Raw genomic sequence first — 57671 nt, forward strand, 5'->3', positions numbered from 1 at the left:
TTCGATTGAAGTTCAAATTGCAGGGAAGAAACTTTCCGAACTTGTCTATGGTTGGGAAGATATTAGTGATATATTTTAAATTTTCTTCTTCAACTAATGGGTGCTTTGTTCCAAGAAGGAATAAAGGACCTTTTTGTTGAATTCCTTATTGAGCTAAAGGTGGAGGTTAGTTACACAACGGACTAGGAAATATTAATAATCTTTTTCCAATAAGTGATTCAATTGATGAAAGAAATCAAGAAAAGAATTGGGGTAAAGCTATGAAAGAGGTAGTGAAAAAATTATATTCCCCTTTAGGGATTGTTGGGATTGCTGTATATACTGTGTACTTGTTTTTGGTAATAGTAGGGGAGAAAGAATGGAGTAATATACTAAATCCTTTAATAACCTTCTTTGTGGCTATATTCGTAATGCCTAAAAAGTTCTTGCGAAAAAGATGGATATTAATTCCCTGGACAATTTTAATAATGTTTTGTTTCGTAACTTTTTTTTATCGTTTATTTTCTCATATAAAATATTACATTTAAATAGGCGGTTCCTTTTTGTGGTGCAATACAAATACGAAGCCTATTTTTATTCATCGGGTTCTTTATACCGTAGCTTGTTATTAGAGAGGATCTTAGAACCTTTTTGTACAATGCCTTATTAAACAAACGGGGCAGTTTAGCTTAAGAAGGATTATCGCTCATATTTTATGTTAATTTAATTTATGGAGGTGTTTGTATGGATAAACAGGACCAAAAGAAAGCACTAATGGAGCATCTTCATAAAAGTTTATCTGTTTTTGGTTATAGAAAAAACACATCAAAACAACACTTTTGGAAACCATTTGAATTCGGAAAAGTAGCCATCCATTTATCTTTTATTAATCACAATGATGATTTTGACATAACTGTGGATGTTGGTATTCGTTTTGATGAACTTGAAGAGATGAAAAATTTACATAATACATTATTAAGTGCAAAAGAAAAGAAACAAACTTTCAGTATTGGTGCAGAACTAGGAAATGTGTCCGAAGGCAAGCCTAAAAGGTGGACAATAAATAGTGAAAGTGACATTGAACTGATTGCAAATAATATTTATAGAACTATTGAAAAGGTAGCGTTTCCCTACATTGAAAAATTTTCTAATTTGGAAAATGCTTTTGAAGGATGCCTGAACGATGGGAAAGAAAGTTGGTTAATAACAGCTATTGATTCTAAAAGAGCAATGAACACTGTTGGTTTAGCGAAGATTTTAAATAAAACAGACCAAATAAATAAAATAATTCAGTACAAGAGTAAATTTCTTGAAGAACAAAATGATTTTGGGTTTACTTTATTTAAAAAGTTTTCCAATTTTGTTAGAGATACGTATTAAACAAACGGGTGCGTTGATCCAAGAAGGATTAAACAAACGGGGCAGTTTAGCACAAGAAGGATATTTTTTTACTAATTTTGAATGAACTTCTGGGGGGAACTGTTATGATTGATAATCGACTTTTAAAAGAGTTTGAACACGAAACAGATGAGGCTTTGCAAGGTATATCTGATACATCAATCATAATGAATTTTCAACAAGCTATCGTCAGTTTGTATCCCCACTTAATACCTATATCTGCTTTCGCCTATGACTCTTGGGATGATATTGTAATGCCGTTATTTTATGAGATGGTTTACAAAACTTTTGCTTTTAAATATGGGATTGATATTAATTGGAACGAAACCCATACGTATATGTTTTCTTTAAGATGCTACAAAGGGATAAATCACATTGAATGCATTCCGAAACATCCTACATTCAAGGCTCTGGTAAACTGTGAGTGGATCGAGATGGATCAAAACAATTTAGATGGAAAAGTGATTGTTTTTAAATCCTTTGGTGACGGAGAACATTTTATATCTGGTGGACTAGATATTGAGGAGGCTTACAAAGTGAGCTTTAACCTTGTTGAGGTAGATATTGTTACTGCATTAACGGGTTATCCTTCTAAGACAAGCGTATATATTAATAATGACGATTTAGACTTTGAGTTTGTCGCTGAAACATTTGACAAGGAGTTACAACGTTAATTCTTGTTGAACTAAAGGGTGCGTATGTTGAATAAGACATAGTTTCTTGGTTTGACCTAAAGGGTGTTTCAACTAAGGTTTAAGGTTAGCATTCCTGTAGATCGTTATTATTGAGCTTTGATAAAAAAAGGATCCCTCAGTAAGATATGAGTATAGACACTACTCTAACTCAAACCTTAGGAGGAACCCTTACTATGAAGTTTAAAATGCAGGGATTAGGTGTTTTTATTTCTTGCCTATTCATAGGGAAAACAGATTAACACGAGTAGTGCTTTTTTGTATGCTATTTGTATTTACATTAAAATTATTTGTCTTCCCGAATAAATCGTACTGCATTTAGGCCAATCATTTGGCAAGGCAAAGCAGTGTTACCGTCAGGAATAATGGGGGAGATGGATAAATCAGCGACTTTAAGGTTCTGGGTGCCAAAGACATTCAGGAATCCGTCTACAACCCCCTCTTCTATAGTCGTGCCCATCCGGCATTGCCCCCCATAATGATTTAGAGCTGTATAGGAGGCTTTGGCATAATCTGCAAGTTGGGTTCGTTTTTCTTGCTCATCCCTTAAATTGAAGACATTTTCTGGTGGGTAGACAACCCTATAAACGCCTCGTGGATCCAATTTGCGAGCACTCTTCATTATTTCAAAAGTATCAATATATCGATCAATCATATAATTTAAGTCATCAGGATCTTCCAAAGGGTTAAAGGTAACGGATGGAAGAGCCTCAGGGTCGCTGTGTGCTGCCAAAATGGTTCCCTTGCTTCTTGGGTTAAGGTCGACGATGCCGATACTCATTACATTGGTAGGTTTACCAGGATTAAACTCCCATTTATTGATTGTAATATCTGGACCAGGCACAAATCTTGGTCCTATGTTTCCTAATAATTGAAGGCGCCGCCCTGAGTGGTTTTGTGCTCCATCTTCCTTTTTAAAAGCGCCTATCGGAATGGGCTGATCGGGATCACTTTCCATTACCCTTTGAATCCGTGATGTTTCCACCTCAATTCCGATCCCGACTGCATAATGGGTTTGAAGATTATAACCGACATTTGGGCTCTCAACCACTGTGCTTATTCCTGCCCTAGCCAAATCGTCTGATTTTCCGATGCCTGAGCGTTGTAAAATGACCGAGGATAAATTTCCCGCGCAAATAAAGATCCCTTTTCTTGCCGAAACCCTTTGTGTTCTGCCGTCCCTGACAAACTCAACGGTCCTGGCAATAGGAATTCCTTCAAGATCAGTAAAGAGAATTTTATTGACGGTCGACTTAGCTAAGATTGCTAATCTCCGCCGATTAACTCCAATCTCATCAGGGTCGAACTCATTTCCCTGTGTGACTATTTGTTCATTTAAATAACCAGTTGCAGTAGATGAACGGATGAACCCGCCATCAACTTCTTCCTGGGTGTATTGGGATTTGAAAAACGTACAATCTCTTATCCCTGTATTATAGTCTTCAACAATAGGAATATTTAAAACATCCGATGTAGCCCTTGCTAATATCGTAGTAAGACCGGTGTGGGGAATTATTTGCTGTCTAACGAAAATCGGACCTTCTGTTCCCCGTTCTTCGGGTTCTTGTGTTTCACCTGTATAGGTCTCGTTTTCTATGAATAGAGGACGGACATTGTTGTAACTCCACTGGGGACCGACCAAATTTGCCCACTCATCTAATAGGTTGCTGCTGCAACGTACCGCCAACATTGCATTATGCTCTGAACTTCCCCCGATGGCTCTTCCGTTTGATAAAAGAAGCTGACGACCAATTGTTGGTTCCAGTCTAGAAAGGATATTTAAGGAATGCCTATTATCACTAGCTAAAGCTGCTGATACTGCTCCAGAACGACTGCTTAGTTCTTCGGTCATATTTGTTCCAGCTTCAAGAACAAGCACTGAAGTTCTTCTGTCATCCGATAATTCTTTTGCAATTATGCCTCCTGCTGTTCCGGCACCAATTACGATATAATCGAATGGTCTTATTCTAGCCATTAAATCATCCCTTTCAAAAAAAGATACCAAATATCACTATTGGGGATATTAACCAACAAAAAGTTTTATTCGTTAATATTTACTTATAAGTGTTTTAATTTCAAATAAGATTTTGGTATCCTCCATTAAAATTAAAAACCTTCTGTTATTTTATGAATTATAATCTAGATTTGTTAATAACAATTAATCTGTTCTAGGGTATCTTACATAATTGGGAACACTTGTTCTTGTCTTCGGGACTAGTGATCCGGGAGATTAAGGTTGGGATCAGGAGGATAGTGCTATATGGATACAAACTACAGGGGTGGCGGGAGACCCGGCAAGGAAGAAGGCAATGGATTCAGAACCCCACAGCTTTAGCTGTGGGAGTATCAGTTATGGGCTTTTTTGGTTAGAATGAAGTAGGAACATTTTTGATTTGAACGAATAGAAAGGAGTGAATGAAATGGCTGTTGATGTTTATTTAAACTTTAATGGAAATTGTCGTGAAGCTGTAGAGTTTTACGCTGAGGTTTTTGGTACGGAGGTACCGCGTATTATGACTTTTGGTGAGAATCCTCCAAATCCTGAATATCCACTTCCAGAAGAAGCGAAAAATTTAGTTATGCATACTCGTCTTACTATTGATGGAAGCAATGTGATGTTTTCAGATACGTTTCCTGGTGCACCCTTTACTGTTGGAAATAACATTAGCCTAGCTTATCACAGCTTTGACGCGGACAAGCTTCAAGCTGTTTTTAACAGAATGAAAGAAGGCGGAACGGTTGGCGTGGAGCTTCAAGAAACCTTCTGGGCAAAGCTTTATGGCCAAGTAACCGATAAATTCGGTGTTATTTGGCAATTTAATCTAAATAACGAAGAAACAGCTTATTAATATTTATCAGGTATAATAAATGAAAAAGGAGGGTGTCAGTGGCCAAAGCCAGCAGGCACCTTCCTTTTTGCTTGCTTTACTATTTTCCTTTCCGGATAATCCTTCCCTCTTAACTGGCCAGTTTCCGTTTGTATTGTCGTTCCTTATATCTCTGATAAAACCCAATCGCAAAAGTTAACCAAAACGCACTAATAAAATATCCTCCCATGATATCACTTGGATAATGGACGCCAAGATAAATCCGGCTGATTCCGATCGTGAGGATCATAAATGCACTTAAGATGATTAAGAGTACCCGTCCTATTTGCGAGGAAATATGCCGCCAGAGCAGGAATGTCAGAGCGCCATATAAGGCAAATGCCATTGTGGCATGGCCGCTTGGAAAACTATAATTGCTTGCCTCCGCTAAACGATGCAAATCTGGGCGCGCCCTATGAAAGACCTGTTTTAATGATAAGAAAAGAAAATTAGCACCCACCATTACAGCAATAAACAACACAAGCTCCGACCGATGTTTGAATGCTATATAGAGGATAAAAATGGCCAGAAGTGAAATCACCATAACGGCCATTGTTCCGCCGATTAGTGAGAACAGTTTCATCATCGCCGTTAACTTCGGTGACTCAAAGCCCTGCACATACTGAATGATATTTTGGTCAAAATGGATAAGCTTATGTTTATTCACAAGTGCAGCCATAAAGCTAAAGCTTAAAAGCGAGACAAAGCTTAGCAGAAAAGCAATGAAAAGTTGTTTCTTTAAATTCATCATCAGACCTCTATTCTTATGATTGTGTGCCATTTCAGCAAAAGTCCGAGTTCTTATTATACCTCACTTACCTGAATATCCCTCATACATGGGATAAGGAGGATAGGCATATAGAATCTAATTACACATTTAAGTTACTATTTAAACAGTACCAATCAAAAGAAAAAGGAAGGCGCCCTTTGGCCAAAGCCAGCAGAGCACCTTCCTTTAATATTCCCCTTTAATGACAAAATACGAGCCACGAATCGTTCCTGCCAGTTTGGACTTTTGCCTGGCAAACTTGAATTTTCCTTCCAGCTCCTTGGGTACGTCCATCCCCTCTGAAAGCTTAAAACCAACGGCCCGTTTCTTAGGGTCATCAATCGTATACAGGACGTTGACCGAAAGACCATCCTCATAAAAGACGTAGGTCCAATTAATGTTTTCCACCTGAAAACGAGCCGTTTCCAAAGGTTTCGCCGCAAACTCAATATCACGTTCTTCTTTCAAAATCCGGTTCACATAATCAAGAGTCTCCTGGCTTTCGCTGGCTGGTACAACCGTAAATTCATGCTTGTATTTGTTCATAAAGTAACGGGCTTCATTCGCACGTAAACCGGCGAGTGCTTCTACTACAGGGGAAGACTCTAACCCAACCGTAGACACATTTTTGAAATCAACGAGAAACGACAATTTCAACCCTCCTTTCCCCACTCTTAACGGGCAGTAAGACCCCCATCTTAAATTCAGAGGAATCAAATAAGATAGGTGGGGATCAACTGCCCGTAAAGGTCCGATTAGTTCAACTAACCATAAGTGGGGGATGAGGAAAACCCCCACTTATGGAAGTTTCACTTTATTTCCTGACAACAGGAATCCAGAACTCACCATAAACCATGCCGTTTCGCTCTCCCATCTCAACCGCGGCATTTGGTCCGCCAACATAAGCAACATCCTTTACTTCCGGCAAAACTTGGCCAAACGCAATGCCGGTAAGCATGTTGCTTAACTCTTCACCCGTATTCGCTTCTCCTTTCACAACCAGGTATTCCCCTTTAGGGAATTGGATCACTCTCGTTGCTTCCGGCAATGTTTTCTCTGTCAAGACGCCGGCATAATGCATCATCTTGTTATTCACCGCTTCGTTCACGGTAAAAATGTAGTCATTGGCGGCTACGGCTTTTAACTTTTCAAGCGTGCCATCTTCTCTGACAGTCTGCCAAAAGTCTGCCTTTTCCTTTGTAATCCCAGCAAAGTCTGTGTAATCGCTCTTCAACTCTGTTCCAATCCCTAAAACCGTAAAGCCGTCTTTTTCTTCAAGAGTATAATCTGCCATTTTTAAAACCTTCCTTTTTAACATTTTTCAAATGATGTTGTTTTCTTCACTTGATAAATATATGATAACCTTTAATTATGTCAAAAAATGAACATGTTTAGGAGTCCCAATGAAAAAAGTTGAACGAATTAATACAATCATGCGGTATATCAACAACCGCTCCCACTTTACGATTTCTGAAATCATGCGGGAATTTCACATTTCCCGGTCGACAGCGATGAGAGATATCAGGGAAATTGAAGCTTTGGGGATGCCGCTTGTCGCTGAAGTCGGCAGGGATGGCGGTTATTTTGTCATGAATAACTCTATTCTTCCCACAGTCCGCTTTTCCGATAACGAGATCAAAGCTCTTTTTATCGCCTTTATGGCCACAAGAAATCAACAACTCCCTTATCTAAAGAGCCGCCAGTCGTTAGCGGAAAAATTACTGGGCCTCATTTCTGAACATCAACAAGATGACCTTGTTCTTTTAAATCAACTATTGCTTTTTGAAGGGACCAACCCTCATAATCCCGACCTGCTTGAAATGTCGGACCTCCCGCATCCGATGTTAGAAAAACTCATCCAAACCCTTCTCGTCGATCGTGTTTTATTGATTACCATTGAAGAAGAGGAAGAATTAAAGTCTTATCCAATTTTTCTTTTGCACCTTTATCGTGAAAAAAACCTTTGGCTCATTGAAGGCTTTGACTTAATCGAAGAAAAGCGAAGGATTGTTCCTGTCGACCATCTTACCAATGTCGAACAATACCCTGAGAAAAAAAGAGTAACTGTGAAAAAGATTTACGAGAAACTAAGAAGTCAGGAAGATGCAATCAACCTTGTCGTTGAGCTTGGCCCAAAGGCGATTGCCCAGTTCAAAAAATACCATCCGTTAAAAGTCTCAATTGCCTACACGAATCCTTTCCAAACCACAGCCATCCTAAAGACTTTTGTCAATGTGAATAATCAAGAAGAAATGGCCGAAATGATCAATTGGCTGCTTTTTCTAGGTGGGGATATCAAGTTGAGGGAAATGTCGAAAGAAGTCTTAGAAGGTGTACAAGAGAGGCTATACTCATACTTGCCATAAATAGTACCAATTAAACGACAGAAGATTAGAGCAGGATATATAAATTTCTTGCATACCTTTTAAATAACCGTTCGGATATAAAGGTATATTACAATGGAAACAACTCCAAAAATGGTTTTTATTATTCTACCTTTCTTATTTATCACTGTTTCGATAAATAATACAGCCGCCAATAAAAGCCATATCTTCTCAGTTAAAAACAGCCCAATAATTGTAAGAATCGAAAGTCCAAATACGGGAAGCATCAAAATGAATGAAAGGATAAAAAGTGCACCTAAAAAGGAGAGTCTTGTCTTAAGTGAATATCGTTTATAATATGAGAATGCTAAGAAGCAAATAATAATGAATAAGGCTATCCATTGAATGATCATCTACAAATCTCCTTCACCTTAAAGTATATATTTATAGTAGCCTATCTAGCATATGATTACTAAATTTTAACTAATCTATTAATAAATAGTGGGCGGATCAAAGGCCAAGAATACTTCGTATGAATTTGTTTGTGGAATGTTTGGCTTTTTACTCCCCTCATACACAACTTCATTCATAAAATGCCAATTGCTCGTTGCGTTGGGATTTATATTCTCATCGAGTTACCCCTGTTGCTTAAAAAGAGTTAACTTGAAAAGGAACTAAGAGAATCCTCTCAATCTTCTCTTCCACCACTATCCCTCATGAATAATTTGCAAGCTAGGCCATATGATTAAATGTAATAGTTTGTAATGATCATGAACTGGGAGTGAGATAGTGGAAAGGACCTATGATGCAATCATTACTGGTGCAAGGTTAGCAGGCTCCACATTGGCGATTTATTTGGCAAAGGCCGGCTTTAAGGTGCTGCTCGTTGACAGAGCCACATTTCCGAGTGACACATTATCGACGAATACGTTTTTTAACAATACGGTTGCTTTGCTGAGAGAGCTCGGTGTGATGGAGGAAGTACTAACAACCAATGTTACACCGGTAAGGGCAATCAAGTTTCAATTTGAAGATACGGTGATTGAGGAACCAATTCCGGTGGTTGATGGTGAGGACACAGCCTATTGTATCCGCCGGACGTATTTGGATGATTTCCTTTTAAGACGGGCCAAATCTGAACAGAATGTTACCGTAAGGGAGCGGTTCCGTGTTACCGATCTCCTAAGTGAAGGAGATGCGGTTACCGGGGTAAAAGGGGTAGACGCTTCAGGAGAGGTGGAGGAATTCAGGGCTTCTTTGGTTGTCGGAGCGGATGGAAGAAACTCATTGGTCCGGAAGCTGGCGAACAGCGAACAGAAAATCAGCAGCCCATCAACTTTAGCCATTTATTTTGGTTGCTTTTCCAACTTCCAACATGACGGTAATCCTAAATTTGAGGTTTATAAAAGACGGGAAAACATGGTAATCCTGTTTCCGACCAATGATGACACCTATGTCGTAACTGCAAACTTTCCTTTGGAGAATAAAACCTTGATGGAAGAGTTTAAGAGAAGCCCTGAAGCTGCCCTTCGGCTGTTGCTAATAGAACAATTCCCCAATACAACCCTTTCATTGCGGCTAAGTGCAGCAAAGCTGGTCGAACCAATGAAAGGATTGCTAGGATACGAGAATTACTGGTATAAGGGAATGGGTAGGGGCTGGGCGTTAGTTGGGGATGCAATCTGCTTTAAGGATCCGGCAGTGGCCCAGGGAATTCATGATGCCATTTACGGAGCCAAAATCCTTGCCGATGTTTTAAAAAGAAACAGGCATAAGAATGGGCAGTGGGACCAAATTGCCGACGAGTACCAGCAGGCAATTGAAGCTGAATTCATGGTCCGTTTTTACATGGGGTGCGAGATTTCAAAAAATGACCCAATAACAGAACAACAGGATGCCGTTAACAAGCTGATCAGCTCTCATCCTTCAGTAATTGAAAAATTCCTGGGAATCTATAATTATGCGAATGAACCTGCTGATTTTGAGAGGGAGCTCATGAAGATTATGAGCAATCTCTCTTAAACAAAAGTTATTTGATTAATAAGGTCATGATGAGGTTCCTATATTTAAAATAGGCTTTGTTAAATAGTATTGTTGTTTTTTAGGCAAAAAATATGGGAACGTCTAATTTGGACGTTCCCGTTCTTATTCCGTTAAAGCACCCGTTAATGAAATATGGTAATTTATTTATTATAATCTTACCAGTGTACTTGAAGTTTATTACCATTCGGGTCATAAAAGTGGAAAAAGGCATGGCCATTATCTTCTTTTATATCCTCGACCTTAACCTGATTATCAATTAAGTGTTGATGAAATTTAGATAATTCTGGACTTGTAAAGCCAATGCTAAATTCTTGTTCATTATCAATTGTAAAATGTGCAAATGTTTTATCTTCGGTAGGAACTAAGATAAGTAAGAATGGTCCTTCATTTACTTTTAAAATTGCAAGTTCCTCAGTATTATTTAGTAACTGGAGCCCTAATACATCTCTATACCATTGTGCAGACAGTTCTAAATCTTTTACAGGAATTCTAATATAATGTACTTGTTCAATAAATGATTTACTCATAGCCTTCTCTCCTTTATTTACTCCGGTATATCAAATAGTTCCCTTTCTATATACCATTTTCCTTCCGATTATTGAATTAACCTGCCCTTTAATAGAACAATAAACTTCCTATTATTCGGATGATGAATCCCTTTAACTCGCTATCTGTTATAACAAGATGGAAATGTCGATGGCATTCTCACTATGTGCCTTATCATTTTGAAAGGGGTATAATGAATCTAGTTTTAATTGAAAAGGAGTCATGAGGATGGATTTACACTTGCACGGAAAAAACGTACTCATCACTGGCGGCTCGAAGGGAATCGGAAAAGCCATTGCGGAGGCATTCGTGGCGGAAGGGGCAAATGTAGCCATTTCGGCCCGGGGACTGGACGCGCTGGAAAAGACAAAGGAAGAACTCGGAGGCAGGGTGGCCATTTTGCAAGCAGATGTCACCACTCAGGTGGAACGGGAGAACCTGATCCATTCGTTTGTTGAAAAATACGGCACGATTGATGTCCTGATCAATAATGCAGGCGGTAGCAATGGCGGATCAGCGGCAGAAACAGACATGGAGTTATTCTACGAGGCAATGGAGTTGAATTACTTTTCAGCTGTCCATCTAAGTAAGCTAGCTGTAGAGCATATGAAAAAGCAACAGACAGGTTCGATCATTAATATTACATCCGTTTTCGGCAGGGAAAGTGGAGGGAAGGTTACATATAATAATGCGAAATCTGCCTTGATCAGCTTTACGAAGTCACTGGCAGACGAGGTGATTTCGAATGGGATCAGGGTAAATAGCATCGCACCAGGCAGCATCCTGCATGAAACAGGTAATTGGAAAAAACGCCTTGAGGCTGACCCGGAAGGCATAAAAGATTTCGTTAAGAGAGAAATACCAGCCGGCCGCTTCGGCACCCCTGAAGAAGTCGCCAATGTTGCCGTATTCCTCGCTTCCGAAAAAGCATCGTGGATTGTCGGCGCCAGTATCAATGTAGACGGCGGCCAATCCAGAATGAATTTTTAAGAAGACCAGCCTGCAACGGGCTGGTCTTCAACTTTTCCAGCTATTCCACTTTAACCTTGACATGATCAATCGCATTATACCCATACCCCTTCCTATTCCAAAAAGGGTCAGTTGGCTGGGGACGGCCAGTTGAATCGGTGGCTTTTGACAAAATCACATATTCACCTTTCTTCGATACAGTCCATTCATAAGACCAGGATTGCCAGGCGTAACCATTATTTTTACTAGGCTCCAATTTTGCAGTCAGCCAAGTGGTCCCGCCGTCTATACTTATTTCTACTTTTGAAATAACTCCTTGGCCTGTCCAGGCAATCCCTTTAATTTCATGCATGCCGGTATTTAAAATATCCATATCCAAAGGCTTTTGAATCGTCGAGTTTACATTTACCGTCGTAACAGGAAAGGCTTCTTGATCCGTTTCTTTATGTGGGTAATACACATAATCGATTGCCTGAAAGGGACCTGTAAAATGTGAATCAATCACACGAATTTGCTTGATCCATTTAACGGAGGCCATGGCATACCACTGTGGAACAATCAATCTCAGTGGATACCCATGCTTAAACGGAATCGGCTTGCCATTGTATTCATATGCAATGATTGTGTCAGGGTGGAGTGCCTTCTCAATTGGCAAACTCCTGGCAAAAGTAAAAACCTTATCTAAATCGGTTCTTTCTCCAAAATCATATCCTTCCACAACAACTTCTTTTGCTCCTTCACTTAGTCCAGAGCGTTCAAGCAGGGTCCTTAATGGAACGCCGCTCCAATAGCCCTGGCTAATCGCTCCTTTTTCCCATTGTTCCCCAAATAATTTAGGTTCGAAAAAGCTGCGTTTATCACCTGAACATTCAAGGACAATCTGGATTGTTTTTGAAGGGAATTCAAGAATCTCCTGCATGGAAAGGACGATTGGCTTAGAAACACTCCCATTAATCGGGAGAAAATAATTTGAGTAAGAAAAAGCTGGATAAGAAAAGTGATTCCGCCTATAAAATAATTTATCCGGGATCATGTCAGCATCAATAAATTGAATGGGCGTCTCCTGATTTTCTGGAGACAAACTGCGCGTCAGTAAATATGGCTTCACTTTAGGTTGGTTTATACGGTCCATAACTCCCTCCTGATTAGATAGGTTCATATTGTATGTTTATGAACAATGCGTTCTAATTAGATGTTTAAGTATGAATTAGTCTGACTCTGAAAATCTCTGATTCCGCAATAGGATATTCTGCGATATAGGATGTCGAAGTAGTGTTGCTACTGTCGAAAAGTTATTAAGACAACCATCCCATTATTCTGAATTTTCTAAAAGATAATGTTATAATAATTAGGACCTTAAAGGTCTTGTAATTCTATAAAACTACATAGTAGGAGGAGGAAGAATTAAAAGGAATATTCATTTACACACATTTTACGGAAAAAATGGAGGGATTGAAATTTGAAAAAGTTATCTATCTTACTCACCGTATGCATGTGCCTCGTTTTCTTTACTAGTTTTGCTTCAGCTGAACCTCAATCAACACCAAATGGTCCATGGGTACAACCTAATCAAACAGTAAAATTGGAAGCATTTACGACTATTGAAGAGCTTGGGAAAGAACTTGAAAAAATCGAGGCTCGTTCAAAAGGACGTATGAAGTTAGAGGTTGCTGGTTATTCAAATAAAAATAGACCAATCTATGTTGCTAAATTCGGGGAACCAAGTGCTAGCAAAACTGGCATTATGATTCAATCAGCCATTCATGGAGACGAGGAAGCACATATTATTTCGACTATTGAATTGATAAAGACTTTGGCGAACAGCGGGAATAAAGAAGTAGTAGAAATGCTGGATAAATTAACAATTTATGTAGTTCCAATGTTAAATCCTGATGGGGTTATGTTTGAAGTGGACGGTGAAAGATGGCCACAGCGCCTCAATGCACAAAATTGGAACCCTGAGGGCTGGAGCCTCCCAGCAAATACCTTAGCACCACACTACTACGGTCAAAGATACGGTATTAATGGTTTTGATCTAAACCGAGACTATCATCCAAACCTTGATTTTAAGCTAAATTCACAATCAAATCACAAACCTACTTCAACCTATAGGGGAGCAAGTTCCCAGGCTGGCTTTATGGTAGCACCTGAAACTCATGCGTCAGTTTCTCTGTTTAAGGAGCTAAAGCCTAAGCTGTTCATTGATCTTCACCATCAGTATCCTACTTACGCTCAGAGTAAAGAAGATAATGGAATGAACTCCTTGCAGATACTGGCAGAAGTTATGAGTGGAAAAGGGTATACGGACTTGGATGGTAATAATTATCCCTTAGATCCCGAGGTTGAAAAATTATCTAAGCAAGTAAATAGTCTTGTTTATAAAAAACTTACTCAGAAAGGAAATTCTCCTCAAACGAACATTACAAAGTATGGTGCTGTCAATCTCCCTGGCACAGCGCTTGGCGCATTTACATTAAACGGCGCGGCCATCATGCTTTATGAACTACGAGGAGGATCCATTTACGATACTGGGCAAAAAGCTAATGGAATGTTTGTGAAGCTGGTTTACGATGGGTTATACGAGACGTTAAAGGCGTTTGTAACTGGAGAAGTATATCAGGTGGATCCAACTATTTATGATACAGAAATCATGCCAGCTGGCCCACGTATCAGAAATCCACACCAATGATTATTTTTAAAAAGGGGTAAACTTCGATTATCAGGGCTACCCACTTAACAGAGGCTGTCCCAAAAGTTACTTTTGGGACAGCCTCTTCATTATCTTGTCGCATTCACCACAAGCTGTACGGATAACAGAACATTGGCAGGAGAAAGTTTCCTGCCATTACACCTTAATCTTGATTTGATCCATCGCATGATATCCATAACCTTTTCTATTCCAAAAAAGGATAGGAGGCTGGGTTCGGTCAGTTGAATTGGTGACTTATGATAAGGTCACATATTCACCATTCTTCGATACAGTCCATTCATAAGATTAGGACTGTCAGTCTACCCTTTATTTTTTTACAATACATTACTGTGAGACAAGAAAAACAGGGTGGTGCTAAGAATCGTCTATCTGTTCTTGTAATCGAGGTTGTTCTATTTTACTAAACAAATACAACATTGATAAAAGATAATACCATAGAATTTAAAATCAAAGTTGTTATTACAAGAGAAAAACAAATCAAGTATATAAACTTATTATCACTATCTTGACATTGAAAGCCTTATTCTACTAGGGTATGATATAAGTATCTATTTTTGTAATTAAATGTCATAGTTTGAATTTTGGGTTTATTATTGGAATTCTAATTTTCTTCATTAAGGGTGATTAAGTGAAAACTGATTACAAAGTTAAAAATGTTGAATATCGGAAATTAGATGAAGTAAACTTTGAGAATTTTTGGAAAGAAGTAGGTTTAAATGTTGATTTTCTAAATGAAACAAAATTTAGAAATATAGATAAAAGTTTTGAGGATGAGATAAAAAGGTTAAAAAAGGCTGAAGTCATAGAGTTAAGTGGATTTTTCTTGGGCAATGATAATAGAGTTGATTCTGCCAATGAATTAATAAATAAAGATATATCGATTGAGCAGAAAAAATTTTTTTTACTACTTAAAGAATATACCTTGAGGAAAAAGAAGACGATTCAAGAGTATATTCAAATGAAAACAACAAGTATTGAATATAATACTGAGTTAGCTCTATTATGGTCTATTTACAACCAAGCAAACTCCCTGTTATTTGATGTTGTCACCTACCATTACTGGAGGTCGAGATCTACTGACACGATGTATACCTATACTAAATCTCCCAAGCTTGAAAACCTATTAAAAATAGCAACCGAAAAAGGATTCAGAGATACTCTTTGTGATAGTTTATATGAGGCTTCAGGCAAAGCAAACTATTACAAAGTATATGCCTATTCCATTATTAACAAAGAGATAATCTTTCAGATTTATAAGAAAGTTAATGATAAAACAGTTCCGGATTTTGAACAACAGCCAATTAGGAATCGTGAAGTGAAATCATTATTGTTTTCAATTAGCACTGATAAAAAACTTTTAGAAATAAGAGACTATACTGTAAAAGAAAAAAAAGCAGTTTTAGACTATTTAGAATCAAACTTTTTGGGTTCTTCAGAGGAAGTAATAAAAAAGCCTTTTATGGACTATGATTCAAAAGATTTAAAGAACTCATTTTTAGGGGGTGGGCAGGAAAAACAAGAGAAAATAAAGGGTGAAGACCTTATTATCTCTGCACTTACGTTTACAAAGAGTATTTTGCCTAAATCTCCCTTAATACACTTTGAGTTAGACAATGATGATGTCATGGAAGCTGTACATGACGCTCATTTAAAGGGTGTAGTTGATTTAGGGGATTTAAAAGATATCAAATCTATTAGATTAAAAACAAGTACTACATCGAGGTTGATAAGAACTAATTCGCTGGATTCAGGTGATGTTATTTTTTCACTAGATGACAGTAGTTTAGATGAAACTGTAAAGAAAGAGGTTGGAGAAAAATTCAAGGTAAAATTTGGTATTCCGTTGAATCAACCAATTTCAAATATATATTTCAGCGGGGGACTGGAAGAAAAAGTTGATTATCTGATGGGTCTCAATAGGGAAGAAACACTTGATCTAGTAACAAGTGAAAAGTATAAAGAACTTTTGAATGAAGAGCTATTAATAAAAACCATTGTGGATACAACCTTTTGTCCTTATTGTAAAAGTGAATTTGAGAATGGAACAGAAGAGTGTAATGAATGTGAAGTGAAGTTAAGAGTTAAATCAAATGAAGTTCTCACAGCCAATAAAGGAAAGGTATTATCCTTTATTGCGAAGAAATTAAAAGAATTAGTAAACTTCCCTTGGACTGAACCTAGAGAAAGTAATATTACGATTCAAGGAGAGAAACACACTTTTTTAGTATTAACGAATGAAGATAACGGAGAAGAAGTAAGATTTTTTATTACTTTCAAACAATTAACGCAGAAAGTGATAAACCGAATTAATCGAATGGTTACACCAACAGTAATCATCTATGTTGGTTCTAATGAAATAAATAGGAATAGATATAATGAGAATTGTATTATTACTAAAAATTTTGGTTATTTTTATGTCATGAAAAATCAGGATCAATTCGCTAGCTTTATGGACGAAATCAACAACGAGTTTTTAGTAAGAAGCAAACAATCAGTTGCAAAATCAGGAATGGAAGCATTTAAAACTCTTATAGATGTGCTTGAAAAGAATGAAGAGTATACAGATAAGGAATTAGAAGATGATGTGTTTGCTATGATAAAGGATATTACCAAAAACTCTGTTGCATGGGGAGCCAGATACAGCGGGAAAGTTGTACCCGAAGGTGCTTTTACTCTTAGTTATAAACTGCATGGAGAAGAGGACCGAAATGCCTATACCTATGATTGCAAGTGGAATGGAAATGATAAAGGTTACCCGTTGGATATTGGAGAGCATAGAAAAGCTGCCCAGTATTTAAGGAACATGTCCAGATCAGATTTTCTAAAGGATTATTTGAATGGTGGAGATATTACTGCTCACTTGATAATATCTAACAAAGTAAATATCAAAAAAATAGAAACAATGAATAATCATTTGAGGACAGAAAAAATTAAATCAAGAGTAAAGCTGATTAAACTAGAAACATTAATTAAGATTTATGAAATGTATCTTTTAAATTTTAAAGATATAGAGAACAAACCTAATTATTTTAAAAAGACGCTTATAAGCCTAATTAATAAAGATACCGATGAACTTACCAATGAAGAAGTTGAGGTTGCATTTAAAAGACTTTTACATCATGGTTTAATGGAACAAACTCCGCTTGACATGAGAGAATTAACTGAAGATGCTCTTAAAGCAACTAACTTAAATGAAGTGTCTATATTAAAATAAATCAAAAAAACTGTTTGTGTTTGTAGACGTAGTAAGTGTATACATTCACTAAAAATTCATTCAAAGGTTAATCCTAAGAAGGCATTGGTGGAAGTATGCAATGCTTTTTTGCCTCTGAAATCACTACGGTGAACCGTATCGCAAGTGAGAGTATATAGAAGATTTGAATTTATTACATAAGCATTGAAGTAAATACGAAAAGTCACTTTCTAACACTACATTAATTCGCTTTTTTTCTTTATCCTTTCTATTGTTATTTAAAGATGTTCACCCGTTTTTTAGAACTCGAGATTATTCATGAACCATTCCCTACAAAAATAGATTAAGTGAGGAGAAGATTTTTCTAAGGCTTCTTTAGGTACTTTCCTAATCTTGAGATCCCCTCCCAGAAAAAGCAGTTAATTTGTTGTATACAAGAGAGATTATGCTTACTCTGCTTACAAGCAGTGCCAGTTACAAGGCAAAAAAGAGTTCAAAAAAATTAATAAAACATTAGAAGCGTTAAGAAAGGACATTTTGAAGATATCGTCCTGACAAGGCTACTTGAGAGATGCCTAAGTTGGTTCTAACAGTAGGGGAGGGACAACCAACATTTCAGGACATGGATGTTCTCTGGTTAATGAAAAAGCATCAAGTAAATAGGCTTTTTCTCGAGGAAATGCGAGAAGGCAGAAGTTTATTAATAGTGCTTATTTTTGACGTAATAAAAAACATTATTTAGAAGACAAAAAACTTATTTACCTATAATGTGAATGGCTTTTTTATGTCGTATTATATTATATAAGTAGATTATTGTTACATAAAAAGAGGGGGCCTAAAGATGAATTTTTTAGATTTATCAGCATCATTAGCGAGTAACTCATTGACGTTATTTGTAGGTACAGGTTTAAGTAAACACTTTACAGATAATAAAGTACCTTCTTGGTTAGACCTGCTGTTAGAATGTGCAAAAAGAATTGATACAGAGGGAAATTTAATAAAACAACTTTTCAAATTTGATGGTGAAAAAATTATTGGCACTAATCAAGAACTTACCATTTGTGCACAAATTATTGAACTGGAATATCAAAAGCAAGAAAAGAATATTAGGGAAGAAATTTGTGAAATATTAAACGAAGTAATCAATGAAGAGACCATAAATATGGAGAAAGTAGAAGAGTTTAGACAATTAATCGAATTGAATCCTAACATTAATATAATAACAACAAATTATGATTCAATTCTTTCAGATTACGTGATTCCGGAAAAAAGAAGAGTAATAATTGAAGGTACACCAATAGCTCGTGCAAATGGGGAAGTTAGTATTTATCATATTCATGGGTCAATAAAAAAGCCAGAATCTATTGTACTAACAATTAATGATTATTTTAATTTTCAACATAATGAAAATTACTTTTCAAGGAAGTTATATACCTTAATACAGGAAACGCAAATGGCTATTCTAGGATATTCCCTTTCAGATTTTAATTTAAATAAGATATTGAATGAAGCGACAAATAATCAAACTAAATCTTTAAAGCAATCAAATATTTATTATATTGCAAGGGAAAAAGTAGATAATTTATTAAAACGTTATTATTTAAGTTCTTATGGTGTAGATATAATCGAACAATGTTCAGTATCAGATTTTATTACTGGTATTACCCGAAATTATGATACAGCGAAACGAGTAATTGTAGATAAAGCACCTACCTTACAAGAAATGCTTTCTGGTGCTAGAATGTACGTAGATGATGCTATTAAGACAAAGGGTCTTTTAGAAAGGGTTTTACTTAGAGCCTCATTACTTGGAATTAGTATAGATGATGAAGCATTTCAGAAATTTTTAATTCGCTTATTAAAAAAGAAGAAGAGGCTTACACGAGAAAGTAATGCTTGGGAACAATATACTCACTTAGCAGAATGGCTAATAAAAATGGGCTCTTATATCTCCATTGGTAAAAATTTAATTGAGGATGAGTACCTTGAAATTGTTGATTATTCGTTTTCAAATATGAGTAAAGAACTATACATAGGGAGTTCCTGGGCAGCTTTTGAGGTGTGGGATTCTCAGTGGGAAAACTTATTATCCGAAAACAAGAATTTACTTTTAAAGCTAATGAGAGAAGGTCGTTATTCGTCTCGTACAGGTGTTAAGTATATCTTAAATAAATATGATAAAAATAATTCGGGTAATTCCTAGTAAACTAGATATAGGATTACGGTGAAAAGAATAGGTTCTAGTCATCTGTATTGTCGAGAAGGTCTACAAGCATTTACCTTCTCGATTTTTGGGGAAGAATAAAAGTTTAGTGTCGAGTAACTCTACAAGCAATCCTTCAGCTTTCCTGTTCATATTAGCTGTAGCCACATTTCTCCAGTAGGTTCTCCACCGCATCTTTCACACCAAACACATACCAAACCCAACCTTCATAACTTAGCAATAAAAATCATAGCATAAAGCCTAAACATCTATTGTTTGTTGCAAATATTTTTTCTCCTTATCGATTAAAGGCTTGAGATACATGGTAGTATTATCTCCGAAGTCAGGCTTTTTTCTATTAGACATATTTTTAGTATAAAATTGTATAATTTTATCAGCACTTTTTTTGAAAAAACAGTATTAATTAAATCAAATAAATTTCCTCTACTATGTGAGTTGATAAAGATATGTTTTAACATTGTATCGGCTGTTGCAAATAAAAAAATTTCATTTTTATTTGATTCATCCCAATATAACGTGCTCCAAATGGATAAATAAGTTAAATCCCATGCTTGATTTATACACCCTTTATCCGCCCTTTCAAATAATTTGGCATTAGAATGCTTAGGTGCTTTAATACCATTTTGATTTGAAAATAACAAAACTATATATGTGTTTATATATTGGGATATAAGTAAATTTTCAAAATTCCAGCTTAAAAATGCTAATATTTTCTCTACCGGACTCATATCAGGATTTCGAAATATACTTACTAGATGCAACATGCATGCATAATTCATCAGGAAGTGATCATTGCTTTTATGATAAGAAATTGAGTTTTTATAGGGAATATTGGAAAAACAGCATTTTGGAATCTTATCTATTCTACCATCAGCTAACTGTAACCAAATTTGTGATGGATAAAAATCAAATATATCAACAAAGTTCTTTAGTTCCATTTTAGCGTTATAAGAATCATTTTCTTTTGATGCATTCTCCATTATTGCTAAACCTGCACTAATTGGTAGTTGGTTCATCTGAGCCCATAACATTAGAAGAGCAATCATCCTTTTTTCAATTTCATCTTTTAAATCTCCGTCTTTTGTAAGAGATAATAAACTGCTTAATAGATTCCTATCTAGAAACAAAATCACTTCTTTTCTCCTTTTCAATTTTTGAAGATCCAAATAATCAAATTCTCCGTTTGGTCCATATTTTGGGTGAAAAACTAGTTGAGCATTATTAAATGTATCCCAAATCATTTGTGGCTCATCATCTTCCAATATTAAATAACTCAAATGTCAAACCTCCTTAATTTTAGTCCTAATTGCTTTCATAAAGATAACATGAGAATAGAAGATAATTTTTTGTTCTAAATATAATATTAATGCATAAATAGGAATTTCTTCAGACATTTCTGGAAATGTTTTTAGAAGTTCGGCGTACGATTAAGCGTGTGTTTAAAACGCTCGACGACTTGGGTTATGTCAATTGGGGGAATTGGACCAGACGAAGTGGTATACGATCGATTATGAAAAATCGAAGGAGATGGAAGAAGAAGAGGTCTCCTTCACTAATCCAATAGTAATATAAGGGATAAAAAAAAGAAGGTGTGAGGTTATTTAACCCCACACCTTCCTTCAATTATATGAATAACGGGATTGTATGTATGTTTCCAGTTCTGTTATTGCCTTACTGACTGCATCTGCAGTCATTTCACCAGGAATGACATGGATGGATTCTCCTCGGGCGACTGACTTTTTAGCAACAGAGGAGATGGTTTCTTCATTTATATGTTGAACTCCTAATTCCGACAATGACATAGGCAATCCAAGTTTTCGATAAAAGGGGATAAGGTCTTTGATTTCTTCCCACTTGTTTTCTAAAACAAGTTGTACAAGAATGCCATAAGCAACTTTTTCACCATGTAAGGCTTGATGGGTTTCCTTTAGAGCTGTCAGCCCATTATGAATGGAATGGGCACCCGCCACTCTTCCATAATGGTCGCCAAATCCACCGACCATTCCGCCAAGCATGATGATCGCTTCTGTCACTTTAATAAAATCATCATTGAGAACGCTGCTTTTTGCTGCTTGTAATGCTCCTTCGGAATGTTCAAGTAATACATCTTTGCACCGCTTAGCTGTGTAAGTACAAATTTCCAGAGGAATGGATTTGTTTTTAATCTCTGCCAATTGAACATCCGCTTCATACCATTTAGCAAGGGTATCAGCAATGCCGGCAATTAACATGTTCAACGGGGCAAGAAGTAAAATTCTTGGTTCTACTAAGACAAGGCTTGCACTGATAGGGTAGATATCAAAGCGGGCAAAAGTACCTGTATCATCATAAACAACGCTGACAGGAGTCCAGGGTGAACAATTGGATGGAAGGGTGGGAATGAGAACAGCCTGTGTATGGGTCGTATGGCTGACGGATTTTGCAAGGTCCAATACTTTTCCGCCGCCAACACCAATCACGGCATCAAAGTGCCCATTGTTTACAACCGTTGAAATGGCATTGATTTCAGAGAATGAATTTTCGCCATGATACTGATATTCTTCAACCTTCACTTTTGTGAAGACTGGCCAGAACGGAGCTGCTGCCTGCCAAGATTTAACACCATGGACAATAAGTACTTTTTGGAAACCGCGCTCCAAACATTTTGCTTCAAGCTGGTCTAAAATTCCCTCCAGCAAAATATATTCACTCGGTGCTCCGTGAACAGTTATTGTTTTCATTTTTAATTCTCCTTTCCCGGATATAAAGGAAGCTGACCCAAAAAGGATCAGTCATCTTCCATTATTTTTCCATCCATTCAGGTTTTCCAAATCCCTTGAATTCTTCATCAATCACTTTTTCAAATGCATCTGATTCAATGACTTCTTTAATATCTTTCGCAAGCTGGGAGTCAGCATTTTTTGTTTTGACTGCAGCAACATTACGGTATGAATCGTGCATATCTTCCAATGTCAATGCACTGAGTAAATCCATTTTTGCAGCTAAAGCGAAGTTACCAGGAACAGCGGACAAATCGGCGCTTTCAACCGCGCGAGGGAGCTGGCCGGCTTCAATTGGCTGGAATTTCAGTTTTTTCTTATTTTCGGTAATATCTTTTTCAGATACTTTTAGCGGATCTGCATCCCCGCTAATTTGAATCAAATCTTCATCCTTAAGAGTATTGAAGGCGCGGGCAGCATTGACAGGATCATTCGGAATGGCAACTGTCGCACCGTCTTTCACTTCATCCAATGACTTATATTTATTGGAGTAAATACCCATAGGAGCAGTTGGGACGGAAATCAAAGCCGTCAGGTCCATATTGTTTTCTTTTGAAAAGTTTTCAAGATAAATCGTGTGTTGAAATAGGTTTGCATCAATGTCGCCACTATCAAGGGCATTATTCGGTTGAATATAGTCACTGAATTCCACCAATTCTACTTTATAACCTTTTTCCTCGAGGCCTGGCTTGATTGCTTTTGTTACCATATCGCTGTATGGGCCGGCGGTTGCACCGAATTTAACTTCTTTTGTTTTTCCACTATCTTCGCTCGCTTTGTCTGATCCGCAAGCAGCAAGAGCTGCCACTGCCAAAAGTAAAATAAAACTAACTAGCCATTTCTTCATGTTGTGTACCTGCTTTCATCTATAGTATTTTTTTGTAACCGTGTTTATCCCACTCTTAAGGGCAACTGTCCCTAAAGGTCCGATTGGTGAAATAAGATTTTTCTTAGTGCTTCAGCACTTAGAAAAATCAATCGGGCTCTGCGCGACTAACCATCAGCAAAAACCGCTGATGGAAGTTTCACTTTACCTTTTATCAACTGCTTTGGAGATAAAATCGCCAAGAAGCTGGATCACTTGAACTAACACAATCAGGATGATGACAGTTGCGATCATGATCGTATTGTCGTAGCGATAATAGCCAAAGCGAATCGCTAAATCTCCAATACCACCGCCGCCTACTGTTCCCGCCATAGCGGAAAACCCAATTAAACTAATGATTGTGAGCGTAATGCCGGAGATAATTCCTGACTTTGCTTCCAATAACAGAACATCTTTTATGATCATCCATGGAGTAGCCCCTGTCGCAATAGCAGCCTCAATCACACCATTATCAATCTCACGAAGAGCGGTTTCGACAATTCGGGCAAAAAAGGGAATCGCCGCTACGGACAAGGAAACACTGGCTGCAGTTGGCCCGATGGTTGTCCCAACGATCGCCTTTGTCAGGGGAATCAGGGCAACTAGTAGAATGATAAATGGAATCGATCGAATCATATTTACGGCAAACCCAAGTATGTTTTGGATGAATCGATTTTCCATAAATAAACCTTTGTCAGTAATATACAAAATAATTCCTACTGGTAAGCCAATTACGACAGCTACAGCCAGCGAGATGCCGATCATGTAAAGGGTTTGGTAAAACGCCTTGTTGATATCTGGAATGAGCTCAATTAAATGTTGGATATCAAAGCCCATTTCGCACCACCTCCACATGGGATGTACGATGTTCAATAAATTGAATCGCCTCGTTTATTTCTTCTTTTTCGCCGCTGAGTTCCATCACAAAGATACCCAGCGGGGAACCCCCTATATATTCAATGGATCCATGAAGGAAATTTCCTTTTACGTTAAATGTCTTTAGCGTTTCAGAAATAATGCCTTCACTAGCCACATCGCCTTTAAACATGACCTTTACAATGGTTCCTGTGCATTTTTGCAAAATGGATTCAGGAACATCGTAAGAAACGACGCTGCTAATAAATTCCTTGGCGAGATCTGTTTGCGGGTCGGAGAAGACATCATATACAGAGCCTTCTTCGATGATTTTGCCATCCTGCATAATCGCCATTCGGTCGCAGATATCTTTCACGACATTCATCTCATGGGTAATCAACACAATCGTGATATTCAGTTCTTCGTTAATTTTTTTTAATAGACTCAGAATGGACCGGGTTGTTGTTGGGTCTAATGCGGAAGTGGCCTCGTCGCAGAGCAGGACACTTGGATTATTGGCCAAAGCCCTTGCAATGCCAACCCGCTGCTTTTGCCCTCCGCTTAACTGCGAAGGATACACATCCCGTTTATCTGAAAGGCCGACCATGTCAAGCAATTCTTCCACACGAGAGGGAATGTGTTTAAATGGCGTATTGGCTGCCTCTAAGGCAAAAGTGATATTTTCATAGACTGTTTTTTGGCTGATTAAGTAGAAATGCTGAAAGATCATCCCTATTTTAAGACGGGCCTGTCTGAGTTTTTCACTTTTTAAGGATGTTAAATTTATCCCGTTTACCGTGATTTCTCCGGAAGTAGGGCGCTCCAATAAATTGATGCAGCGAAGCAGTGAGCTTTTTCCAGCCCCGGAATAACCGACTATCCCATAGATTTCGCCCTTTTTAATGGTAAGGGAAGCATCTTCGACACCTTTTACAGGTCCGCTTTTTGTTTGATAAACCTTTGTTAAATGACGAATTGTAATCATGCAAGCTTCTCTCCAATTAAGTGATAGGAGGCGGATTTAGTGAATGAATGAACAATATCAATGATGAAGCCGATTGACAGTTCAAGCCCAACCTCATTTCTATTTTTCTGGCAAAATAAAAAATGCTTCTTTCAAACTGAAAGAAGCATCGAAAATTATATTCGACTTATCTTCCAGAATGAAAATCATTCTGAAGGAATTAGCACCTTCCCTGTAAAATAGGAGGTTGCCGGACGTCATAGGGCCTTTCCCTCGGTCACTCTTGATAAGTTTAACTATTCAATTATTAACCATATATGAATATTACAAATGTTAGTATTATTTGTCAATAATATTGTTTCAATTTTCATTTTTCTTAATTTTTAACTAGTATATAAATCCGGTCTACGGTCTTGGAATACAGGGATTGTGTTTCGGACACTGTCGACTTCCTGCAAATCTACATTGACATAGTAGATTCCTTCTTCTGTTTGTCCGCTGAGGAGCAGTTCTCCCCATGGGGCAATCACCATGGAATGGCCGTTAAATTCATTGTTAGGATTCGATCCGACATTATTGACAGCCACGATGAAGCACTGGTTCTCAATGGCGCGCGCCTGGAGCAGGATTTGCCAATGATCAATTCTTTTTGACGGCCATTGAGCTGGTACAAACATTATTTTCGCACCTTTAAGGACGTGGCCATGAATCCATTCCGGGAAACGTAGGTCATAGCAGATCACGCCGCCGCACATGATGCCTTCCAATTCAAACATATTCATCTTTTGGCCTGCCTTCATAAAAAGATGTTCATCCATCAATTTAAAAAGGTGAGCTTTATCATACTCAGCCACGATTTCTCCGCTTCGATTGGCAACATACATCGTATTATAAAAACTTCCATCTTTTTTGGTTGCAACCGAGCCGCCAACAATGTTCACATTGAATGTAACCGCTAGTTCTTTCAAAAATTTTCGTGCTCTCTGTCCGTTCTCGTCGGCTAATTGATCCAGCTGGTTTAGCGCGTATCCTGTGTTCCACATCTCAGGAAAAACAATGGTATCTGCCTTTTCTGCCGCCGCTTTTTTTACATGGTTCTCCACACTTGAAAAGTTCTGTTCAATATCCCCAAATTGGACATTCATTTGCACACAAGCAATTTTCATTTTTTATCCCCCGCTAGACAAGTTTATATTAAAGTTATAGAATTTCTAGTAAATTCGCAATATTTATGTTTCATAAATTAGTTCAAAAAGAGAGGATTCAAATGAAATATTCACGGAGATTGAAGAAGTTACCCGAGCAATTTTTTGCTTCTCTTGTCAAAAAAGTCAATAAAGCAATAGCCGAGGGAAGAGATATTATCAATCTGGGGCAAGGAAATCCTGACCAGCCCACACCTGCCCATATCGTAAAAGCACTGCAGGCGGCGGCAGAAGATCCGCAAACCCATAAATATCCGCCTTTTCGCGGCCTGCCGGAATTAAAGGAAGCCGCAGGAGCGTTTTACCAAAAAGAATACGGCGTCAAATTGGACCCCGAAACAGAAGTGGCCGTTTTATTTGGAACGAAAGCCGGATTAGTAGAATTGCCCCTTTGTTTACTGAATGAAGGGGACACAATGCTCTTGCCGGATCCAGGTTATCCGGATTATTTATCAGGCGTTGCCCTTGCCAATGTTGAATATGAAACATTTCCCCTAAAGGCGGAGAATGGCTTTTTGCCAGATTATGAGGCGTTTCCCCCTGACCAAAAGGAAAAAGCGAAGTTAATGTACTTGAACTATCCGAACAATCCAACTGGCGCAACCGCGGATCATGCCTTCTTTGAAAAAACTGTCAAGTTTGCAAAAGAGAACCAAATTGTAGTAGTACATGATTTTGCCTACGGAGCAATTGGCTATAATGGCAAAAAACCGGTCAGTTTTCTTGAAATCGAGGGAGCGAAAGATGTTGGCATTGAGATGTATACCCTGTCAAAAACCTACAATATGGCAGGCTGGCGCGTTGGATTTGCAGTTGGCAATCCAGACATCATTGAAGCAATCAATCTCATCCAAGATCATTTATATTGCAGCCTTTTTCCTGCTGTCCAAAAAGCAGCCGTTGCAGCCTTAACGGGAGACCAAACATCTGTAGACGAGCTTGTTGAACGCTATGAAAGACGCCGTGATACATTCGTTGCCGCTTGCCGTGATATAGGGTGGAAGATCCAAGCACCCAATGGCTCCTTTTTCGCCTGGCTTCCAGTGCCGGAAGGATTCACCAGTGAAGAATTTGCTGATTTCCTGTTGGAAAAAGCCGACGTAGCCGTTGCAGCAGGAAAAGGCTTCGGTAAGCATGGAGAAGGATATATTCGCGTTGGTTTGCTCGTTGATGGGGAACGGCTTAAAGAAGCGGTTAATAGAATCGGGAAGCTAAATCTGTTTAAATCAAAGTAAACTGTAAACGAAAGGTACGAAGAACGGTTCTTCGTGCCTTTTTACATTAGCCAGTACTCGTGTAGGGATTTATTGCTTATGAACAATGGCACCTGATTAAGAGATGTAATTTAAATTTTCTTAGCATTAAAGGATTTCGAGCTAAATGATAGAACTATTTGTAAAAAGGGGAGGAATGTGGCTATGACGAAAGAGAGCAAGGCAACTGAAACTAGAAGGTATACGCTTGAACAGTTTTATGATTCGGAGTCGATAGCGGGCAATTTTATTTCCTTTGATGGAAAACAGGTATTGTTTTCTGGGGATAAAACAGGCATCTATAACGCGTATTCGGTTTCGGTTGAAGATGGGACACGGACTCAGCTTACCCATTCCGAAGAAGATGCAGTGCTGGTTGCGTCCTTTTTTCCGGAAGATAACCGCTTTTTATTTTTGAGTGATAAAGGCGGGAATGAAATCTTACATATCTATGTGCAAAATGAAAACGGGGAAACGGTGGACCTGACTCCTGGGGAGCAGGAGCGGGCACAGTTTTACGATTGGAGCAAGGATAGCAAGAGTTTTTTTTACGGCTCCAATAAGCGCAATCCAGCGTTTATGGATGTGTACGAAATGGATATTGCTACCTTTGAATCAACCTGCATATTTACAAATGATAAAGGCTATGAGTTCGGGTCGATTTCTCCCGACAGACGCTTTATTTCACTAGTGAAAGTGACCAATGCGAATGATGCGAATATATACATTTTTAACCGCGAAACAGAGAACTTCATCCATGTTACCCCGCATGTTGGAGATGTCCAGAACGTTCCTCAATCATTTAGCGGAAACTCAGGGAGCCTCTATTACTTAACGGACGAGAATGATGAGTTCCTTTATTTGAAAAAATATCATATTGAATCTGGAGTGGCAGAGGAAGTTGTCAAGGAAGGGTGGGATATCAAGTTCTCCCGCATTTCCAAACAGGGCACCTATCTCATCTATGGCGTGAATCAGGATGCCAGTACAGTCGTAAATGTTCTGAATGTAAACAGCGGCCAGTACCTGAAGCTTCCCGAACTTCATGGTGGGCAATTTATTGATTTGAAGTTTTCCGCTGATGAGAAACTGATTGCCTTCTTGTATAACAGCCCAACTTCGCCAACCAATTTATATACGTATACAATCGAAACAGGTACATTGAAAAAGCTGACAGAAACCCTTAATCCCGAGATCAGCCAGACGGATCTGGTGGATGCTGAGGTAATCCGCTATCCATCCTTTGACGGGTTGGAGATTCCTTCGATTTATTACAGGCCGAATGTAAAAGCGGGAGAGAAAGCGCCTGCTCTTGTGTTCGTACACGGAGGTCCTGGAGGGCAGTCGACAACCGATTATAACCCGCTATTCCAGTATCTCGCTAATTATGGATATGCTGTGCTCGCCGTCAATAATCGTGGCAGTTCGGGATATGGGAAAACATTCTTTAGCGCAGCCGACCAGAAGCACGGTGAAATCGATTTGGAGGATTGCATCCAGGCGAAAACCTTCTTAAAGGAACAAGAAGAAATCGAAGGTGAGAAAATCGGCATCATCGGAGGTAGCTACGGCGGATTTATGGTTCTTGCCGCCTTGGCATTCAGACCGGAAGAGTTTGTGGCAGGAGTAGATATTTTTGGCGTATCTAACTGGGAACGTACACTGAAAAGCATACCAGCATGGTGGGAAAGCTACCGCGATGCCCTTTATAAAAAAATGGGGAATCCCTATACCCAGACAGACTACATCCGGAGCATCTCACCATTGTTCCATGCCGACAAGATCAACAGGCCGCTCATTGTCCTTCAGGGAGCCAATGACCCACGTGTCCTCCAGGTGGAATCGGACGAAATTGTTCAAGCTCTCCAAAAGAACAATGTACCTGTAGAGTATATTGTTTTCTCGGATGAAGGACATGGCTTTATGAAAAAGGAAAACCGAATAAAAGGATACGGGGCAGTACTCGAGTTTCTGAATACCTATTTAAAATAGACTTTGTTAAAGCAGATAACTTAACAGTTTTCTACAACACTTCGTATTTGAATTTTAATCAAAGGTTTCGATTGGAGGGACTAGAAAATGGATGTAAGGACACTTTTGTTACAGCAATGGGCAAGCTGCCTAGATAAGGAAGACTGGTTTCCGCCACTTGAAAAAGTGCTAAAGGATGTTTCGTTTGAACAGGCGATTTGGAAGCCAGTTGAGGGAGGAATGCATTCCATTTGGGAACTAGTGTGTCATTTACTTTTCTATGAAAAGCGATATCTGATGCGATTCATGGGTGAAACAGAGAATGAACCCCAGGCAGACAATAATGATTCTACATTTCGGTTACCAACTAAGACGGTAGAAAATTGGGAGAAAACAAAACTAGAATACTTTTCTGTTCATCGTGAACTTGAAGAAATACTAGCAAAATCAGAACATGAAGATTTGTTTAGACAGGTTCCAGGAGAAGATCAACCCTTAGTGCTGGAACTGAAGAGTTTAGCAATGCACGACGCATATCATATTGGGCAAATTGTATTCCTAAGTAAATTGCAAGGAGCTTGGCCAGAAAAACGCAGCTTTTAAAAAGCTTAATTCGTTTACGGATTACATTAAAAGTCGCTCAAGGGAAAAGAACCGGGGACGTCCAAATCGGACGTTCCCTTGTTTTATATTGAAATGGTTACCAGAAATCCTTACATCAATAGTTAGTAACACATTCTGTTAGTCCATAACTGCATCAACGGGATTAAATTATAGTTGACCACTCGGAATAATTGGTTTAAACTAAAAGTGTAAACATTATCTAATTCAAAAACTAATACTTATCCAGAGAGGTGGAGGGACTGGCCCGAAGAAACCTCAGCAGCAGTTTAAATACTGTGCTAAATCCTGCAAGCTATGCGCTTGGAAGATAAGTTGAGGCGTCAATAAACTAAATTCTCCTCTTCTTATCGTTTTAAATGGGTGCCATTTTGAAATGAAGATAAAGGAGGATTTTTTTATGGAAAAAATAAAAAATACGGCGGACGACAAGAGAAATTTGTTAATTACAAAATTGATAGGATTGGACAAATTTAAAATTAAAGAAAAACAACTATACGAATTATCATTGTCCGAATTAGAATACGAGTACTTTAAATCGCAATATTGCGACCATCCGCACGGTGGACATGGGTCTATAAGGTGGAAGAATTTTTGAATCACTATGTTCCGAGAGGTGGAAGACTTGTCTGACAAAATAAAGCTTCCGGAAATTAATAATGAATAGTTATGTTATAGAAAAGGGCTGGTGTGAATTCACACCAGCCCATTTAGTTCGAGATTCATATTTTTAAAAAAATTAAGGACAACGATATGGTAACTTTATATAATATGGCTATTTCTTAAATTCCCTTTCCTCTCCATATCCCATCGTTACCACTTCGGTTTGTGGATAATCGTTTAACAACTCTTTCAGGTCTTTGTCTCTATCAATCATATATGCCACTACGGGAAAGGCATTCAATAATTGATCAAGGGTCTCCGGTGATGTGGCACTTTTTTTAGATGGAAATGTATGGCTTGGAATAACGTATTGAACTTCCAATAGGTGTTTTACTGCATAGGCTGCTTCTTTTGGCCCCATTGTAAAATGGCCTGATGAGGATAATATTGCAATCTCTGGATTATATACATCTTGAATCAACTTCATATCATACATAAGAGCCGTATCCCCAGAATGGTAAACTGTATAATCATTGTCAAAGTCAAAAATATAACCAGATGCCGCGCCCGCATATATTGGGGTTCCTTCTATCTCCCCGTATGAGGATGTATGTTTTGCTTGAACCATTGTAACGTTAAGATCTTCGAAGGACACCGAACCACCTAGATTAATAGGAAGTACATTTTTAATGCCTTTTTGCAGAAGGATCATGGCCAAATCATATTGGGCAACAACCATAATGTCAGGTTTGTTTTCCACTATCTTAGAAAGTCCACTTGTATGATCGAAATGTCCGTGTGTCAAAAATACACAATCAATAGAATGATAAAAATCTTTATTATCCAGCTGTTGTGGAAATCCTGGATTTAGATCAATAAATGGATCTACGAGGTAATTTTTGCCTCCAAACTTGTAAACATATACATTGCATGACCAAGCCGTAATATTTTCATTACATTCTTCTCCCCCTAATAAGAGTAAAGTAAAACCACTATCATTCTATTCCTGACTTTCTAATTAATAAGTACGAACTTACAAAATGTGATTATTGGCTTAAATAAGTAATGAATATCTTGCCAAGATCCAACAAGTATCAGTTGTTTATAGCTGAGGTATTGAGAACAAAGCCTAGTGGTAATCACCTGCATGATAATTGGGGGGGTATTGATGCTTATGTTAAGAATTATTTAGTTCATATAAAGCTTGTTTTCTTTCAAGAGACCAGTATTTTGCAAACGGGCCACGTTTCTGGAATATTAGCGCATAAGAACCTGAGGAGGATTAAATGATGATAAGTTGAATTAGCAAAAGATGGCTAGATAAAGGTGACATCATACCAATTAAAAAACTGCGACTTTTAAAGGTGCGGTGAACTGTATCACCTTTATCAATAAGAATCCAAAAGAATTAGCAGAAATAACAACAAGTTCTCCCACCGTCTTTACTTATTTCCACCTTTACAAAATCCCCATTACCTGTCAGGCAATCCCTTTAATCAGGATGCTTGCCAGTATTTAAAATTTCCATATCCATAGGCTTTTGAATCGTCGAGTTTACATTCATTGTTGTAACTGGACAGGCTTCTTGATTCGTTTCTTTATGCGGGTAATACATATAATCAATTGCCTGAAAGGAACCTCTAAAATGTGAATCGATACACGAATTTGCTTGATCCATTTAACGAACGCCATGGCATACCACTGTGGCACAATCAATCTAAGTGGATAACTAGGTTTAAACGGAATCGGGTTGCCGTTGTACTCATATGCAATAATCGTGTCAGGGTGGAGTGCCTTCCCAATCGGCAAACTCCTAGCAAAAGTGAAAACCTTATTTAGATCGGTTCTTTTTCCAAAATCATATTTCCACGATCACTTGTGCAAAAGGAAAAAAATTGCGGGTAAAATGGGAGGTAGGACGGTGCGGCAGTTAAAAAGGTAAAAGATTTAAATTTTCCGTCACTTTGCAGTGGCGTTTTCTATTAGTTCTCATCCATAATATTAATATAATGTTATTTTCGGAGGTTGTAATTGGATGAGGCTACTAAAACTCTTGTTATTTACAGGTATTACATTATTGTTATTACCGTTACTGATTGCATGGGGAATGAAATGGGAATGGACAGGTTTTGCCCCTGGAACACCTGATGGCTGGCTGGGGTTTTGGGGCGGTTATATTGGAGCGGTAATCGGAGCTTTAACGGCGGGAGCCATTGCATATTTTGTTGCAACCAAACAAATAGAATTACAAACTGAAAAAGATGATAAAAGAGAAAAAAACTTTTTAGCTTCCCAAATTAGAATTCAAAAATTACAAGAAGTTAATTCAGACATATTACAGTTTAACCGAGAGCACGCAATTATTAATGCTAAAATTATTGAACTTATTAAAGAAAGAATAACTCAAAATGAATTTGAGCAGTTAAATGATGCGCAACAGGAAAAAATCACACAAATAATAAGGAATCTAAAAGGCAATGAGGTATTTAATCCTTTTTCAAAGGAAATATACGAATTAATAGAAATGGCCAGTCTATGTTTAGATAAAGCATATGAGGCATACCATAATCCTCTTACTAAAAAAAAGTCTTATAACCCGGAAGACGTCTCATGGAGAGCAATCGACGCAGAATTCAATAAAATGTTTTTATTTTCTATAAACATTACAGAAAAAATTAATGAGAGACTGCATAACGAGATAAAAAATTTGACTTTAGATTAAAATGGCATCCTTCGGGGTGCTCTTTGTTTGTCGATAATTGACGAACGAAAATTGTAGAAAAACCACATCTTTTAACGAATCATTATGTATTGAGGAGGGGGATTATGGATAGTTCTGTTTTTGCGCCATTAAAGGAAACACTAAATAACCTGGCAGGTCAGTTGGTTCTCCTAATGGTTATCTGGGGTGTTGCTTATTGTTTAGTATGGTGGGTGCTGAGTAAGTTAAAAGTACCTAAGGCTATTACGAACTTTCTTTCAGGTTTAGCGTTACTGGGTATAATGTATTACACAATACAATATCAACTCATCCCGGGGTTCCAACATGGTTTTTGGCAATAAACATCACATCAAAATAAAAAACAAAAACACAGGCGGTACTCATGAGGATAAAAATTGAAGAGTTGTTTAAGTGGTTGATCCTTTTTATAACTGGTATTTATTCGTTCATAATTATTTTTCTGCTATTTAAAGTCTTGGTTGATAAGGATTACTTAATTGGATTAATAGGTGCATCCGGCTCGATTATTGGGGGGGCATTAACACTAATAGGAGTAAAATGGACTTTAAATGAACAAAAGAGAGCCTTAGCTCAAGAGAAATACGAGAAAGCAAATTTTGTATTTACTGAGCTCTTGCCTGCTTTAACAGGCGTTTATAATAGCGTAAAATCTTTAAACCCATTTAACTGGAATGAAGGTATTAATTTAGTAGAAAAAAATGCAAAGAAATTAGAGGAATTGGCCACTGAATTATCTATAGAAGCAAAACATATAGGAATAAATTTCTATAGAGAAGTTAAATCTGTTGAATATTACGCAGCCGTAATATGGGAAGAAGCAAGAAAAAATGATGCCGGCAAAACTGATGATGAGAAAATGAAAAATTTAATGATATATTACAATGGGCTTGCAAAAGCAGATAATAATTTGTTACAGCTTGTATATGATTCAAAGCACCAAAAATAAAGATCCTTTTATTTTGCCATGAAAGAAAGTAATACTTGAAAAGTCCCAAATTGAACCAAACAGCGTATCAATTTACACCAATGAGTACATCCAAATTGGCCTGCTGTACCATAGAGTACTTCATAGATTACTACAGAATATTTATATACATGACCCGGCTTCTAGTCAGCTGGGTCTTTTTTTGTTCTGACAAAAATTATTCACATTTTGTCATGTCCTTTTTGCCGTTAAATCGCTATGTAAAGGGTGAAAGGGTGGAGTGATAAAAACTAGGATGAAGCATGGACAACCATTATGAAACCGAGGTTTTGGTATGAGCAATTTGTTGATCAAAGAGATGACTTTGCCTACGGTGCAATTGGCTATAATAGCAAAGAACCGGTCAATTTTCTAGAAATAGAAGGAGCGAAGGATGTTGGCATTGAAATGTACACCCTCTCAAAAACATACAATATGGCAGGCTGGCGCGTTGGATTTGCAGTAGGCAATGCAAAAATCATCGAAGCAATCAACCTCATCCAGGATCATCTATTTTACAGCATATTTCCGGCTGTCCAAAAAGCGGCAATTGCAGCCTTAACCGAGATCAAACATCTGTAAACGAACTTGTTGACCGTTATGAAAGACGCCGTGATACATTCATTGCCGCGTGCCGTGAAATAGGGTGGGAAGTCGAAGCACCGAATGGCTCCTTTTCCGCCTGGCTTCCAGTGCCGGAAGGATTCACAAGTGAAGCATTTGCTGATTTCCTACATGAAAAAGCCGACGTAGCCGTTGCAGCAGGAAAAGGCTTCGGTGAATATGGAGAAGGATATGTTCGCGTTGGTCTCCTGGTTGATGAGGATCGGCTGATAGAAGCGGTCGATAGAATCGGGAAGCTAAATTTGTTTTAAATCAAAATAAGATGTAAACGACAGGTACGGAGAAGGGTTCTTCGTGCCTTTTTAGATGCTGTACTTCTGGCATTATAGATTCACTAGTTCGTTAACAGCTACTTCCAATGCAGGAGGAAGGATTGTTTTCTCTTCATGAGGTAATCGATTAAAGGTTCGTAATCAAGCTATAAGATTACTTTTATTTTTTTCGATTACAGCGATTCTACTTACCGTTGTGTTTGATGCGATTAATTATTTAATGCAATCTGATTATCGCATTGCTTTGTATAGTGAATGTAGGTTACAGTGGCGAATTTTCATCCTTACCGCCATTATATTTTGACCGATTTGGTTTAAACAGTATATCAACGCCATCACTCTTCCATATAGCATGAACACTTTCCTATAAGCTGGGAGAACTAGTTTGGATACGGATCAAGATCACCTTTACATTAAGTAACAAAGCTTCAGAAAACCATACTGTTGTCTATTAATTCGTACAGGAAATATTTTTGGTGAATATTCCCTATATTCCCACTTTAATGTATAATTTTAATAGAATTAGGTTGAAAAAGGGGGAGAAATATGAGTATTAAAGAGTTTGATATTGAGAAAAATAAAGAAATTCGACAAATAAGATTGAATAGCGTGGATATGACAAGGAAAAATGATAGGAGAGATGAATTCCAACGAGATTATGGACGACTTATTCATTCCCCTGCTTTTAGAAGATTGCATGGAAAATCTCAGGTTTTTGGTGCAGGATCAGGTGACTATTTTCGTAATAGGCTAACACATACTTTAGAAGTTGCCCAAATTGGACGTGTGTTAGCGAGTTATTTATCCAAAGAGATAGATAATTTGCCAAGAAATCCTGGACTAACTATTAATCCCTTAGTCGTAGAAAGTGCATGTTTAGCTCATGATTTAGGACATCCCCCCTTTGGGCATAAAGGTGAATGCGATTTGAACAAATTATTAAATGTAAAAGATGAATACTACGAGGGTAATGCTCAAAATTTTAGGATTTTAATGTATTTGGAGAATATTTATCCCGATCATTATGGATTAAATTTAACAGCATCTGTTTTGTTAGCTATTAACAAATATCCATATAGGCTAAAAGAAAATAAGAAAAAGGGGCTGTACGATTCGGAGTGGACAGCAATCTCCCAACTGAGGGAAGGATGGGGTATTCCTAACGGATGTAAAACACTTGAAGCTCAAATAATGGATTTATCTGATGATATTGCATATTCTACACATGATATTGCATATTCTACACATGATATTGAAGATGGTATAAAAGCAGGGAAAATCAGAAGAGATCCCCTTTTTGTGAAAAGTATTATGGATGATTTGATTCAAGAAGTTTGTACTAGCAAAGAAAAGGAACTTTGGGATGCTTTAAGTAAGGGCGAAATGAAAAAAAACATCAATGATCTTCTTCAACAATTTATAAACGTTTGGCAGGGGAAAGTGGATATGTCAGATGAAGTTATTGGTAGACAGGAACTAAAAGCACATTATGTAAATGAATTTGCTAATAGCATCGGGATTATTGAAACACAAGAGAATGGTGAGCCTTGGTATAAAGTAACTTTTGTTAAAGATGGGGAAGAAGATTTATCATTGTTAAGACTTATGATAATACTTAAGAAATTAGTCTGGGTAACACTTGTAAAGGACATTAGAGTCCAACGATTGCAAATGCGTGGGGAAGTAATAATAAAAGGGTTATGGAGTATATTAAATGACGTAGAAAACGGGAAGAAAATACTTCCAAGAGGATGGGTGGATCGATTTGAAAGCAGCAATGGAGAGTGGGGGTGGGATCGCTTTATTGCTGACTATATTTCTGGTATGACCGATAATTATGCAGATAAACTTTATGGAGAGCTATATGGAAGTAGAATTGGCAACATTTACGGAGAATAATCCCACTTTCTATGTTGAAAATCTGCTCCACGAACAACCTATTGGTTTTTTTGGATGAGATAGTTTGACCTCCCTGATCCGTTTGCGCTTATATCTTACAAACTAACCCCTTCCATCTACAAAAAAGTATCGAGGGATTCTTACAAAGCAATTTCACTTTAAACTTTGGGTGAGTTGTGGTTTCATTCTTGGGAACATTGTCCTGATTGACGACTATTGACAACCTGCACAGCCCCAATTGAACCAAACGCCATTCCATCTTGCACCCATGAGTGCATCCAATTTGCCCCGCTGTACCATAGAGTACTTCATAGATTACTACATAACTTTTATATACATGACTCGGTTGCTAGCCAGCTGGGTCTTTTTTTGTTCTGACAAAAATTGTTCACATTTTGCCATGTCCTTTTTGCCGTTAAATCGCTATGTAAAGGGTGAAAGGGTGGAGTGATAAAAACTGGGATGAAGCATGGACAACCAAAATGAAACGGAGGTTTTTGTAGGGGCAATTTGTTGATCAAGGAGCGGCCGATGATGGTGATTCCTGCCTTGGCGAAAAAGATTGGATTGAATGAAGCAATTGTACTGCAGCAAATCCATTATTGGCTGACGAAGGAGCTGCATATGATTGAGGGGCGCCGCTGGGTTTACAACACGTACAGGGAGTGGCACGATCAGCTTCCATTCTGATCGGAAAGTACGATTAAGCGTTTGTTTAAGACACTCGAGGACCTGGATTATGTTCTATCGGGGAATTTCAACAGGTCAAAAATGGACCAGACGAAGCGGTATACGATCTATTATGAAAATTTGAAGGAGCTCGGAGAAGGAGAGGTCTCCTTCACTGATCCAATAGTAATTTATAGGATGATAAAAGAAGGTGTGAGGTTATTTAACCCCTCACCTTACTTCAATTATATGAAAAATGGAATTGAATGTATGTTTCCGATACCCCAGGAGAATCCATACATGTAATGCCTGGTGAAATGACTGCAGATGCAGTCATTAGGGCAATAACAGAGACCTTTCAGCAACAGAGGAGATGGTTTCTTCATTTATAAGTTGAACTCCTAAATCCGACAGTGACATAGGCAATTCAAGTAGACTGCCAATGCGGCCGAAGTAATTTATATGGGAAAAGATGTATAAGTTGTCATTACTTAATATGAATTTTATTTCTTAAGGGGAGTTACTATACTTACAATTGGGTTTTCTTTATGGTCTTTCTCTTCTTGATTCATGTTGAGTTTTCCACTTATTTTGATACTTATCATCATTTTTTCTGGGTAATTTCCCAAAGTAGTTAAATGTGCTCTTTAGATAGTATTCAAAGGGAAAGGCTACACCGGCTAAAAGATTATCAAAATAAACAAGCCTTTCTGCTATCCCATTTTCACTACGTCCATAAAAGAGAGGAACTGTACTGACTAGTTCCTTTGCAAATACCTTAGTTAGTCGCTTTGTTTCTTCTGGTGTCGCCCCCTCAATTCTTCTTCGATACTCCTCCATAACTTCCATGAAAACATTGTTTTGTTCAGTAGTGTACTTTACAGCCATGCGATCCACTCCTATAAATTTTATTGAAAATAAAATAAATTCCTTATCTTCTATCCCACTTCATAAAAGCTTATTTTAGAAAAGAGTTAAATATGTTTAATGTACCAATAGACCTGTTTAAAAAGCTGGTATTAATTAAAAAAGGTTACAAGGGAAAGTCCTGGGATCTTATGATAAATAACGCACAACAGCGTTATCCCGATTATTAAATCCACACTAATTTCTACAAAAATAGGGAGGAGTTTGAAGGAGGAGGGTTTTAATTACAGCTTATTTCAGAGGAGAGTGTTTAAATTTGTACTATAAGCTAAGAAACTGCTAAAACTTTGATTTGTTTGATGTCTATAGGAGAGGTACACGAAATGAAACAACTTAATATAATATATTGAGAAATTCCACATATTAAAGACCCGAATTAGCATTTATATCATTGCTATACGGGTCTTTTTCTAGAAGCGAATGCTCTGGCTTTATAAAAAAATATTAGACTGATACTAGAGGAAGATTTTCAAGTTTTTGAAAAATGTTAGTGCTGATATCTTCCGGTGAAGTAATTGCTAAGAGAGGAATATCCATTGACACTGCACATTGTATTCCCCAGTACCGGCCTCTGCCTTTTTCTAACGGTTTACTGGTCCATATTCCATTATCGTTTGAAATGTTGAAAAACTTCTTTACCCGAAATGGATCTGAAAAAACCCAATGATCAGAAATCGCTGGAGTTTTTTGCCATTGAGAATAATCAAATTGATATCTAGTTAGAGAGATTGTAGGGTAATCTTCTTCCCCCTCAAGTTCCACCTCAATACCATATATGAATCCATCTTTTAGATTTGGAAGGTGTTTTAGATTGGGGTCTTTTTCTACTTGATACAATTTAATGAAATTAGTAGTTAGCCAACCATCGTAATCTGAATCCGATTTCCATCTTAGAAATCTAGGGGTTATTGAGATAAATCCTTCCTTCTCACCGATTCTATCTAATTCTGAAAATAACAAGTTCAAATTTTTATAGGTTTCTCTTAATACATTAACTGCGTTGGAGATATTTTGTCCGTTACTAGTTGGAATAGTTGTAGACATATTTCTCATCCTCCTTAATAAATTTGCTTGGCCAATTAAAAGCAGTCTGGTTAATAAAATACTCACCATTAAAAGAATAGGCTTCTTTAGTTACAAGTTGCAGAAATACAGGTGAGTTAAATCCATTAAATTGCATTAACCCTTTTATTTTTAATAGAGCTCGTAAATCCTTTATTATGCGCTGCGGTCCTATTTCTATATTACTGATATCTAGGGTCAATAACGATTCATGGATATCTTGCCAACTAATAAATCCTATTTCAACCGTAGGGGCAATAATGGGGCGTTCTAAAACCTTCTTCTTAACTTGGTTCATCATATCGTATGGAGCAAGAAACAATAAGTAAGACTTCCTGCCTTTTGAAAGTCTCTCAATCATTCTTGAATAACGAGCTAACTGATGTACACTTTCTCTGTAATCAATAGCAATTTCTTCAGAGTGATCTTCGGATGAAATTCCGCTTAGATATTTTACTTCGATACCTATAATCATTTTTTCAGTAGTGATTAATAAATCGATTTCTCCTTCGTCATCGCGATACCAAAACTCTATTTGAGTTGCGAATCCTTTTTCTTTCTCAATAAACTTCATCCATTTTTGTTCAGCTTGCTTATGAGTAAAATCTGTCGTTGTTAAAACTTGCTTTAAACCCAATTCAAAAGGCAAATAACGAATGGTTCCAAAAAAATCTCCAGTGAGCTTATCTTCAAGCCTTTCCGACAAATTACTCCCACTCTTTGAGATTTTACTATATATTTCGGCCAACAATTTATCACCCCTTTTCTAATATTCAGTTTATAATACAAGTAAAGGAAAATATACCCTTTTTTAGGAAGATAGACAATTTGGAGGTGACTTTATTGAATAGAGACAAACTGGCATAAGCATTAAAAGCAATTGGTAAAAAATCAATTGTTGTATGATGATGTTTACGGCTATAACAACTTTCCAAAGGAAACAAGATCGAGAGATTAACAGGAAAGTATTCTTCTCATTGTGCAACTAGGAAGGTTTCTTTTGCTAAAGAAATTTTTGAAAATCGTAAACAAAAAGACGCTTTAAAGCTAAATATTGACTCACCTCGAAACTCATCAGAAAAAAGACATGCCAATCAGCTAATAGGTTTGGAGGGATGAATATATGAATACTTTAGAAACATTATATTATAAAAAGAAATTCGGCTATCAGGGTTCTGTTAAAGAAGGAGTTATATTGTTTTTTGGTAAGAATCAATCAGTAAAATTAGAAAAAGAAGATTTGAAGGTTCTGCTTAATACATTTAGTGGGAAGACCGTACCAATAGGAGCATCCAGAACCAATCCTCCTATTGGGTCACTAGGAGATTGGTTAATGAAAAATATAACCAAAGTAGCAATTGCCTCTTACCTGGCTCCAGTTTTAATAACAGAAGGATATGCTCAAAAAATTGATAATTTTTCAATCAAATTTAATTAGAAAAGATAAGGTAGCGTACTTCTTGTCAAAAAAGATGTGTCTATCGGTAGCTGTAAAATGAAAGAAAGAGTTTCAACTTATCTACTAATAATAAGGGGAGAATCTTATCGATTTAATTCCTGCTGATAAATTGAAAAGAGTTTATAGAGTTGACGCGCACTTTTATAAAACTAAAGTTGATGATACCGAATATTTGATGCGCAGCGAGGCAAGAATTTTACGAAAAGGTAAAAAAGTCAAATATACGAATGAGATAATACTGTTTAATGTTGTAGTCAGGTAGAGGATGTTCGGAACTAAAATTAGCATGATTTCATCTATGCTAATTGAGAAGAGTAGAATTATCTTATTAGTTCACATTTTGAAAAAGGAAAGGTGAATATATGGGAATTAATATTTTTGATAGAATGGTTCTGAAAATATTGGAATATTCCATAAGTAGAGAGAAGAACCCTCTGGTGGATAAAGACTTATTCTTAAGAGTAACTAGAATGGCGATGGAGCCGATGGGTGAACCAAAGGTGCCGCTTTATAGAACAAGGCACGACAAAAAGAATGCATTTAAAGTGATTAATGGTGGTTTGAATGAAAAAAGAAACGATTAATCTATATGTTGATGATTTAAGAGATTGTCCACATGGATTTATAGTGGCGCGGAATATGGATGAAGCGATCCATTACATTGAGAATAGTAGGGTTCATATCCTTTCACTTGATCACGACTTAGGGGAAGATGAAAAAGGAAATCTATTACCTACTGGTTATGACTTAGTGAAAAATTTTTGTGAAAAGGGATTGCGGGCCAATAAGATATATCTACATACCGATAATGGCGTTGGCCGGGATAACATGTATCATACCCTTAAGGCTGCTCAAAGAAGAGGGTTTATCGATCAAGATATAGAAATCTACCACTACTCCATCACCCCAAATAGATACTCTGGAAATTAGATGATGACAAATACCTGTGTGATCTGATTTAATTGCTCTTAACCACATTCCCTTGATTAGATAATATTGTCGACCTGCAAACTCCAATTTGAACCAAACGGCATATCATTCTACAACATTGAGTCGATCCATATTGGCCCGCTGTACCATAGAGTACTTCATAGATTACTATATAACTTTTATATACATGACCCGGTTGCTAGTCAGCTGGGTCTTTTTTTGTTCTGACAAAAATTGCTCACATTTTGCCATGTCCTTTTTAGCGTCCAATCCATATGTAAAGGGTGAAAGGGTGAGTGATAAAAACTGGGATGAAGCATGGACAACCAAAATGAAACGGAGGTTTTAATATGAGCAATTTGTTGATCAAGGAGCGGCCGATGATGGTGATTCCGTCCCTGGCGAAGAAGATTGGGTTGAATGAAGCGATTGTGCTGCAGCAAATTCATTATTGGCTGACGAAGGAACTGCACATGATTGAGGGGCGCAGCTGGGTTTACAACACATACAGGGAGTGGCACGATCAGCTTCCATTCTGGTCGGAAAGTACGATTAAGCGTGTATTTAAGACGCTTGAGGATTTGGGTTATGTCATTTCTGGGAATTTCAACAGGTCAAAAATGGACCAGACGAAGTGGTATACGATCGATTACGAAAAATTAAAGGAGCTCGAAGAAGAAGATGAGGGTTCCTTCACTGAAACCCAAGCTGGGCTTGATGTGCGGACGGAACAACAAGTGGTGGAGGAAATACCGATTGCTGAAATCGTCGAGTACCTGAATAAAAAAACTTATTCAACATATAAGCATGGCACAGGCAAGACACGGACGCTGATAGCGGCACGGTGGAAAGAAGGATTCATGTTGGCTGATTTCAAAAAAGTCATCGATAAAAAGTCGGATGAATGGCTCGAGCATCCAAAATGGAGCCGGTATCTGCGCCCTGAGACGCTTTTCGGGCCGAAGTTTGAATCTTACTTGAACCAGAAAACCGCCAGATCAAGGCTTCGTGAGGAGGATTTCTATTTTGATGACGAAGCGTGAGATATACACGATTTTAAAGATGACCGCGAGCTACTATGACCAGTTCGTTATTGATCAGGAAAAAGTGGACAATTGGCACAAGGTTTTAAAAGAGTCCACATTTGAGCAATGTGAGCAGCGTCTCATGTACTATGCAGCCGCTTCTCCTTATCCGCCAAAGCTATGTGATTTTGCCAATAAACCTGCCGGTGCGGGGAGGGCGATTCCAAATTGCCAGGAAACGCTTGAGGTTCTTTGGCAAACGGACAAGCAAGCCAGCAATGAGGTTGCAAAGTTCCATATGGAAAAAATCAGGAAGATTCTCGGGATAGAAAGAGGGAGTTAACAATGGGCGTGGCTTTACAAAACTTGCATGCTTACGATGGAAGGCTTTTTAATCAGGAGGCGGAGGAGGCATTTGTAGGCGCGTTTTTCCTGGACGGAGCATTGATGCAAGAATGCTCCGTCCAGCCGGAACAGCTGTACAACTATCGGCTGAGGAGACTTTTCGCAGTCCTTCAGCGCCTCCATGAAAAGGGCAAGCCGATTGGCATCATTTCGGTCGCGGAGGAAGCGGGCATCAAGGAACTTGAGAGCCTTGGCGGCATCAGCTATATCACCGATATCGCGGTCAGTGTTCCGACGACAGCGAACTTCCATTTCTATCAAAATACAGTCAAGGCCTACAACCAAAAGAGAAGGACCATTGAGATTACCGGGAAAATCAGGGACAAGGCCCTTGAGGAGGATATCCAGGATGTCCTTAGTGACGGCATCAACCAACTCAGGCAGATTGAGGATATGCACGGGGACGAGGATGCCGGGGAAATCCAGGCGGGGCTCGTTGACTTGTACATTGACTGCGGGAAGGATTTAGGCGAAATCACCGGGATTCCTTCCGGGTTCCAGAGGCTGGACAAGCTGACCGGTGGTTTTCAGGAATCCGACCTCGTCGTAATTGGGGCGCGCCAGAGCATGGGAAAGACTGCCTTTGCTCTGAACATCGCACTGAACGCGGGCAAGCAGGACGTAACCGCTGTTTTTTCACACGAGATGTCCAAAAAGCAGCTTTTGAAGCGGGCGGCCAGTTGTATAGGGAGCATCAGCAGTGTGAAGATGAGGAATCCGAAACGCTATTTTGATGACGAGGATTGGGATAATTTCAGTTATGCGATGGGTACCTTGTGCAAACGCAACATAAGGATTTTCGACAATGCCGGAATGGATATCAGCTATATCTGGTCAAAGGTCCGGCAACTGAGGAAGGAAATTGGGGAGGAAAAAAGGCTGCTGGTCGTCGTTGATTATCTACAGCTGATCGCCGGGAGCCCTAAGCACCAGCAAAACCGCCAGGCGGAAATCAGCGAAATCAGCCGGCTGCTCAAGCAAATGGCCAGGGAAACAAACGCCGTCGTCATCGCCCTGTCCCAGCTCAGCCGCGGTGTTGAAAGCCGGCAGGATAAACGCCCGATGCTGTCAGATTTGCGCGAGAGCGGGCAGATTGAACAGGATGCAGACGTCATTGCGTTCTTGTACCGGGAGGAGTACTACGGGAAGAAACAGGAGGAAGCAACCAGCCTGGGCGGCCAAATCATAGAGGTGATCGTCGCCAAGCAGCGGAACGGTCCGATCGGGACAGTGGAATTGGGGTTCTTGATGGAGGTGGGGAGGTTTGGATGATGGAGCAGGAAGAGCTTTTCATGGCAAAAGCCAGCCGGCAACCCGGCTGGCGTCCACGTCAATCGTTAGTATTCATCAATCCCGCAAGCTTCCGCCAGCAGCAGGCGGCTCCTTATCAAGCTCGCGCTCAATATAACGTTCCAGCATTTCCTTCGTATTCAGTCCCGCAACCCGTTGATCCCCAATGAAAAACGTTGGGACAGCCGTAATCCTGGCTTCCTCATATGCGTGGCGAAGGGCTTCCTTATGTGCCTGCTCATACTTAAGAGTTTCAAGCGCCTCACGGAAAGCATCCCGGTCCAGCCCAACACTTCCGGCAATCTCCGTCAGCACATCAATGTCACCAATGTCACGCCCTTCTGAAAAGAAAGCAGCCAGGACGGCCTCGGTATATTCGTTGCCTTTCCCATTCTCCTTGGCAAAAAAAGTTCCTTCATGGGCCAAGTGCGTATGCGGCTGCGGATCAACATCCGGCAGTACGATCTTTACGTTGAAACGCTCAGCCATCGGCCATACCGAATTATGCCAGGCATTCTGTATATAATCACCCTTTGGCGACAGCGTCTCATGGGGAAACGGCCGCAGCTCAAACGGCATCCATTTCAGCTCAACATTTTTTCCTTTAATCGCTTCTCGTAGCGGAGCCTCCGCTATATAACAAAACGGTCAAACAAAATCTGAATACACACGAATTTTCAATGTCATCGAACAATCCTCCTTCTAGTAGCAATTACCTCATAGTCTAAAGGGGAGGGGAGAGATTATCCAAATTTCTGCTTAAAGAAAGAAAAGAGCTGTTCAATAAAAAACTTGTTAAAAATCCCTTGACTTAAAGTTGTTTTCGTACTATAGTTATACATGTCCTCACCAAGAGGAAAACTTAATACGACTCGTTAGCTCAGCGGGAGAGCACTTGCTTGACAGGCAAGGGGTCACTGGTTCAAATCCAGTACGAGTCATACCAATCCTAACATCAAAATGATGTTAGGGTTTTTTATTTTATATTCCTTTCTAAATTTGAATGGGTATTCTTTTTTCTACTAACTATTAAACTAAAAATATTTTAAAGCATAACATAATAGAGTTCCCATTCAGTTACAGTATTTTAGCTGATTAATTAGGGCATAGTTTCAAAAGGTCAATCTGTGTTTTTGTCATAATATACCTTTACAAAATACACCAGATAAATTAAACTTAATGTATCATAGTACAGCAATGGCGTTGATGTTTCTATGATAAGGGCTTTAAAGCCCGTGGCGTTGGGGATCGCCTGCCCGTTTCGACGGGCTTCTCCCCGCTTCCTTCAATGAAAAGGCCTTAGCTAAATTGGTAGCTGAGGCCTATTTTTATAGGCATTTACTTTTAAAGGGGGTTAAAAGATGGTTGAACAGGATTATAGGTTAGGACTGGATATTGGTACGAACTCAATTGGCTGGAGCGTCATTGGCTTACGCTATGATGATCTAAGCGGACGCTATGTAAAAGAAAAAATCATTGATCTTGGGGTTAGGATGTTTGATAAGGCCGAAATTCCCAAGACTGGGGCTTCTCTAGCAGAACCACGAAGAATAGCACGATCTTCAAGAAGAAGATTGAATAGAAGAAGCCAGCGAAAACGTGATATCCGACAACTATTAATCAAACATTCTATTATCAACCAGAAAGAACTGGATCATCTTTATCCATTGCCCCCAGGTTCCGTAGATATATGGGATATTCGCATAGATGGTTTGGAACGAAAACTTTCCCACCTCGAGTGGGTGAGATTATTGATTCATCTCGCACAAAGACGAGGGTATAAATCTAATAGGAAATCTGAACGAAAAGAAGAAGAAACCGGAAAGGTATTGTCCAGTATTCAAACGAATCAGCAGCTTTTAGCTGAATACCGGACAGTTGGAGAAATGTGGGTGAAAAACGAAAAATTCAGTTCTAGCGACAAAAGGCGCAATTCTCCGAACGAATACATATTTAACGTAAGCCGGGAAGATTTAAAACAAGAAATTATAACCCTTTTTAATTTCCAACGACAATACCTGTCCCCTTATGCCACAGAGAAACTACAGGAAGAATACTTGGAAATTTGGGAATATCAACTGCCTTTCGCATCTGGAAATGATATTCTGAAAAGGGTAGGCTGCTGTTCGTTGGAGCCCAATGAACGCAGAATTCCTAAAGCTTCTTTTACCTTCCAATACTTTGCTGTACTGGACAAGCTAAATAATTTAAGAATCGGAAACAATGCCGAGCATTTGACCGAAGATCAAAGAAACTTGTTACTAAACAGGATTTTTGAACGAACTGATTACTATTCTAAAAAGGAAGTACCAAAGGTTCATTATTCAGATTTAAGAAAATGGTTGAATCTGGATTACTCATTCCGATTCAATGGATTTGATTCTGCATCCACAGATGAGTTAAAAAAAATAGAGAAAAGGGAGTTTGTCAACTTAAAACCTTATTATGAAATTAAAAAGGCAGCTGCCCTATATTCCGAAAAGTCAGGTGAGTTCTGCTCCCATGAAGATTTTGACACATTTGCCTATGTCCTAACTGTATACAAAAATGACAAAGACATCAGAGCGTATCTTCTAAATCAGAATAATATAGCAAAAAAAGTCTATGACTTGGATTTGATTGAGAATTTGTCGGACCTTTCCTATTCTAAATTCGGACACTTATCTTACAAATCATTAAAAAGAATTATACCTCTTATGGAAGCAGGAAAATCTTTTAAACAGTCCGCAGAGGAGTTAGGATATGATACAACAGGAATGCAGAAATCGAAAAGAAGTCTTCTGCTTCCTACTATTCCTGATGAAATCACCAATCCAATAGTAAAGCGGGCGTTATCACAATCACGGAAAGTTGTAAACGCCATCATCAAACGTAACGGTTCCCCTTTATCCATTCATATTGAATTGGCAAGGGAACTTTCAAAAGATCACTCAGAGAGAAATAAGATTAAGAAGGAACAAGATGCCAATTATGAGAAGAATAAAGGGGCAATCAAGGTCTTAGTTGAAAATGGGGTTTTTAATCCAACTGGTTTTGATATTGTCCGATATAAACTGTGGAAGGAACAGAATGGCCAATGTGCATATTCCCTAAAGAAAATTCCTGCCAATGTGTTTTTTGCTGAACTCCGGCGTGAAAGGAACAGCTCACCAATTCTCGATGTTGATCACATTCTTCCCTATAGCCAAAGCTTTATAGATGGCTATGATAATAAAGTGCTCGTCTATAGCGATGAAAATAGGAAGAAAGGAAATAGGATTCCTTACTATTACTTAAAGGATAAGCCCGAAAAGTGGACAGCATTTGAGAACTATGTTGAATCTAATAAAGAGTTTAAAGGAAAAAAGCGAAATTATTTGCTTAAGAAAGAGTTTTCAGCACGAGAAAGCGAGTTATTCAAAGAGCGCCATTTAAATGACACTCGCTATGCAACACGCTTTTTCAAAAATTTCGTTGAAAGAAATCTCTTGTTTAAAGAACCATTAGTTCCAATTGCCAAAAAAGTGCAGACTATTAACGGAAAAATAACTGCTCATTTAAGAAGCCGGTGGGGGCTAGAAAAAGCGAGGAAGGAAAGTTTTCTCCATCATGCAATGGATGCCGTAGTGATAGCCTGCACAGATCAGCACATGGTGACTAAAGTTACAGAGTATTATCAGTTAAAAGAGAATGCGAAAAATATAAGAAAGCCATACTTTCCTTTGCCATGGGAAGGGTTCCGGGATGAATTGTTAACACGTCTTGCAACCCAGCCAGTCCCCCAAAAAATTAAGGAAGCTTTAGAATTAAAGGCTCCTCTGCCTGACTATATGTTCGTTTCCAGGATGCCGAAAAGATCAGTTACGGGAGCGGCCCATAAAGAGACAATTATGAAGTATGGCGGCATTGATGAAAAGACCGGTAAAACCAAGATAATTAAAAAAGTTGCCCTTAAGGATATAAAATTCAATTCAGATGGTGACTTTGAAATGATAGGGAAAGAAAGTGACATGGCCACATACGAGGCAATAAAATCCCGGTATTTAGAATACGATAAGAATCCTGAGGCGGCTTTTGCTCAGCCGCTCTTTAAGCCAAGCAAGACTGGATTATTTAATCCAATTAAAAAAGTGAAAATACAGATGGAAACGAAATCCTTTGTTAGAGAGGTTAACGGAGGCGTAGCTCAAAATGGTGATCTAGTTAGGATTGATCTTTTTCGAAAAGACAACAAGTACTCAATTGTGCCCATCTATGTAATAGATACTGCAGAAGAAGATTTGCCTAACCGAATGGTTGCAGCACGTAAAGGATATCATCATTGGCCGGAGTTAGATAAGTCGTTTGAATTTGAATTCAGCGTACACCCTTTCGACTTAATTCGTATTCAAAGTGAAAAAGGGGATAAAATAGAAGATAAATTCTTATATTTTGCAACAATTGACATCGATAGTAACCGGTTAGAGTGCAAGGAAGTAAACATTCCATCCGTTAGAAATGCTAGATTCGGCTTAAATTCTATTATATCAATTGAGAAATACGAGGTGGGGATTTTAGGAGATCTTCATTTAGTCAAAAAAGAACCTAGAAAACCCTTTCAAAACTCTAAAGGTAGAAAAGTGGTTTTAAATTAGTAGCAGCGGTAAGTGACTTGTCACTTACCCTATTTTTTTATGTATTTTTTCACCTCTTTTGGGAAGAATGGGGGACAAATGGATTAAAAGAGGTGAAGGGGATGACTTGGCGTCATATTATGATTACACAAAACGCAAACCTATCCGTTAAAAACAACAAATTAGTTATTAAACAAGAGGAAACAGTTACAATTCCACTACAGGATATTGCCTCTATTATAATTGAAGCCAGAGGAGTTTCATTAAACACATATTTATTGAGCCAGTGTGCTGCTTATAAGATATCGTATTTACTTGCGATGAAAAGATGCTTCCAAATGGTATCTTAACAAGCTTTCATCAGCACTCTAGGCAATTGACGGTCCTGTCAATGCAACTATCATTATCAAAACCTTTTAAGAAAAGGATATGGCAGCAGATTATTCAGCAAAAAATTCTTAATCAGGCACTATGTCTACAGTACTTGGATAAGACCGGATACGAGGATTTGAAGTTTATTGCAAAAGCAGTAGAATCGGGAGATAGATCAAACCGGGAAGCTTATGCCGCCAAAATTTATTTTCAAAAATGGATGGACAAAAATTTTACAAGGCGCTCAGATGATCCAGTGAATCGGCTTTTGAATTATGGATATGCAATTTTGAGAGGGGCAATGGCCAGAGCTTTTACATTATATGGGTTCACCCCTAGTTTAGAGGTTTACCATGATAATCAGTTAAACTCCTTTAATCTGGCAGATGATTTTATGGAAGTGTTTCGCCCTTTGGTCGATTATCATGTTGCACAACAGAATGCTGAAGAATGGAAGCCAGAAACAAGAGCTGCCCTCGTAAATCTCTTAAATATGGATATAGAGATAGGCGGAGAGAAGAGGTCAGTTACAACAGCGATTGAAGACATGGTCAAAAGTTATGTGACCTGTTGCCGCCAGCAAGATCCGGTATATTTAAAACTTCCTGTGCTGCTCCCGACAAGGGTGCATGCTTATGAGTAATTATATGAGGATACTATTGTTTTTTGATCTGCCGGTGAAAACGAAAAAGGAACGCCGGGACTACACTCGTTTTCGGAACTACTTATTGAACGAGGGGTTTGATATGATGCAGTTCTCTGTTTACTGTCGTTTGTGCAACGGACATGAATCAATGGAAAGACAGCTGGAGAAAGTGGAAAAAAACCTTCCTCCTAGAGGACAAATAAGGGCAATGCCAGTTACTGAAAAGCAATATGAGAGAATAAGAATTTTGTTGGGTGCCAGGACCACCAATGAAAAAAGAGTAACCATAAATCAACTTTCCTTGTTTTAATTCAGAAGTATATTTATCTCCACTTTTGGAAAAAGTATTAAATTTAGTATGTATAAATTTAATGACTTTTGACAATACTATATATAAATAACTGGAAACATGTTAATTGAGTTGCATATTCAATTTACTGAACCAACTTCTTATAGTCTCCAAAAAATATATCTTATGTTGGCTTTCTTGATACTTTGCAACAAAGGTCCAGATAAAAATTAACAAAAAGCAATTTATTATAAGGTGTTTTTTGAAAAAATAGAGACTTTTTGCAGAACAAAGGAAAGTTTCAAGTCGATTTTTAAAGACAAAAAGCCTGCAAACACTTGGTTTGACAGGCTTTTTGCGAGACGTATCATAATACAGCAATGGCTTTGATGGAACTATGACTAATAAAGTTCAGGCTTTCGACCTTCCTTCATCATAATACAGCAATGGCTTTGATGGAACTATGACATTTTGCGCTCATCACTTCCTACGGTTAAAATCATAAAACAGCAATGGCTTTGTTGGAACTATGACCAAGAAAATCAGACGTAAGATTGCTAAAGAATCATAAAACAGCAATGGCTTTGATGGAACTATGACACAGAACAAAGTGTACTTCGCAGGCAAGACAATCATAATACAGCAATGGTTTTGATGGAACTATGACTGACTGCAGCGGTTAAGGTTTGGATCGCAGATCATAATACAGCAATGGCTTTGATGGAACTATAACGGATGTTGAGTTGGAATGGATGCCGTTTGAATCATAGTACAGCAATGGCTTTGATGGATCTATGACGGGTCGGAGGTTCGAATCCCACTCAAATTAATCATAATACAATAATGCATTTGATGGAACTATAACGTGTATTTAAGTGCCTCCTACTCCTTGCTATTTGTCGAGAGAATATTCGGTTTCTCAATATATAATAAAAATGTGGGCAGACAATTATTTTTTTGTCTGCCCACCTTGTTATGCTTACCTTAAAATAACCCCATCTGTTCCACCTTGCCGAAACTTTCTTTATCCTCTACATAACCCATGTTTTTATAACCAGCTTTTCTCTTTTCGTACATTTTCTCTAAAGCAGGTACCTTTTTATCTGCGTAGTCGTAGACCCTCACTTCCTGCTTGTCGTCATATAGACGGTGTAGCCGGCCGACATATTGTTCCAGGGTTCCTTTCCAGGAGATTGGCATTGCGAGGAACAGAGTGTCCAGTCTTGAATCGTCAAAACCTTCGCCAATGTATTTTCCTGTTGCAATAACGAGCCGTTCTTCGGAATCAGGTATATTGGCTAGCCGTTCAAGTTCAGCTTTTTGCTGCTTTTTCGTCAATTTACCAGTAAGTACAACGATATTTTTAGCAAAATGTTTGAATTGATCTTGTAGGTAATCAAGATGCTCAATCCGCTCAGTCAGAATAAGTGGCGACCTTCTTTCCTCAAGCGCTAGTAGGACATCATCAAACAGCTGCTGATTTCTTCTTTTATCGGAGGATAGCTGTTTATAAAGTTCTTGAATATCCTCTGATTTTGATGAAAAAGCTGTTTCACGGACAATGAGCCTGTGAATAAATGGCCTCACTTTTGCCTGGCTCTTTGCATCTACTTTATAGCGGATAGGACCGCATTGCATGAAGATAATTGGATGAAGGCCGTCTTTTCGTATTGGTGTTGCTGAAAGGCCAACCACATACTTGGCACGAACCTGTTTCAAAACACGTTCAAATGTAAAGGCAGAAATATGGTGGCACTCATCAATAACAATTTGCCCATACTGGGTAATAAAGCTTTTTAACTCTCCTTTATACGCAAGGCTTTGAAGCGTGACAACATCGACCTTTCCGGTCAGTTGTTTTTTGTTCCCGCCATATTCACCAATTTCTTTTTTAGGTAAATCAAGAAATGAAGCGAGTTGCGCAATCCATTGTTGTTGTAGCTGCCTTGTATGGACAATTACAAGCGTATTTACTTTTCGCTCACCAATCAAAGAGGCAGCTATAACGGTTTTACCGAAACCAGTAGTAGCTGACAAAACGCCATTGTCATATTGAAGTAATTGTGAAACTGCATCTATTTGCTGCCCTGTCAACTGCCCAGTGAAGGAAACGTCTACATGTTCGCCATGGTAAGAATGGTCTTCAAACACGACTTCGATATTATGCTCGGCCAACAACTTTTCGAGGGGCTCTTTGCAACCACGGGGAAGGATTAGATCCTGATAGAATTCTATACTACAATTGATCGACCTTGGAATCCTAGCTGTAGATAACCTTTGTGCCTGGGCTTTATAATATGCCGGATTCCTAATTGTAACAAGATCCATTAGTTTTGCCTTTAAATAAGAAGGGATTAGCTGTTTTTTAATGAACAAGCCATTTTTGATAACAACAACCAACTTCTTAGACATTACCTCATTCGCTGTAATTTCTACTTCTCCACTCAAAACTTCAAGAAAATGGAATAGTTCACCTGGCGTAATCTTATGGACTGTGGAAAGATATATCCATTGATCCGGATATGCTGTAAAGGTTTCGTCTACAAAAAGGCTATTGCCCTTTCTTCCTGATTCGCGTTGCAAGGGAAGGGCGATCAAATTTCCAATTCCGCCTTCAGGCAAAGAATCCTGGTTTGGGAACATCCTGTCATAGGACTCAACCCCAACTTGATTCCTTTTTACTAGCGTTTTAGAAAGAAGGACATGTCCAAGTTTTCTTGCTGTGGCAGCAGGTACGTTAGCGGAAAAGAAGAACCATACATGTGCACCATTTCCTGAGCGGGACCGTTCAATGCTGTAAGGAACTCTATGTTCCTGGCAAACTTGGGTAAATGCAAGAACATCTTCTTGCCAGTTGTGCTTATCAAAATCAACAGCCAAGAAGGAGCATGTATTATCTTTTTGTAAGGGATAAATGCCAATTGTGTGATCACCGCCAAGATGTCCTTGAAGAACCTGATCCATAAGCAGAAGAAATGAGCGGTTCTGACAATCTGTACATTTAATTGTTGGCAGCTTGCACTTTTCTGGATGCCATTGTAAAGAACATGCAGGTGAGTAGCCGGATCTCCCGTCTTTGGCGATCCACCTTTTTGCATATAAGTCATACCGTCCTTTAAAGAGACTCTTGTACAGCTTCAATTTATTATCAAAGGGAGAATGCTTTGTTACAAGCTCTATGTTTTCAAGGTCTAGTCGCCGGATCATAGGTTGCTTTAATAAAAGAGCGATTTGTTTAGTGAGATAGGCATTCTCTCGCAGTAAGCGATTGTTTTCTGCTATTAATTTCTCCAATGTAATATCTGCACTCATTTTGCTACCTCTATAAGTTTTTTAATAATTGTAAGTGATTTATAGGGGTGAGTACAACATTAGGATATGGGAATCCACAATTAGATTTTTCCTTTAATAGAAACTTAGAAGTCATTATATGCCACAACAAAATCATCATCCAGCAAAAAAGGATGATGTTTTTCCTTTTAGTGATAAACCCGCCAAGATCTTCTATAAACCCTGCCATTATAGTAAAATATTGGTAACAAGGATTTTGTCGATAGGGGAAGAATCATGCTGGTTGAAAAACGTTTAATTGTTAATTCGGATAAAGGAAATTTGCTGCAAGAATTAATCGATTCAATGAATGAGTGTAAGAGATTTTATTTTAGTGTTGCCTTTATTAATTTTAGTGGACTCCAGCTGTTGCTTGATCCGCTCTTTGAGGCAGGGAAAAAAGGGATAAAGGGAAAAATTATTACCTCAACGTATCTCAATTTCACGGAAGCGAAAGCATTGGAGAAAATAAGAGAGTTCGAGCATGTTGACTTAAAGGTGTTTGTGACGGATAAGGAGATAGGTTTTCATACAAAGGCTTATATTTTTGAGTATGAAGAGTCCTATAAGGTCATCATTGGTTCATCCAATATTACCCAAAGCGCATTGAAAAGTAATGTTGAATGGAACGTGGAGGTTATTTCTAAAAGTGATACTTCTTTTATTCAGGCAGTTTTGAAAGAGTACGATGCCTTATGGGATAGGTCCCGGGTTGCCGACGATAAGCTGATTGCTGAATATGAGGAATTTTTAAAGTCTCTAAAGAAGACTCAATCTTCCCAGCAGTTGATTTTTGAAAAGCCGGAGTATATCACTCCTAACCGGATGCAACGAAGGGCTATCGATAATCTTGCTAGATTACGAGAATTTGGGGAAAAGAAGGCTCTTGTCATTGCAGCAACCGGTACTGGAAAAACATATATGTCTGCGTTTGATGTGAAAAGCTTCCGACCAAAGAGGCTTCTTTTCGTTGTACATAGGGAAGAGATTTTGAGAAAAGCAAAAGAAACCTTTGAAAAGCTGTTACCAAATGAAAAACTTACATTTGGATTGTTAACAGGAAATCATAAAGAGAAACACGCTGATTATATTTTCACCACAAACCTGACAATCTCTAATTGTTATCATGAGTTTAGAAAGGACGAATTTGATTATATAATCATTGACGAGGCTCATCACGCAACGAGTTCAACTTATCAGGCCGTTTTGAATTATTTTGAACCTAAATTTACGCTTGGAATGACGGCTACGCCTGAGCGGAGTGATGGGTACAATGTGTTCGACTTGTTTGATAACAATGTTGCTCTTGAAGTACGTTTGCATGAAGCGCTTGATGATGAGCTTGTCATTCCGTTTCATTACTTCGGCATCACCGATATTGAAGGAATCGATTTAAGTGATGTTTCCATTGATGACATTGCGGAAGTAACGAAGCGTCTTAAGGTGAATGAGCGGGTCGATTTTATAATTGAGAAGATGGAATTTTACGGTCATGACGGAGAAAAGCGAAAATGCTTAGGGTTTTGTGCGAGCATTGAGCATGCCCAGTATATGGCTGCCGAGTTTAATCGGAGGGGTTGTAAGAGTATATGTCTGCATGGTGGCGATTCAGCTGAAACCCGTCAACAAGCCATGAACCGTTTGGAAAATGACCATGACGAACTTGAAGTTATCTTCACTGTTGATATTTTTAACGAAGGGGTCGATATTCCTTCAGTGAATTCTGTCCTCATGTTAAGGCCGACTAACTCACCGATTATTTTTATTCAACAGCTTGGACGTGGATTGCGAAAGCATGCGAATAAGAGCTTTTTGACAGTGCTCGATTTTATCGGGAATCATAATAAAGCGTTCTTAATCGCATTGGCTCTAAACGGCAGTCGCTATTATGATAAGGAGAGCTTGAAGGTTGCGGTTGCAACTGGTTTTGCCAACATTCCTGGTTGCACACACATTCAAATGGACAAGATTTCACAGGAACGGATTCTCATGCAGATCGACCAGGAAAATTTTAATTCAATGAAGTATTTAAAAGAAGAGTACTTTGAATTTAAAAATCTTAATCAGCGACGCATTCCATATTTTCTGTTGGATTATTTAAAGTATGATGGGGCACCTGATCCGGTGAAATTCATTGATAAAGAAAAAACGTATCTACAGTTTGTTGCCAAAGTCGAGAAGAGCGAGCGATTGAAAGCGTTATTGAGCGATGATCATTTTGAAAGGGCTCTGAAGGAGCTTTCAAGTAAATTACCGCTTAAACGAGTTTATGAATTTGTTGTGATGAAATATTTGCTTAACCATGACCAAGTCTCGCTAACAACGGCTAAATATGAGATTCTGAAATGGGTTAAGTTTGTCGATGATGATAGTGTCCTGCATGCGTTCCAAACCTTGAATCAGGACTTTTATGATAGCGGAGAATTGCGCCGTAATTTAAAGTTGTTTGATTTGAAGGATGGAATACTCGGTAAGACCCCTGTATTTTCGAATATTCTTGGCAACGCGGAATACCGGAAATATATCGAAGACATTATCTTGTATGGCATTTTCCGATATGAAAAGGAGTTCAAGAACGAATACTACGGTGTCCCGCATCTTAAGTTATATGAGCAGTATAAAATGGCGGATGCGGCCTTGCTTTCCAATTTCCAAAAAAGCCATAGCTCGTTTAGAGGCTCAGGTTTGTTGACAAATGGGAATGACTACTTCCTTTATATTGACCTCCACAAGGACGCCGACGTGGAGGAAAGGCTTCAGTATAAAGATGAAATAAAGAATACCCGCGAATTTCAGTGGCAAACGCCTCACACAACGGCCCAGCACACAAATACAGGGAAGAATGTTATCTTCAATAAATCCCGAGGAATTAACCTTCACTTGTTCATCAGAAAATACAAAGAGATTGATGGCAAAAATGAACCTTTCATCTATATCGGTAAAGGGAATACTGTTAGTTTTGAAGGAAATAATCCAATCACTGTTCAAATGGAACTGGAGCACGAGCTGCCGCACAATCTGTATATTGAATTTACGAAAAAAGTATAGCCTTTAAAGGACTATACTTTTTTCGTCTATTAATTTTTCTACAGCCGGTATATCCGCAGGTGCCCACACCAAAGAGGTCAGGTTTTCTCGCTTTAGCCAGATTAACTTTGAATGCTCAGTAGGGATTGGCGTCCCGCTAGTGATTTTGCATTTAATCGCAATCAGATTTATGATGAACGTTTCGTATTCATGGAAAATGTCATTATGTAACTCTATCGGTTCAATCTGGCAATGTAATTCTTCTTCAATTTCCCTTGTTAGGGCAGAAAATAAATCTTCATCAGGTTCAACCTTGCCACCTGGAAACTCCCACAT

52 protein-coding genes, 1 tRNA gene, 2 pseudogenes and 2 riboswitches (2 of these 57 running past the window's edge) are annotated in these 57671 nt (G+C 38.3%); of the genes and pseudogenes, 33 read left to right on the forward strand and 22 right to left on the reverse strand.

Going from position 1 to position 57671, the window contains the following annotated elements:
* The 3 genes from D1B31_RS01855 to D1B31_RS01870 form a co-directional block, all read left to right on the forward strand.
* Positions 1-79 carry the 3' portion of a GNAT family N-acetyltransferase gene (locus tag D1B31_RS01855; protein WP_118919038.1) on the forward strand. 446 nt of this gene lie to the left of the window's left edge, so 79 of the gene's 525 nt are visible here — the last part of the coding sequence; its start codon lies beyond the left edge, outside the window; it ends in the stop codon at positions 77-79.
* Between the two features lie 644 nt (positions 80-723).
* Positions 724-1359: a DUF4304 domain-containing protein gene (locus D1B31_RS01865; RefSeq protein ID WP_118919040.1), complete on the forward strand. Its 636-nt coding sequence runs from the start codon at positions 724-726 to the stop codon at positions 1357-1359.
* A gap of 104 nt (positions 1360-1463) precedes the next feature.
* Positions 1464-2051 (forward strand): hypothetical protein, encoded by a 588-nt coding sequence (locus tag D1B31_RS01870; RefSeq protein ID WP_118919041.1) that lies wholly within the window; start codon positions 1464-1466, stop codon positions 2049-2051.
* Positions 2052-2355: 304 nt separating this feature from the next.
* On the opposite strand, the gene D1B31_RS01875 is transcribed toward D1B31_RS01870, so the two are convergent.
* Positions 2356-4044, reverse strand: coding sequence for a GMC family oxidoreductase (locus D1B31_RS01875; protein WP_118919042.1), 1689 nt, complete (start codon positions 4042-4044; stop codon positions 2356-2358).
* Positions 4045-4489: 445 nt separating this feature from the next.
* Between D1B31_RS01875 and D1B31_RS01880 the strand changes: the two genes are divergently transcribed.
* The gene (locus D1B31_RS01880; protein WP_118919043.1) at positions 4490-4918 is read left to right on the forward strand and encodes a VOC family protein; all 429 of its coding nucleotides are present in this window, start codon (positions 4490-4492) and stop codon (positions 4916-4918) included.
* Positions 4919-5027: 109 nt separating this feature from the next.
* Here D1B31_RS01880 and D1B31_RS01885 read toward each other — a convergent pair whose 3' ends face one another.
* From D1B31_RS01885 to D1B31_RS01895, 3 genes are all read right to left on the reverse strand, one after another.
* Positions 5028-5717: a phosphatase PAP2 family protein gene (locus tag D1B31_RS01885; protein ID WP_240035118.1), complete on the reverse strand. Its 690-nt coding sequence runs from the start codon at positions 5715-5717 to the stop codon at positions 5028-5030.
* Between the two features lie 174 nt (positions 5718-5891).
* Entirely contained in the window at positions 5892-6356 is a 465-nt protein-coding gene (locus tag D1B31_RS01890; RefSeq protein ID WP_118919045.1) for a phage tail protein, read from the reverse strand.
* A 163-nt stretch (positions 6357-6519) separates the two neighbouring features.
* Entirely contained in the window at positions 6520-6999 is a 480-nt protein-coding gene (locus tag D1B31_RS01895) for a GyrI-like domain-containing protein (protein WP_118919046.1), read from the reverse strand.
* Positions 7000-7108: 109 nt separating this feature from the next.
* Here D1B31_RS01895 and D1B31_RS01900 point away from each other — a divergent pair, with 109 nt between their 5' ends.
* Entirely contained in the window at positions 7109-8071 is a 963-nt protein-coding gene (locus D1B31_RS01900; RefSeq protein ID WP_118919047.1) for a helix-turn-helix transcriptional regulator, read from the forward strand.
* A gap of 59 nt (positions 8072-8130) precedes the next feature.
* On the opposite strand, the gene D1B31_RS01905 is transcribed toward D1B31_RS01900, so the two are convergent.
* Complete coding sequence (locus tag D1B31_RS01905) at positions 8131-8442, reverse strand: hypothetical protein (RefSeq protein WP_118919048.1); 312 nt, start codon at positions 8440-8442, stop codon at positions 8131-8133.
* 376 nt (positions 8443-8818) lie between these two features.
* Here D1B31_RS01905 and D1B31_RS01910 point away from each other — a divergent pair, with 376 nt between their 5' ends.
* Entirely contained in the window at positions 8819-10051 is a 1233-nt protein-coding gene (locus D1B31_RS01910; RefSeq protein ID WP_118919049.1) for an NAD(P)/FAD-dependent oxidoreductase, read from the forward strand.
* Positions 10052-10227: 176 nt separating this feature from the next.
* Here D1B31_RS01910 and D1B31_RS01915 read toward each other — a convergent pair whose 3' ends face one another.
* The gene (locus D1B31_RS01915) at positions 10228-10599 is read right to left on the reverse strand and encodes a VOC family protein (protein ID WP_118919050.1); all 372 of its coding nucleotides are present in this window, start codon (positions 10597-10599) and stop codon (positions 10228-10230) included.
* Between the two features lie 247 nt (positions 10600-10846).
* Between D1B31_RS01915 and D1B31_RS01920 the strand changes: the two genes are divergently transcribed.
* Positions 10847-11608 (forward strand): SDR family NAD(P)-dependent oxidoreductase, encoded by a 762-nt coding sequence (locus D1B31_RS01920; protein ID WP_118919051.1) that lies wholly within the window; start codon positions 10847-10849, stop codon positions 11606-11608.
* 40 nt (positions 11609-11648) lie between these two features.
* Here D1B31_RS01920 and D1B31_RS01925 read toward each other — a convergent pair whose 3' ends face one another.
* Positions 11649-12719: a sulfite oxidase gene (locus tag D1B31_RS01925; RefSeq protein ID WP_118919052.1), complete on the reverse strand. Its 1071-nt coding sequence runs from the start codon at positions 12717-12719 to the stop codon at positions 11649-11651.
* A 327-nt stretch (positions 12720-13046) separates the two neighbouring features.
* On the opposite strand from D1B31_RS01925, the gene D1B31_RS01930 reads away from it, so the two are divergent.
* The 3 genes from D1B31_RS01930 (at position 13047) to D1B31_RS01940 (ending at position 19693) form a co-directional block, all read left to right on the forward strand.
* Positions 13047-14276 carry a M14 family zinc carboxypeptidase gene (locus tag D1B31_RS01930; protein ID WP_118919053.1) on the forward strand — a complete coding sequence of 410 codons (1230 nt, stop codon included), beginning with the start codon at positions 13047-13049 and terminating at the stop codon, positions 14274-14276.
* Between the two features lie 649 nt (positions 14277-14925).
* Complete coding sequence (locus D1B31_RS01935) at positions 14926-17511, forward strand: hypothetical protein (protein ID WP_118919054.1); 2586 nt, start codon at positions 14926-14928, stop codon at positions 17509-17511.
* 820 nt (positions 17512-18331) lie between these two features.
* Positions 18332-19693, forward strand: a complete 1362-nt coding sequence (locus D1B31_RS01940; RefSeq protein WP_118919055.1) for an SIR2 family NAD-dependent protein deacylase — start codon at positions 18332-18334, stop codon at positions 19691-19693.
* A gap of 305 nt (positions 19694-19998) precedes the next feature.
* On the opposite strand, the gene D1B31_RS01945 is transcribed toward D1B31_RS01940, so the two are convergent.
* From D1B31_RS01945 to D1B31_RS01970, 6 genes are all read right to left on the reverse strand, one after another.
* Positions 19999-20991, reverse strand: a complete 993-nt coding sequence (locus tag D1B31_RS01945; protein WP_240035119.1) for a hypothetical protein — start codon at positions 20989-20991, stop codon at positions 19999-20001.
* 342 nt (positions 20992-21333) lie between these two features.
* Positions 21334-22434, reverse strand: a complete 1101-nt coding sequence (locus D1B31_RS01950; RefSeq protein WP_118919056.1) for an iron-containing alcohol dehydrogenase family protein — start codon at positions 22432-22434, stop codon at positions 21334-21336.
* Between the two features lie 61 nt (positions 22435-22495).
* Positions 22496-23320 (reverse strand): MetQ/NlpA family ABC transporter substrate-binding protein, encoded by an 825-nt coding sequence (locus tag D1B31_RS01955; RefSeq protein WP_118919057.1) that lies wholly within the window; start codon positions 23318-23320, stop codon positions 22496-22498.
* 183 nt (positions 23321-23503) lie between these two features.
* The gene (locus tag D1B31_RS01960) at positions 23504-24175 is read right to left on the reverse strand and encodes a methionine ABC transporter permease (RefSeq protein WP_118919058.1); all 672 of its coding nucleotides are present in this window, start codon (positions 24173-24175) and stop codon (positions 23504-23506) included.
* On the reverse strand, positions 24165-25178 hold the full coding sequence (locus D1B31_RS01965) for a methionine ABC transporter ATP-binding protein (RefSeq protein ID WP_118919059.1): 1014 nt from the start codon (positions 25176-25178) through the stop codon (positions 24165-24167). Before D1B31_RS01965 ends, D1B31_RS01960 begins: the two co-directional genes overlap by 11 nt.
* A gap of 163 nt (positions 25179-25341) precedes the next feature.
* Positions 25342-25450: riboswitch (SAM riboswitch) on the reverse strand.
* Between the two features lie 90 nt (positions 25451-25540).
* Positions 25541-26323, reverse strand: a complete 783-nt coding sequence (locus D1B31_RS01970) for a carbon-nitrogen family hydrolase (RefSeq protein WP_118919060.1) — start codon at positions 26321-26323, stop codon at positions 25541-25543.
* A gap of 101 nt (positions 26324-26424) precedes the next feature.
* On the opposite strand from D1B31_RS01970, the gene D1B31_RS01975 reads away from it, so the two are divergent.
* The 4 genes from D1B31_RS01975 to D1B31_RS01990 all read left to right on the forward strand — a co-directional run bounded on the left by D1B31_RS01975 (position 26425) and on the right by D1B31_RS01990 (position 30805).
* Positions 26425-27597 (forward strand): pyridoxal phosphate-dependent aminotransferase, encoded by a 1173-nt coding sequence (locus tag D1B31_RS01975; protein WP_118919061.1) that lies wholly within the window; start codon positions 26425-26427, stop codon positions 27595-27597.
* A 183-nt stretch (positions 27598-27780) separates the two neighbouring features.
* The gene (locus D1B31_RS01980; RefSeq protein WP_118919062.1) at positions 27781-29607 is read left to right on the forward strand and encodes a S9 family peptidase; all 1827 of its coding nucleotides are present in this window, start codon (positions 27781-27783) and stop codon (positions 29605-29607) included.
* A gap of 87 nt (positions 29608-29694) precedes the next feature.
* Positions 29695-30189 carry a DinB family protein gene (locus tag D1B31_RS01985; RefSeq protein ID WP_118919063.1) on the forward strand — a complete coding sequence of 165 codons (495 nt, stop codon included), beginning with the start codon at positions 29695-29697 and terminating at the stop codon, positions 30187-30189.
* Between the two features lie 236 nt (positions 30190-30425).
* Positions 30426-30524: riboswitch (SAM riboswitch) on the forward strand.
* An 83-nt stretch (positions 30525-30607) separates the two neighbouring features.
* Positions 30608-30805: a Fur-regulated basic protein FbpA gene (locus tag D1B31_RS01990; RefSeq protein ID WP_118919064.1), complete on the forward strand. Its 198-nt coding sequence runs from the start codon at positions 30608-30610 to the stop codon at positions 30803-30805.
* Positions 30806-30982: 177 nt separating this feature from the next.
* On the opposite strand, the gene D1B31_RS01995 is transcribed toward D1B31_RS01990, so the two are convergent.
* From D1B31_RS01995 to D1B31_RS24795, 3 genes and pseudogenes are all read right to left on the reverse strand, one after another.
* A complete protein-coding gene (locus D1B31_RS01995; protein WP_118919065.1) occupies positions 30983-31756 on the reverse strand; it encodes a metal-dependent hydrolase in 774 nt (257 codons plus the stop codon).
* A gap of 546 nt (positions 31757-32302) precedes the next feature.
* Positions 32303-32488 carry a hypothetical protein gene (locus tag D1B31_RS24790; protein ID WP_240035141.1) on the reverse strand — a complete coding sequence of 62 codons (186 nt, stop codon included), beginning with the start codon at positions 32486-32488 and terminating at the stop codon, positions 32303-32305.
* A 35-nt stretch (positions 32489-32523) separates the two neighbouring features.
* Positions 32524-32619 (reverse strand): annotated as a pseudogene (locus tag D1B31_RS24795) (molybdopterin-dependent oxidoreductase); the annotation flags it as partial.
* 226 nt (positions 32620-32845) lie between these two features.
* On the opposite strand from D1B31_RS24795, the gene D1B31_RS02005 reads away from it, so the two are divergent.
* From D1B31_RS02005 to D1B31_RS02030, 7 genes and pseudogenes are all read left to right on the forward strand, one after another.
* The gene (locus D1B31_RS02005) at positions 32846-33532 is read left to right on the forward strand and encodes a hypothetical protein (protein ID WP_118919066.1); all 687 of its coding nucleotides are present in this window, start codon (positions 32846-32848) and stop codon (positions 33530-33532) included.
* Positions 33533-33636: 104 nt separating this feature from the next.
* Complete coding sequence (locus D1B31_RS02010) at positions 33637-33873, forward strand: hypothetical protein (protein ID WP_118919067.1); 237 nt, start codon at positions 33637-33639, stop codon at positions 33871-33873.
* A 41-nt stretch (positions 33874-33914) separates the two neighbouring features.
* A complete protein-coding gene (locus tag D1B31_RS02015; RefSeq protein ID WP_118919068.1) occupies positions 33915-34499 on the forward strand; it encodes a hypothetical protein in 585 nt (194 codons plus the stop codon).
* Between the two features lie 339 nt (positions 34500-34838).
* A pseudogene (locus D1B31_RS02020) lies at positions 34839-35392 on the forward strand (aminotransferase class I/II-fold pyridoxal phosphate-dependent enzyme); the annotation flags it as partial.
* 567 nt (positions 35393-35959) lie between these two features.
* Positions 35960-37312, forward strand: coding sequence for a deoxyguanosinetriphosphate triphosphohydrolase family protein (locus D1B31_RS02025; RefSeq protein ID WP_118919069.1), 1353 nt, complete (start codon positions 35960-35962; stop codon positions 37310-37312).
* Positions 37313-37825: 513 nt separating this feature from the next.
* Positions 37826-38002: a hypothetical protein gene (locus tag D1B31_RS24000; protein WP_158587408.1), complete on the forward strand. Its 177-nt coding sequence runs from the start codon at positions 37826-37828 to the stop codon at positions 38000-38002.
* An 81-nt stretch (positions 38003-38083) separates the two neighbouring features.
* Complete coding sequence (locus D1B31_RS02030) at positions 38084-38287, forward strand: hypothetical protein (protein WP_118919070.1); 204 nt, start codon at positions 38084-38086, stop codon at positions 38285-38287.
* A 240-nt stretch (positions 38288-38527) separates the two neighbouring features.
* On the opposite strand, the gene D1B31_RS02035 is transcribed toward D1B31_RS02030, so the two are convergent.
* The 3 genes from D1B31_RS02035 to D1B31_RS02045 all read right to left on the reverse strand — a co-directional run bounded on the left by D1B31_RS02035 (position 38528) and on the right by D1B31_RS02045 (position 40718).
* Positions 38528-38869: a hypothetical protein gene (locus D1B31_RS02035; RefSeq protein ID WP_118919071.1), complete on the reverse strand. Its 342-nt coding sequence runs from the start codon at positions 38867-38869 to the stop codon at positions 38528-38530.
* Positions 38870-39352: 483 nt separating this feature from the next.
* Entirely contained in the window at positions 39353-39952 is a 600-nt protein-coding gene (locus D1B31_RS02040; protein WP_118919072.1) for a hypothetical protein, read from the reverse strand.
* The gene (locus D1B31_RS02045) at positions 39930-40718 is read right to left on the reverse strand and encodes a nuclease-related domain-containing protein (protein WP_240035120.1); all 789 of its coding nucleotides are present in this window, start codon (positions 40716-40718) and stop codon (positions 39930-39932) included. The genes D1B31_RS02040 and D1B31_RS02045 overlap by 23 nt, the downstream gene beginning before the upstream one ends.
* A 375-nt stretch (positions 40719-41093) precedes the next feature.
* On the opposite strand from D1B31_RS02045, the gene D1B31_RS02050 reads away from it, so the two are divergent.
* The 6 genes from D1B31_RS02050 (at position 41094) to dnaB (ending at position 45061) form a co-directional block, all read left to right on the forward strand.
* Entirely contained in the window at positions 41094-41408 is a 315-nt protein-coding gene (locus tag D1B31_RS02050; protein ID WP_118919074.1) for a hypothetical protein, read from the forward strand.
* A gap of 383 nt (positions 41409-41791) precedes the next feature.
* Positions 41792-42013 carry a hypothetical protein gene (locus D1B31_RS02055; protein WP_118919075.1) on the forward strand — a complete coding sequence of 74 codons (222 nt, stop codon included), beginning with the start codon at positions 41792-41794 and terminating at the stop codon, positions 42011-42013.
* A complete protein-coding gene (locus D1B31_RS02060) occupies positions 41994-42359 on the forward strand; it encodes a cyclic-phosphate processing receiver domain-containing protein (RefSeq protein WP_118919076.1) in 366 nt (121 codons plus the stop codon). Before D1B31_RS02055 ends, D1B31_RS02060 begins: the two co-directional genes overlap by 20 nt.
* A 350-nt stretch (positions 42360-42709) precedes the next feature.
* Complete coding sequence (locus tag D1B31_RS02065) at positions 42710-43402, forward strand: conserved phage C-terminal domain-containing protein (RefSeq protein WP_118919077.1); 693 nt, start codon at positions 42710-42712, stop codon at positions 43400-43402.
* Positions 43386-43727, forward strand: a complete 342-nt coding sequence (locus D1B31_RS02070; protein ID WP_118919078.1) for a hypothetical protein — start codon at positions 43386-43388, stop codon at positions 43725-43727. The genes D1B31_RS02065 and D1B31_RS02070 overlap by 17 nt, the downstream gene beginning before the upstream one ends.
* A 2-nt stretch (positions 43728-43729) precedes the next feature.
* Positions 43730-45061 (forward strand): replicative DNA helicase, encoded by a 1332-nt coding sequence (gene dnaB, locus D1B31_RS02075; protein ID WP_118919079.1) that lies wholly within the window; start codon positions 43730-43732, stop codon positions 45059-45061.
* 75 nt (positions 45062-45136) lie between these two features.
* Here the strand turns inward: dnaB and D1B31_RS02080 are convergent, their stop codons facing one another.
* Positions 45137-45766: a DsbA family oxidoreductase gene (locus tag D1B31_RS02080; protein WP_118919080.1), complete on the reverse strand. Its 630-nt coding sequence runs from the start codon at positions 45764-45766 to the stop codon at positions 45137-45139.
* A 182-nt stretch (positions 45767-45948) separates the two neighbouring features.
* On the opposite strand from D1B31_RS02080, the gene D1B31_RS02085 reads away from it, so the two are divergent.
* The 5 genes from D1B31_RS02085 to cas2 all read left to right on the forward strand — a co-directional run bounded on the left by D1B31_RS02085 (position 45949) and on the right by cas2 (position 50999).
* A tRNA-Val gene (locus D1B31_RS02085) sits at positions 45949-46020 on the forward strand.
* Between the two features lie 420 nt (positions 46021-46440).
* Positions 46441-49692: a type II CRISPR RNA-guided endonuclease Cas9 gene (cas9, locus tag D1B31_RS02090; RefSeq protein WP_118919081.1), complete on the forward strand. Its 3252-nt coding sequence runs from the start codon at positions 46441-46443 to the stop codon at positions 49690-49692.
* Positions 49693-49811: 119 nt separating this feature from the next.
* A complete protein-coding gene (locus D1B31_RS24985; RefSeq protein WP_275670684.1) occupies positions 49812-50021 on the forward strand; it encodes a CRISPR-associated endonuclease Cas1 in 210 nt (69 codons plus the stop codon).
* Positions 50000-50686 carry a type II CRISPR-associated endonuclease Cas1 gene (cas1, locus tag D1B31_RS02095; protein WP_275670685.1) on the forward strand — a complete coding sequence of 229 codons (687 nt, stop codon included), beginning with the start codon at positions 50000-50002 and terminating at the stop codon, positions 50684-50686. Before D1B31_RS24985 ends, cas1 begins: the two co-directional genes overlap by 22 nt.
* The gene (gene cas2 / locus D1B31_RS02100; RefSeq protein WP_240035121.1) at positions 50679-50999 is read left to right on the forward strand and encodes a CRISPR-associated endonuclease Cas2; all 321 of its coding nucleotides are present in this window, start codon (positions 50679-50681) and stop codon (positions 50997-50999) included. Before cas1 ends, cas2 begins: the two co-directional genes overlap by 8 nt.
* A gap of 963 nt (positions 51000-51962) precedes the next feature.
* On the opposite strand, the gene D1B31_RS02105 is transcribed toward cas2, so the two are convergent.
* Entirely contained in the window at positions 51963-54290 is a 2328-nt protein-coding gene (locus D1B31_RS02105) for a TOTE conflict system archaeo-eukaryotic primase domain-containing protein (RefSeq protein WP_118919082.1), read from the reverse strand.
* 255 nt (positions 54291-54545) lie between these two features.
* Here D1B31_RS02105 and D1B31_RS02110 point away from each other — a divergent pair, with 255 nt between their 5' ends.
* Positions 54546-57356: a DUF3427 domain-containing protein gene (locus D1B31_RS02110; RefSeq protein WP_118919083.1), complete on the forward strand. Its 2811-nt coding sequence runs from the start codon at positions 54546-54548 to the stop codon at positions 57354-57356.
* 3 nt (positions 57357-57359) lie between these two features.
* Here the strand turns inward: D1B31_RS02110 and D1B31_RS02115 are convergent, their stop codons facing one another.
* On the reverse strand, positions 57360-57671 hold the 3' portion of the coding sequence (locus D1B31_RS02115; protein ID WP_118919084.1) for a (deoxy)nucleoside triphosphate pyrophosphohydrolase. 96 nt of this gene lie beyond the right edge of the window; the window shows 312 of its 408 coding nt (coding positions 97-408); the start codon falls outside the window, past its right edge — the gene reads right to left on this strand; its stop codon occupies positions 57360-57362.

The organism is Neobacillus notoginsengisoli (genome assembly GCF_003515685.1).
Taxonomy (GTDB): Bacteria; Bacillota; Bacilli; order Bacillales; family Cytobacillaceae; genus Bacillus_D; species Bacillus_D notoginsengisoli.

Coding starts and splice junctions, on each gene's coding strand:
- D1B31_RS01865 (WP_118919040.1), top strand. CDS start 724: ATGGATAAACAGGACCAAAAGAAAGCACTAATGGAGCATCTTCATAAA.
- D1B31_RS01870 (WP_118919041.1), top strand. CDS start 1,464: ATGATTGATAATCGACTTTTAAAAGAGTTTGAACACGAAACAGATGAG.
- D1B31_RS01875 (WP_118919042.1), bottom strand. CDS start 4,044: ATGGCTAGAATAAGACCATTCGATTATATCGTAATTGGTGCCGGAACA.
- D1B31_RS01880 (WP_118919043.1), top strand. CDS start 4,490: ATGGCTGTTGATGTTTATTTAAACTTTAATGGAAATTGTCGTGAAGCT.
- D1B31_RS01885 (WP_240035118.1), bottom strand. CDS start 5,717: ATGGCACACAATCATAAGAATAGAGGTCTGATGATGAATTTAAAGAAA.
- D1B31_RS01895 (WP_118919046.1), bottom strand. CDS start 6,999: ATGGCAGATTATACTCTTGAAGAAAAAGACGGCTTTACGGTTTTAGGG.
- D1B31_RS01900 (WP_118919047.1), top strand. CDS start 7,109: ATGAAAAAAGTTGAACGAATTAATACAATCATGCGGTATATCAACAAC.
- D1B31_RS01905 (WP_118919048.1), bottom strand. CDS start 8,442: ATGATCATTCAATGGATAGCCTTATTCATTATTATTTGCTTCTTAGCA.
- D1B31_RS01915 (WP_118919050.1), bottom strand. CDS start 10,599: ATGAGTAAATCATTTATTGAACAAGTACATTATATTAGAATTCCTGTA.
- D1B31_RS01920 (WP_118919051.1), top strand. CDS start 10,847: ATGGATTTACACTTGCACGGAAAAAACGTACTCATCACTGGCGGCTCG.
- D1B31_RS01925 (WP_118919052.1), bottom strand. CDS start 12,719: ATGGACCGTATAAACCAACCTAAAGTGAAGCCATATTTACTGACGCGC.
- D1B31_RS01940 (WP_118919055.1), top strand. CDS start 18,332: ATGAATTTTTTAGATTTATCAGCATCATTAGCGAGTAACTCATTGACG.
- D1B31_RS01950 (WP_118919056.1), bottom strand. CDS start 22,434: ATGAAAACAATAACTGTTCACGGAGCACCGAGTGAATATATTTTGCTG.
- D1B31_RS01955 (WP_118919057.1), bottom strand. CDS start 23,320: ATGAAGAAATGGCTAGTTAGTTTTATTTTACTTTTGGCAGTGGCAGCT.
- D1B31_RS01960 (WP_118919058.1), bottom strand. CDS start 24,175: ATGGGCTTTGATATCCAACATTTAATTGAGCTCATTCCAGATATCAAC.
- D1B31_RS01965 (WP_118919059.1), bottom strand. CDS start 25,178: ATGATTACAATTCGTCATTTAACAAAGGTTTATCAAACAAAAAGCGGA.
- D1B31_RS01970 (WP_118919060.1), bottom strand. CDS start 26,323: ATGAAAATTGCTTGTGTGCAAATGAATGTCCAATTTGGGGATATTGAA.
- D1B31_RS01975 (WP_118919061.1), top strand. CDS start 26,425: ATGAAATATTCACGGAGATTGAAGAAGTTACCCGAGCAATTTTTTGCT.
- D1B31_RS01980 (WP_118919062.1), top strand. CDS start 27,781: ATGACGAAAGAGAGCAAGGCAACTGAAACTAGAAGGTATACGCTTGAA.
- D1B31_RS01985 (WP_118919063.1), top strand. CDS start 29,695: ATGGATGTAAGGACACTTTTGTTACAGCAATGGGCAAGCTGCCTAGAT.
- D1B31_RS01990 (WP_118919064.1), top strand. CDS start 30,608: ATGGAAAAAATAAAAAATACGGCGGACGACAAGAGAAATTTGTTAATT.
- D1B31_RS24790 (WP_240035141.1), bottom strand. CDS start 32,488: ATGGATCAAGCAAATTCGTGTATCGATTCACATTTTAGAGGTTCCTTT.
- D1B31_RS02005 (WP_118919066.1), top strand. CDS start 32,846: ATGAGGCTACTAAAACTCTTGTTATTTACAGGTATTACATTATTGTTA.
- D1B31_RS02010 (WP_118919067.1), top strand. CDS start 33,637: ATGGATAGTTCTGTTTTTGCGCCATTAAAGGAAACACTAAATAACCTG.
- D1B31_RS02015 (WP_118919068.1), top strand. CDS start 33,915: ATGAGGATAAAAATTGAAGAGTTGTTTAAGTGGTTGATCCTTTTTATA.
- D1B31_RS02025 (WP_118919069.1), top strand. CDS start 35,960: ATGAGTATTAAAGAGTTTGATATTGAGAAAAATAAAGAAATTCGACAA.
- D1B31_RS02030 (WP_118919070.1), top strand. CDS start 38,084: ATGGACCAGACGAAGCGGTATACGATCTATTATGAAAATTTGAAGGAG.
- D1B31_RS02035 (WP_118919071.1), bottom strand. CDS start 38,869: ATGGCTGTAAAGTACACTACTGAACAAAACAATGTTTTCATGGAAGTT.
- D1B31_RS02040 (WP_118919072.1), bottom strand. CDS start 39,952: ATGTCTACAACTATTCCAACTAGTAACGGACAAAATATCTCCAACGCA.
- D1B31_RS02050 (WP_118919074.1), top strand. CDS start 41,094: ATGAATACTTTAGAAACATTATATTATAAAAAGAAATTCGGCTATCAG.
- D1B31_RS02055 (WP_118919075.1), top strand. CDS start 41,792: ATGGGAATTAATATTTTTGATAGAATGGTTCTGAAAATATTGGAATAT.
- D1B31_RS02060 (WP_118919076.1), top strand. CDS start 41,994: ATGAAAAAAGAAACGATTAATCTATATGTTGATGATTTAAGAGATTGT.
- D1B31_RS02065 (WP_118919077.1), top strand. CDS start 42,710: ATGAGCAATTTGTTGATCAAGGAGCGGCCGATGATGGTGATTCCGTCC.
- dnaB (WP_118919079.1), top strand. CDS start 43,730: ATGGGCGTGGCTTTACAAAACTTGCATGCTTACGATGGAAGGCTTTTT.
- cas9 (WP_118919081.1), top strand. CDS start 46,441: ATGGTTGAACAGGATTATAGGTTAGGACTGGATATTGGTACGAACTCA.
- D1B31_RS24985 (WP_275670684.1), top strand. CDS start 49,812: ATGATTACACAAAACGCAAACCTATCCGTTAAAAACAACAAATTAGTT.
- cas1 (WP_275670685.1), top strand. CDS start 50,000: ATGCTTCCAAATGGTATCTTAACAAGCTTTCATCAGCACTCTAGGCAA.
- cas2 (WP_240035121.1), top strand. CDS start 50,679: ATGAGTAATTATATGAGGATACTATTGTTTTTTGATCTGCCGGTGAAA.
- D1B31_RS02105 (WP_118919082.1), bottom strand. CDS start 54,290: ATGAGTGCAGATATTACATTGGAGAAATTAATAGCAGAAAACAATCGC.
- D1B31_RS02110 (WP_118919083.1), top strand. CDS start 54,546: ATGCTGGTTGAAAAACGTTTAATTGTTAATTCGGATAAAGGAAATTTG.